This window comes from Vibrio sp. LB10LO1 (assembly GCF_010092875.1).
Lineage (GTDB): Bacteria > Pseudomonadota > Gammaproteobacteria > Enterobacterales > Vibrionaceae > Vibrio > Vibrio campbellii.
Genome location: NZ_JAADJW010000039.1, coordinates 1 through 52,521 on the forward strand (window position 1 = coordinate 1; position 52,521 = coordinate 52,521).

The window sequence follows — 52,521 nt, forward strand, 5'->3', positions numbered from 1 at the left end:
TACCCATAGGTGCACCTGGGTGACCAGAGTTAGCTTGTTGAACACCATCCATGCTTAGTGCACGGATTGCATTAGCTAGATACTTTCGTGTTAGAAGAGAGCGATCCATAGTAGTTACTTCTCGATATTTGATTTAAATAGAGGGAACTCGTCGGAACAAGTTCAAATAGAATTTTTTGAATAAAGCGCTGATGCTAAAAGCGAGTAGGCTGGCTACTCGCTTTTGGTAAGCAATTAAAGCTTAGCTGCGATCATGTCTTCTAGTTTGCCTTGGTCAACCGCGAAGTTACGGATACCTTCAGCTACTTTCTCAACAGCCATTGCGTCTAGGTTGTGCTCCCATAGGAACTCAGCGTGAGACATTGGAGCTGGACGCTCTTTAGAACCTTTAGAATCAACCAGTTTCTCTACAACTTCGCCTTCAGCCGCTTCTAGCTCAGCAAGAAGAGCTGGAGCGATAGTTAGACGGTCACAGCCAGCAAGTTCTAGGATCTCGCCGATGTTACGGAAGCTTGCGCCCATAACAACTGTGTTGTAACCGTAGTCTTTGTAGTAGTTGTAGATGTCTGTTACTGAGATTACACCTGGATCTTCTGAAGCTTCAAAGTCACGACCTTCTTTTGCTTTGTACCAGTCCATGATGCGGCCAACGAATGGCGAGATTAGGAATACGCCTGCTTCAGCACATGCACGAGCTTGCGCGAAAGAGAATAGAAGCGTTAGGTTACAGTTGATGCCTTCTTTCTCTAGGATCTCTGCAGCGCGGATGCCTTCCCAAGTAGAAGCCAGTTTGATTAGGATGCGGTCGTTAGTGATGCCTGCGTCGTTGTACATTTTTACAAGCTGGCGAGCTTTAGCAACGCTGCCTTCTGTATCGTAAGAAAGACGAGCATCTACTTCTGTAGAGATACGGCCAGGGATAGTTTTTAGGATCTCTTTACCGATGTTTACTGCAAGCATGTCACAAGTGTCTTGTACTTGTTGTGCTTTGTCGTTGCTTTGTGCTTTTGCGTATTCGATAGAAGCGTCGATTAGAGGTGCGTACTCTTCGATTTGAGCCGCTTTTAGGATAAGAGATGGGTTCGTTGTTGCATCTTCAGGTTGGTACTTTTTGATTGCGTCAATTTCACCAGTGTCCGCTACTACAGTTGTTAGTTTACGAAGTTGCTCTAACTTGTTGCTCATAATCGATCATCCTATATAAATGGGCTTAAGTGTGGTTTTGAGTACCACAGCTTGTGCATTTGCAAGCGTGTCGGCTAATCGTCTCATCATATTTAACGAGACATCTGCTCAGCCAACTACGGAAAATTTCGGTACCGAACATTTGCTATGAACATTTGATCGGTAGCTGAGTAAATGATGAATCCATATTTATCCTATCCATGCTGAAAGTCAATCGCCGAAACCGACTTTAAGTGATGTTCATCAACGTTTTTTTGCTGTGTGTTCAGAGCATGGCCGAAATAAACGTTTGCCCTTATTGTTCAAGGCTTGAGCAGTAATGATATTAATAAAATTAATCGGTGAGAAAATGTCATTGCAGTGAGCAAATGTCGCAGTAAAATTGGAGGGTAACATATGCTAAGTCAATGAGCGGATGCTCACTAATGCATACAATGTCGATCCTCTAAAAGGGCGAGAAAAACATGAGCAGTTCTAAGCAAGACATTTCTATTGAAAGCACAGATTTACTAACTGAGATCTCCGTTGCCTATTATCAAGACGGTGCGACCCAAGAAGAGATCTCGAAAAAGTTTTCCATATCGCGGGCCAAAGTAGGGCGAATGCTGAAGCAGGCTCGTGATGAAGGCATTGTAGAGATTACCGTAAAATATCACCCTGTGTTTAGCGCCAAGATAGAGCAGCGCCTCATCGAACGCTTTGGTGTGAAACGAGCGTTGGTCGCTTTGGATCAACCTAATGAAGAAGCGCAGCGTCTCCAAGTGTCTGGTTTGGTCTCTAACTACCTGACGAGTACTTTAAAGAACGGCATGGTCGTGACGGTAGGGCAAGGGCGTAACGTTTCTTCTGTGGCTCACCACATTGGCGTTATCACGCCGCGCGATTGTAAGTTTGTGTGCGGTATTGGCGGGATTCACCCTCGTGGCGGTATGTACAATGCGGACCACATTTGCCGACAATTCGCCAAGAAATACGGCGGCACATCGGAAACTCTGTATGCCCCTGCCTACGCTGAAAACCGAGAGCAGAAGGTGGCCTTCATGCAAAACGCCACGGTTAAACAGACACTGGACTTGGCGCGCAAGGCGGATGTCGCTCTTGTTGGTATCGGTGATATGAGTGAAAACAGCTACATGGTTGACCTTGGCTGGTTTACTCCAGATGAAGTGGTGCAATCCCGTTTGATGCAAGGCGTCGTAGGGGACTTTGCCGGTTATGATTTCTTTGACATCCACGGCGATGTAGCAAACACAGTAATGAGTGACCGAGTCATCGGCTTAGGTATTGAAGAGTTTCGCCCAATTGCAGAAGTGATTGCGATTGCGGCAGAAAACAGTAAACCATTGGCGCTACTTGGGGCTTTAAGAACCGGAGCCATTGATGTGATTGCAACCAGTGTAAGTAACGCATTAACGGTTCTTAACTTAGATGAGCAGATGCATGGCAACAGCACATCAGAGGTTTAGCACAAATAATATGCAACTAATGTAATTTGGCTGTGAGGATCTATAAATGACTCGCAGCCTGATTTCGTTTCCAAGTTAAAAATAATCCTCAGGGGTAATTTGTAGTTGATTACTCTGGAGGAAATTATGAAAAAGACACTTCTCGCAGCTGCATTATTTACGGGGCTTACAGGTATTGCACAAGCTGAGCAAAAAGTCGTGGCAGGCTATTTTGCCGATTGGCAGTACGCAAATGCAGACAATCCATACACGGTTAAAGACATTCCGGCTGATAACCTGACTCACATTATCTACGCATTTTTAAGTATGTGTGGTCCTCACACTGGTGCTTCGGAAAATATTCAAAAGCTGGTTGCAAAGCACTGTGAAGGCAAAGAACCGTATACGGCGATTTTGGTTGATACCGAGGCGGCACTTGAAAAAGACTTTGGTCCGGTCTCTGTAGACGTTCCATATAAAGGGCACTTCGCCCAATTGGCCGAACTTAAGAAGCAACATCCTGATCTAAAAATTCTTCCTTCTTTTGGCGGTTGGACCATGTCTGAACCTTTCCACGCTATGGCTAAAAACCAGCAAGCAATGGATCAGTTCTCGAAAACGGCGGTCGAGTTGATTGCAAAGTACGATTTTTTTGATGGCATTGACTTGGACTGGGAATATCCAGGTGGTGGCGGTTTGACTACGTCTCCTTGGAGTCCAGATACCAAGCTGACGGATGAGCAAAAAGCATTAGAGCGTGATGCCTTCACTTACCTAGTTAAAACCATGCGTGGTGATCTAGATACACTAGCGAAAAAGACCAAGCGTGAGTACGAGCTTTCAACAGCGGTGGGTGTTGGTCCTAAAGCAGCAGGTATTGACTGGAAAGCGGCGCAGCCTTACCTAACCAACATGTTTGCGATGACATACGACTTCCTTGGCGGTTGGGGGCAACAGACAGGGCATACGACTAACCTACATGCGACCGACCGCAGTTGGTGGGGAATGGGCGCAGACGTGTTCATTAATCAAATGATTGAGCTGGGTATTCCTAGTGAGAAGTTGGTGATTGGTGCCGCGTTTTATGGTCGCGGTTGGCAAGGAACTAAAGATTTTGCCGGTGGTTTACCAACTCAAGACTTATTATCGGAGAAAGGCGCACAGTTTGGTACTGGTGAGAATGGCTACTTCATGTTCTGGGATCTGATGAAGAACTACAGTGTGAAACAAGGATATGAGTACAAATATGATGAGCAAGCTCAAGCGCCATACTTATGGAACCCAGACAAGAAGGTGTTTATCTCATTTGAAGATCAGCGATCTATCAAAGCCAAAGCCGACTGGGCGAAACAATCTAACTTAGGCGGAATCTTTACATGGGAACTGTCAGGAGATCCGAAAGGAGAGTTAGTCGAAGTGATGTATAAGGAAATGCAGAACTAGTCTCTGTCCCTTACGTTATAACTACGTAAATCAAGCCGTCGTTATTGTTCGACGGCTTTTTCGTTGTGGTTCTCTTCGGCAAAGCTAATCAGCTGCTCAAAAGGCAATGGTTTGGAATAGAAGTAGCCTTGAATCAAATCACAACCGCAAGCAGTAAGTTGATCACGTTGATGGCGAGTTTCCACACCTTCAGCAAGCACCTTCATCCCAAAGTTTTTACCAATCGCAATGATGTTTTGCACCATGTTCAGTGCTTTTTCATCGTTCTCAATGTTATCGACAAAGCTCTTATCGATTTTGACTTCATCAATTGGCAATGCTTTAAGCATCGAAAGGGAAGAGTAGCCAGTACCGAAGTCATCCAGAGAGAGCTTAAAGCCTAGCGAATGTAGACGTTGGCAAATTGGCGCAAATTTTTCGAGGTCCTCGATGAACAGGTTCTCAGTAATTTCCAGTGTGATGCGACTGTGTTTCACCTTATGTCTATCAATCATGGCCACCAGATCCTCAATGAAGTTGACTTGGATAAATTGTTTGACCGAGATATTAATCGACATCTGGATAGACTGTTTTACACGCCCTGTTAAACGTGCCATATCGACGAAACTTTTCTCTATGATTAACTCTCCGAGTCTTACCATCAAACCTGAGCTCTCGGCGACCGGAATGAACTCGTTTGGCGGTACAAATCCAAGCTCTTCGTCCTGCCAGCGAACAAGCGCCTCAACGCCATAGATTTCACCATCTCTGTTCAACTGAGGCTGATACACCAAAAACAAACTTTGCCTTTCGATAGCGAGCCTTAAACGTTGCTCTATCTTCATCTTATGGAGGTGCTTCGCTTGCATTTGTTGGTCGAAAATACTGTAAGCGTTACGATCCTTTTTGGCTTGATACATGGCGATATCCGCTGAGCGAAGTAGCGCATCCAAACTTTTGCCATGCGAAGGATAGAGTGCAACACCGACGCTAGAACTGAGAAGGAACTGGTTTTCGTGAACGATGTAAGGTTCGGATAGGTAATGAATAAGATCGCTTGCTAGCGTCCTTACTACGCTGTCGTCTGTTTGATTGACAAGTAAGATGAATTCATCGCTCGCCTCTCTAACAATCAATCGGTCTTCACTGTCGAAACTCTTCAAGCGCAGCGCTATTTGCTTAAGCACTTCGTCACCAAATTCATGGCCATGTGTGTCGTTTACTGATTTGAAGTTATCGATATCAATGAACATCAAAGCAAATGGATCTGAAGTTTCATTCAGCCATTTTGTGATGTGTGCTCTTAGATATTCACGGTTAGGTAGCAGTGTTAAATGATCATGATGCGCCTGATAAAGCAGCTTTTGTCGCGTTGCGAGCTCGTTATTTGCAATTGAGCGAACCAATGCATAGAAACCTGCTTGGATAAAAAGGAAAACGATGGAATAGAGAGCAAACTGATCGAAGAAGCCACGTTGGATGTAGCGTAGGTCGGTTGAAGAGGAAGCCCAAAGTTTGTAATCAGGTAAATATTTGAGTGTCACCAGTTGATTGATTCTTGGGTCATCGGCAACAATGTTTACCGCACTTGATAGGTTCTTTACTGTATCGCGGCTCCAGCCGTACTTTTTCTCGACTTGCTCAAAGACAATCGCTTTTCTATGTCCATCTGCAGGGAGCGTATAGCTGAATAGATTAGGTTGCTCCGCGGAGGTAAAAGTAAGGTAACCGTCTTCACGAACTAATGACACGCGGTTGTGTTTATTGGCATGCACGTCATTTCTGAATACTAAGGAGGAGTTCATATTAAACCCCGCTGTCATTACTGCTATTACGTCTCCATTTTTATTTCGAATTGCCTTTCGGATAGGGATCACTAATGAATCGAGTGCGGGCATGAAATAGGTTCTGCCAACCACCATGTGTTGGGCCTGAAGTGCAGCTTCGAATGTCCCTCTGGTTTGAGGATCTTGCCTGAGGTTTTGTAGCTTTTGTAAATCCAGATTAGAGCTGATGGCCAGGTAATCCCCTTCAGGGTTAGTCAGGCCAAAAGCGGCGATAGCAGGGTGGATATCCATCAAATCATCAAGCAAGGGACGCATTTGTAGGGAAGCTGTTCGAGTGAAGTCGTTTTGCTCTATCAGTTGATGCCCAACTACTTCTAAAAGCGTTTCTTGCCCTTTTAACAAAGACTCGACGGAAGAGGCAAACAGCTCTAATTGTAAGAGCTGCTTATCTTTGTACTTATCGAGAGTTGCTTCGTAATGATAATGACCAAACAGAGAGAACAAACCCACACTTATCGCAAACAGCGTCATGTAGAGCGTCCAAATGTTCTTCTTTATGCCGATCATATCGTTTTACTGCTCCTGATCTTAACGCTCGATAGGTAGAGAATGGTCTGCACCCCATTCGGTCCAAGAACCGTCGTACACCGACAGGTTGTCCAGACCAATTTGATACGCCGCAAGTAACAAAATACATGCGGTTACACCGGAGCCACAACTAAAAATGATTGAATTATCACTATCTATTGTTAGTGCGCTAAATATCTGTTGCAACTCTGAATTCGGTTTAATGTGACCGTTGGTTAAGAGTTCTTGAAACGGTAAGCAAACCGAATTTGGAATATGCCCACTGCGTAGCCCTTCTCGTGGTTCTGGCACTTCACCAAGGAAACGAGCTTTGGCTCTTGCATCGATGATGTTTGCACTTTGGTTATTCGAATGAGCAAGCACAGCTTGGGCGTTCAAAAACGCTTCTTGGTTGAGCTTGCCTGAAAAGTTACCTTTTCCGCTTGGTTGCGATAAAGCACTCGTAACAGAAAGCCCAGCTTTAATCCAAGCGGGAAGACCGCCGTTCAGAACTCGAACATTCTCATGACCCATTGCTCTGAACATCCACCATGCTCTTGGTGCGGCAAGTGTCCCTGAGTTGTCGTATACCACGATCAAATCTTCGTTGTTCAAACCGAGCTGTTGCGCACTTTGGTTGAAGCCTTCTTCTGTTGGCATCATATGTGGCAGAGATGAATCAGGTAAGCAAAAGTCGTTGTCGTAATCAAAGCGTAGGGAATTAGGAAGCCACTTATCTTTAACTTTTTCGCCTTCTGAAGGGATTTGAAACGCAATACTCGCGTCGAGGAGTTTGACGTTAGGTTGGCCGAGTAGGCTATTAAGTTCTTCAGTACTGATCAGTGCTTGCATCGTCTTTTGTTTCCTCAAAGTAGTATGGCGGCTTAAATAACTGTGAAGAGTAAGCTTATTCACAGCTTAAAAACGTGAGCGGTTGCTCGAAGAGTGAATCTGTTGGTTGGCTGAATGTTGCCGCTGCACCTTTAGGGCAATGGGTGGAAGTTGGTACAGCGACGCGTTTGATTCCTGATTCTTCCGATTCAATCGTTAGATAACGTCTTTGACCATCGAGTGATTGCGTTAACGTATTTGAAATGACGGTTGCGGTAATGGTCTGTGTTTCATCAGAAGATGTTAGCCACAGAGCCAGACATAATGCGACGATGGCAGCAACAAAGACCAAAATGAAGGTTTTCGGATTGTCCAACGTATTTTCCCGTCAAATGAGTAACCCTACTGTTTTACAACAAAAAAATCGCATGTTCAAAAGAACGATGCGATTTTGAAGTAAAAGAGTGAGGAATTATATTGGAAGGTCGTTTTCTAGACCTTACTCCTATTTGGCTACATGACCCAAGAACTGTCACCAGAAGTTATGACTTTCTGGATTGGGTCGCTGCCATCATAGAACCAAATTTCAACAAGCAGGCTGCCTTGGCTATCAGAGATGTTAAAGTCAATGTTCGCTGTCCCTTTATCGAGTGGAACAGAAGCAACTTTGCTTGGGTATTTTGCGTCGTAGCTCCCCGAGCTGTTTTCAGCAAACTCTTTGTAAACGCTGAGGTGCGCACGTTGTGAAGAGAAACCACTGATGTCTACATTGAGGCTACCTTCGGTTACAGGGTTGTAGCTGAAGTTATCTGGTACCTCAAGATCCTGCATTGTCACATCTTCTACCGGTACCGTTGTCTCTTCTTCCTCAACGGGTTCTTCATTTTCGTTGGTATCATCCTCTGGCACTGTAGTTTGTGTTGGTGGTGGCGCAGGGGTGCTGTTATCTCCACCGCCACCGCCTCCACCACATGCGGTTAGTGCTAATCCCATAATGATTGTAATGAGTGCTTTCATAATGTTATCTCCTATGGAATGTAGCATTTGTTTGGTGCTGGAGCGGTGTGCCAGTCAGTGCTTCGTTCGCCAGCAGACTCTGCCCAAGTTTGGAATTGAGGATAAGCGTCCACCATATCGACACGCTCAAGAGGCCAGTTCCAATCCTCTACTATCAATAGCGCCCATGGTAAGTTGTTGGCGGTTTTGAAGTACTTACCTTGTGCAGGGTCACTTGCATCAACGCCGACGCCGAAGAGGTTTTGGTCGTCAAATTGTTCTGTTGGTGCCTGGTCAGCTAGGTGTACTTCCCACTTGCGACCTGGTTGGAACGTAATGCCATCGCCATGGTAGGTCCCCGGAGTTGCAAAGATAAACGGGTCGTATGGCATAGCTTGAATGGCTGAGCGGTCTGAATCTTCGGTGAAGTAGACATTCAGAGTAAAGGTAAGTGAAACACTGTCATCACAACCAGACTCAGTTCTGAAATAGCTACAACTACTTGCGGCGTGCGTGCTCAAGTCTTCACTGATGATGAAAATCGCTTCGTTAGAAATACTTTCCAAACCGTTTGATGCTTGTTCCACACCATTGAAGGATAGGGTAGTGAGTCCATTCTCAATAGCGCTTCTTAAAACACCAGGTAGTCGGATTGCGAAGCCGTTTTTGTAACCCGCGCCGTAAGCGGCTAAGTCACCGGTAATTTGGATATTTTCAACGTGACCTGCAAGGCTGGTTTCGGTAATACGGAACTTCACTACTACATCGTTCATGTCGTAGTCAGCAGTGTATGGCCAGTTATCTTCATAAGCGACGGTCGCGTAATCTTCTGCGCTTGGGAAGTATTCTACGGTGTATCCATTGCCAGTAATGGTAATTGGATGGTCTTCTACCTCACCAGATGTAGAGCCGCCAAAGTAATTCAAACCCGTTTGTTGGCTAAAGCGGAATCGGCTCCAGCTCGCCCCCTCAGTAGCGGCAGTGGAAACCACGAATGGCAGCGGATTATTGCCTGCAGAGAGCAGCTCATCGGTAAAGACTTGTTCGCCTGCATCATCGAAGTCGCCATCGCGGTTCCAATCAAACCAAGCAGATAGGTACCCAGATGTGGATGCTGTGACATTGATGATGGAGCTTAAGCCCGGATCGAGTGCTGAAACAAAACCGACGCCATCTTCATCGGCCGTGCCCACAGAGTTGTCATTGGCTTGACCGTCTGCGTCACCATCTGGCGCGACAGCACCTAACCAAGTGACATCATCGACTTCATGGCGTGGCCCGTTGGAAGCAAGTGTTGTGCTGTAGCTATCAGGAGCGTCACCAAAATCGATGGGGTCGTCTTCATCAATCACAGGAGCATTCGCGCAACGGGCACCATCGTTTTGGCTTGAGCTTGGACCGTTAGAGACAAATTCAACTGCTGGAACAATACCAGCAGCAATGTTGGCTGCGTTATCTTCAGATAAGTCCACTCGATAGATCTTACCGTCTTGATTGCGTGAGACATAATAGTTGCCATTCACATCAAAATAGCCAGCACCAAATGTGCCTAACTCACCAGTATCGCCAATAGCAGTCGCGTTGCCATTGCTTGGGTCGAATTCGTATAGGATGCCCGAGTTGTTATCAATGCCGTAGAGTGAGCCGTCACCCGGGTGGAAAGCAAAGTCTGTCAGGTTAACGCTGGCTGTTGAGGTGATTCTAACTATGTTTAGCGTCGCGTTTGGATCAGAATCTAGCGGTGATAGGTCAATGGAAAATAGGCCTTTTCCTTTGCGATACAAGTAGTACACGTGATTGTAAACGTCACCTACGTAAAACGTGTGGTCGGTAGGCAGACCCGAAACACTGAGTGTTTCAGCTTGAAAGTCTTTACCCAATCGAACGATTTTCTTGTTTGTAGTGTCATAGCCGTAAATGTAACGGTCAGTGAAGTCAAAACCCACGCCGTTAATGCCCGAAGCTAAACCTGTGTCATCTTCTAATAGAGTAGTAGATCCCGTAACCAAGTTGACGCCATAGATTTGAACCGGGGTTGACTGAAATAGGTATGCTTTGCTTGGGCAAGTATCGAATGGCGTGGCTTGAGCGTAAGTGCTCGCCATCAGAGTCCCAAGTAACAATGATATCCCTTTCATAATTCGCCCTCTCGTTGGTTGGTGATATATGCAATGAAAGGAGTGTGCCAACTGGTATCGTTAGGTATATCAATGTGTTAAATATGCGTTCACCATTATTTTTAATATGAATCTCAAAATGACACTCGGTTTAAGCGGTTTTCAAAACCGCTGTCTTGCCAAGAGCTTCGCACGTACACCGTCCCCTATCCAGCTCGCACGTATTTGGGATCGATCCCACTTGTGGTTTCTTATGAAGTCCATACTTTTTCACTGAAAGTGCTACCTAGGTGAGAGGATATTATTGAAGAATTACAATTAACTCTAGTAGCAGCAACCACTTAAATACCATTACTTATTTATAGTGTTACAAAGAACATTAATAATTTATGCAATATTTATGAGTATGGTTGCTTTAGTGTTTAATCGCACTGATAAAATAAAAAACTAAAGTGTTTGAAATTTAGGTGTTTGTTAAATGTTATGACTAATTATAAATAAGGAAAACTATAATTAGATTAAATGGTAATACTTCTCATTAGTTTGATCTATTTAATGCATTTGGTTAAAAGTTATTAATTAACTTTAAAAAAACAACCCAAGATATTAATGTTTTTTCAAATTCAAAGGAGAAGCTCTTGATATGGAAAAACACTTACCTTTAATAGTAAATGGGCAAATAGTTTCTACTGAAGAAAATCGATTTGAGATCAGTTTTGAAGAAAAAAAAGTTAAGATTGATTCCTTTAATCATGTTCATTTAACTCAGATGGTGACTCATGATTATTTAAATGATCTAAATATAAATAACATCATCAATTTTCTTTATACAACAGGGCAGCGTTGGAAGAGCGAAGAGTATTCAAGAAGAAGGGCATATATTCGGTCTCTTATTACTTATTTGGGGTATTCACCACAAATGGCGAAACTAGAAGCAAATTGGATTGCAATGATCCTTTGTTCTAAGAGTGCGCTCTACGACATTATTGATACCGAACTTGGCTCTACGCATATACAAGATGAATGGTTACCGCAGGGTGAGTGTTATGTGAGGGCTTTTCCTAAAGGACGCACGATGCATTTGCTTGCGGGGAACGTTCCTCTCTCCGGTGTGACCTCAATACTACGAGGCATACTGACGAGAAACCAATGTATTGTGAGAATGTCAGCATCGGATCCATTTACTGCCCATGCGCTAGCGATGAGCTTTATTGACGTCGATCCCAACCATCCTATTTCTCGTTCTATTTCCGTATTGTATTGGCCTCATACATCGGATACGACACTCGCTGAAGAATTACTGAGTCATATGGATGCAGTGGTTGCTTGGGGGGGGCGAGATGCCATTGATTGGGCGGTTAAGCATTCTCCTTCACACATCGATGTTTTGAAGTTTGGTCCAAAGAAGAGTTTTACCGTGTTAGACCATCCAGCCGATCTAGAAGAAGCCGCCTCGGGTGTTGCTCATGATATTTGCTTTTATGACCAAAATGCCTGCTTTTCTACTCAGAATATTTACTTTTCTGGAGATAAGTATGAAGAATTTAAATCGAAACTTGTTGAAAAACTGAATCTTTATCAAGAAGTTTTACCAAAATCAAAGCAAAGTTTTGATGATGAAGCTTTATTTTCTATGACTCGTCTTGAGTGTCAATTTTCTGGGTTGAAAGTTATATCAGAACCGGAAAATAACTGGATGATCATCGAGTCAGAGCCCGGGGTTGAATATAACCATCCATTAAGTCGTTGCGTTTATGTCCACAAAATAAATAAGGTTGATGATGTTGTTCAATATATAGAGAAACATCAAACACAAACGATTTCTTTTTATCCATGGGAGTCTTCCAAGAAATATCGAGATGCATTCGCCGCAAAAGGAGTAGAAAGAATCGTTGAATCTGGGATGAATAATATATTTAGAGCCGGTGGCGCACATGATGCAATGCGCCCACTTCAACGTTTAGTTCGATTTGTTTCTCATGAAAGACCATATAACTTCACCACTAAGGATGTATCTGTCGAAATAGAGCAAACTCGCTTTCTTGAAGAAGATAAATTCTTGGTTTTCGTCCCTTAAATAAGGAAATTTACAATGAATAATCAATGCAAGACTATTGCACACGTATTGCGCGTGAACAATGGTCAGGAACTTCACGTCTGGGAAACGCCCCCAAAAGAAAATGTGCCTTCTAAAAATAGCACCATTTTAATTGCTTCTGGTTTTGCCAGAAGAATGGATCACTTTGCTGGGTTAGCCGAATATCTATCTGAAAATGGTTTCCATGTGTTCCGTTATGACTCTCTTCATCATGTGGGGCTCAGCTCGGGTTCGATTGATGAATTCACCATGACGACGGGCAAAAATAGTTTGCGTACTGTTTATCACTGGCTGCAGACCAAGGGTACACAAAACATTGGCTTGATTGCGGCAAGTCTCTCAGCTCGTGTCGCCTATGAAGTTATCTCTGACCTTGAGCTGTCTTTTCTGATTACTGCGGTTGGCGTGGTTAACTTGCGTGACACACTAGAAAAAGCGCTTGGTTTTGATTACCTCAGTTTGCCTATCGATGAGCTACCAAACGATCTTGATTTTGAAGGTCATAAGCTTGGTTCTGAAGTGTTCGTTCGCGACTGCTTCGAGCATCACTGGGATACCTTAGATTCTACTCTCGACAAAGTAGCCAATACCTCGGTTCCTTTAATCGCCTTTACCGCTAACAACGATGATTGGGTTAAGCAAGAAGAAGTCTATGACATGTTAGCGCATATCCGCAGTGGGCATTGCAAGCTCTACTCCTTGCTTGGTAGCTCTCATGACTTGGGTGAAAACTTGGTCGTGTTACGTAATTTCTACCAATCCGTCACCAAAGCCGCCATCGCAATGGATGGAGGCAGCTTAGAAATCGACGTCGACTTTATCGAGCCTGATTTTGAACAACTCACCATCGCGACTGTGAATGAACGTCGCTTGAAAGCGGAAATTGAAAGCCGTACGCCAGAAATGGCTTAGGTCTTATCGTAATACCAACAAATAAGGAAATGTTATGAAATTTGGAAACTTCCTTCTCACTTATCAGCCACCTGAGCTATCTCAGACCGAAGTGATGAAGCGATTGGTTAATCTGGGCAAAGCGTCTGAAGGTTGTGGTTTCGACACAGTTTGGTTACTAGAGCACCACTTCACTGAATTTGGGTTGTTAGGGAATCCTTATGTTGCTGCCGCACACCTATTAGGTGCGACAGAAACGCTCAATGTTGGCACTGCAGCCATCGTATTGCCGACTGCCCATCCGGTTCGACAAGCAGAAGACGTAAATCTACTGGATCAAATGTCGAAAGGACGATTCCGTTTTGGTATTTGTCGCGGTTTGTACGACAAAGATTTCCGTGTCTTTGGTACAGACATGGATAACAGCCGAGCCTTAATGGACTGTTGGTATGACTTGATGAAAGAAGGCTTCAATGAAGGCTATATCGCGGCGGATAACGAACATATTAAGTTCCCGAAAATCCAACTGAATCCATCGGCTTACACACAAGGTGGCGCTCCTGTTTATGTCGTCGCGGAGTCAGCATCAACGACAGAATGGGCTGCAGAGCGTGGCCTACCAATGATTCTAAGCTGGATCATCAACACTCACGAGAAGAAAGCGCAGCTTGATCTTTACAATGAAGTCGCGACTGAGCATGGCTACGATGTGACTAAGATTGACCACTGTTTGTCTTACATCACCTCCGTCGATCATGACTCAAATAAAGCCAAAGATATTTGCCGCAACTTCTTGGGTCATTGGTACGACTCATACGTGAATGCCACAAAGATTTTTGACGACTCTGACCAAACAAAAGGCTATGACTTCAATAAAGGTCAATGGCGTGATTTTGTCTTGAAAGGCCACAAAGACACCAATCGCCGAATTGATTACAGCTACGAAATCAACCCAGTAGGAACGCCTGAAGAGTGTATCGCGATTATCCAGCAAGATATCGATGCGACGGGTATTAACAATATTTGTTGTGGTTTTGAAGCAAACGGTTCTGAAGAAGAAATTATCGCATCTATGAAGCTATTCCAGTCTGATGTGATGCCATATCTCAAAGAAAAACAGTAATTAATATTTTCTAAAAGGAAAGAGACATGAAATTTGGATTATTCTTCCTCAATTTTATGAATTCAAAGCGTTCTTCTGATCAAGTCATCGAAGAAATGTTAGATACCGCACATTACGTAGATCAGTTGAAGTTTGACACGTTGGCTGTTTACGAAAACCATTTCTCGAACAATGGTGTGGTTGGTGCCCCATTAACAGTGGCTGGTTTTTTACTTGGTATGACAAAGAACGCCAAAGTGGCTTCGTTAAATCACGTTATTACCACACATCATCCAGTACGTGTGGCGGAAGAAGCGTGTCTACTCGACCAAATGAGTGAAGGCCGTTTTGTCTTTGGCTTTAGTGATTGTGAAAAGAGTGCAGATATGCGCTTCTTTAATCGACCAACGGATTCTCAGTTTCAGTTGTTCAGTGAGTGTCACAAGATCATCAATGATGCATTCACTACTGGGTACTGCCATCCAAACAATGATTTTTATAGTTTTCCTAAAATCTCTGTTAACCCACACGCGTACACTGAAGGCGGTCCTGCGCAATTTGTGAATGCGACGAGCAAAGAAGTGGTTGAATGGGCGGCTAAGTTAGGGCTTCCACTCGTGTTTAAATGGGACGACTCAAACGCGCAAAGAAAAGAATACGCCGGTTTGTACCACGAAGTTGCTCAGGTACATGGTGTCGATGTTAGTCAGGTTCGACACAAGCTGACGCTGCTGGTCAACCAAAATGTAGATGGTGAAGCAGCAAGGGCAGAAGCACGCGTGTATTTGGAAGAGTTTGTCCGTGAATCTTACCCAAATACCGACTTTGAGCAAAAAATGGTAGAGCTGTTGTCAGAAAATGCCATCGGTACTTATGAAGAAAGTACTCAGGCAGCGCGAGTTGCGATTGAGTGTTGTGGTGCCGCGGACCTATTGATGTCTTTTGAGTCGATGGAAGATAAAGCGCAGCAAAGAGCGGTTATCGATGTGGTAAACGCCAACATCGTCAAATACCACTCGTAACGTTTAAACGATGCTGAAGGGGCAGCGATGCCCCTTATATCACCATTCTTTTCGCGCGATAGCGCTAACTAATAGAGGCATTTATATGGAAGTACTTTCAGCGGTTAAGCAGGAAAATATCGCAGCGAGCACAGAAATCGATGACTTGATTTTCATGGGAACTCCTCAGCAATGGTCATTGCAGGAACAAAAACAGCTGACATCTCGCCTTGTTAAAGGGGCATATCAATACCATTACCACAATAATGATGACTATCGTCAGTTCTGCGAGAGGTTGGGAGTCGGGGAGGTGGTCGAAGACCTCAACGAGATCCCCGTTTTCCCTACTTCTATTTTTAAGTTGAAGACCCTATTAACACTTGACGATGAAGAGGTCGAGAATCGCTTTACTAGCAGCGGTACTAGTGGCATCAAAAGTACTGTCGCACGAGATAGACTCAGTATTGAGCGGCTTCTTGGCTCAGTAAATTTCGGTATGAATTACGTTGGTGATTGGTTTGACCATCAGATGGAGTTGGTGAACTTAGGCCCAGATCGCTTTAATGCCAACAATATTTGGTTCAAGTACGTCATGAGCTTAGTTGAGCTCCTTTATCCGACCGCATTTACTGTCACTGAGGATGAGATCGACTTTGAGGCGACGCTAGCTAATATGAATCGTATTAAGCAGTCTGGTAAAACCATTTGTCTTATCGGCCCTCCTTATTTTATCTATCTACTGTGCTGTTTCATGCGCGAGCAAGGTCAAACTTTCAATGGTGGTCGCGATCTTTACATCATCACTGGCGGCGGCTGGAAAAAACATCAGGATCAATCGCTCGATAGAGACGAGTTCAACCAACTTTTGTGTGAGACTTTTACCTTAGAAAGCGCAGAGCAGATTCGAGACACATTTAATCAAGTTGAACTGAACACCTGCTTTTTTGAAGATACAGAACACAAAAAGCGTGTACCTCCCTGGGTCTTTGCAAGAGCTCTGGATCCTAAAACATTAAAGCCGCTTCCGCATGGCCAACCAGGACTGATGAGCTATATGGATGCCTCGGCGGTTAGCTATCCATGCTTTCTAGTGACGGATGATATAGGCATCGTGCGAGAAGAAGAAGGCGATCGCCCGGGAACTACTATTGAGATCGTTAGAAGAGTTAAGACGCGAGGTATGAAGGGGTGTGCTCTCAGTATGTCTCAAGCGTTTACCGCTAAGAATGAAGGAGGCAACTGACATGTTATGTTCGATAGAAAAAATTGAGCCGTTAACTGGCTTCATATTCCGAGTGTTGCTCAAGCCGGATCAGCCTTTTGAATTTAGGGCAGGGCAGTACATTAACGTCAGTTTAAGCTTTGGTAGTTTACCGTTTTCTATAGCCTCGTGTCCTTCTAATGGTGCGTTTTTAGAACTCCATATTGGTGGCTCAGATATCAGCAAGAAAAATACGCTTGTGATGGAAGAACTCACCAATTCGTGGGTCTGCGGAAACATGGTTGAAGTCAGTGAGGCGCGAGGCGACGCTTGGCTGCGTGATGAGAGTGTCAAACCCTTGTTATTGGTCGCAGGCGGGACCGGAATGTCTTACACCCTAAGTATTTTGAAAAATAGCTTGGAGCAAGGGTTTACCCAGCCGATTTACGTCTATTGGGGTGCTAAGGATATGGATAACCTGTATGTGCATGACGAACTGGTGGATATTGCGCTTGAAAACAAAAACGTCAGTTACGTGCCAGTTACTGAAATATCAACCTGTCCCCAGTACGCTAAGCAAGGAAAGGTGTTGGAGTGTGTGATGAGTGATTTCCGTAATTTATCTGAGTTCGATATCTACTTGTGTGGTCCTTGCAAAATGGTTGAAGTGGCTCGTGATTGGTTCTGTGACAAAAGAGGGGCAGAACCAGAGCAACTTTACGCGGACGCGTTCGCTTATTTGTAATCAGTATCAAGGAGAAGAAACTATGAGCTCAACGTCACTACTAGATGAGTTTGGCACTCCAGTACAAAGGGTAGAAAGAGCGATTGAGGCTCTGAAAAATGGCCTTGGTGTTCTATTAATGGATGATGAGGATCGCGAGAACGAAGGCGACCTTATCTTCTCTGCACAGCATCTTACCGAAGCGCAAATGGCACTCATGATTCGTGAATGCAGTGGCATCGTGTGTTTGTGCTTAACGGAGGAACGCGCCAATTGGTTAGAGCTTCCTCCTATGGTGAAAGATAATCGCAGTAAAAACCAGACCGCTTTTACGGTTTCGATTGAAGCGAAAGAAGGGGTGACGACAGGGGTCTCTGCGAAAGATCGCGTTACAACGGTCAAAACGGCCACTTATTTTGATGCTCAACCAGAAGATTTAGCAAGACCAGGCCATGTTTTTCCACTGGTTGCGAAAACAAATGGCGTGTTGGCCCGTCGAGGTCATACCGAAGGTACGATCGATTTGATGTATCTAGCAAACTTAGTCCCGTCAGGGATCCTTTGTGAACTGACTAACCCTGATGGAACCATGGCGAAACTGCCAGAGACCATTGAGTTTGCAAGGCGTCATGGAATGCCAGTTCTCACTATTGAAGATATCGTCGATTATCGCACGGGCATCGACCTGAGAAATGAATATGAGAGTGGCTTAGTGTGTGAAGTGAGTTGGTCTTAGTATTTAAAGTTCCTTTGTTTGTTCAGTCGCCTAGCTGACTTTCCGCCCTTATCGGGCGGTTTTTTTGTTTTGCAGAAGTCAAAAATAAACCCGCAAAAGCGGGCTTATTGATATAAGGTGGTTAGTTGTAAGCCGGTTAGTTGCAAACTGGACAGGTTGGCATTTTCATCAGATTCATTTCTCGCCAAGACATGCTGAGCGCATCCAAAATCAGAATTTTGCCTTTCTTTGGTTGGCCGTAATCAGCTATCACTTTAATCGCTTCCATCGCTTGTACTGCGCCAACAATACCAACAACAGGCGCCATGACTCCGGCTTCGACACAGCTTAATGCGCCACTGCCAAAAAGGGCACTCAAGCACTGGTAACATGGTTGCGCTGGGTCATCGTAAGTAAACACGCTTACTTGTCCCTCCATGCGAATGGCGGCGCCTGAAATTAGCGGTGTTTTGGTCGCAAAACATAGGCGGTTAAGTTGATTACGCGTATCGACGTTATCTGATGCATCAACAACAATCGTGTGCTGTTCGATCAAGCTTTTTAGCTCTGTATCATCAAGACGCTTTGCGATGGTATCTACAATGATGTGCGGGTTAAGTTCGCGTAGTGCATCTGCCGCCGATTCTACCTTCTTACGGCCAATATCCGCATCGTGATGAAGTACTTGGCGCTGAAGGTTAGACAACTCGACGATATCATCATCAATCAGCGTGATTTTACCGACACCGGCAGTGGCCAAATATTGGCTTGATGCACAACCTAAGCCGCCAGCACCAAGCATCAATACTGACGCTTGTTTGAGCGCCTCTTGCCCTTCAAAGTCAAATTGACGAAGAATGATTTGGCGGTTGTAACGCAGCATTTCCTGATCGGAAAGAATATCCACAACGATTTCCTAGTATAGGGTTGAGTTGAATAGTTGGATCTGAACCGTTTCACCTACTTCAACACGGCCGCGCTCACGCTCTAACACAACAAAACAGTTCGCTAGGCTCATGGAGCGGAATGCGCCAGAGCTTTGGTTACCGGTTGTTTCAACTACAAACTTGCCATCTTCCAATGTGTAGATACCACGTTGGTAATCGGTACGCCCCGGTGCTTTCTTAAAGGCGGTTTTGGTTGTTGCAGGAATAGACTCAGGTGCTTTCCATTCTGTATGGCCTGCAAGTTTTGCCAGCATCGGTTGAACAAGCACGTACATGGTAAGTACGGCAGAAACAGGGTTACCCGGCAGACCACAGAACCAAGCAGTACTTAGCTTGCCAAATGCGAAAGGTTTACCCGGCTTGATTGCTAGCTTCCAGAAGCCAATTTCACCAAGCTCTTCAAGAATGTCTTTGGTGTAATCCGCTTCGCCGACGCTAACACCACCAGAGGTAACAACGACATCAGCCAACGTTTGCGCTTGTTCAAAAGTTGCTTTCAGAGTCTCTGGGCAATCTGGAATGATGCCAAGATCAATCGCCTCACAACCGAAGTTCTCGATAAGCGGTTTAATACCGTAACGGTTGCTGTCGTAGATCTGACCTTCGTCTAATGGTTCGCCTAGTGGTTTAAGTTCATCACCAGTAGAGAAGAAAGCAACTTTTGGTTTACGCGCTACCGTCACATGGCTTACACCAAGAGACGCAATCATCGGAATATCGCGAGGTGTTAAACGCGCACCTTGTGCAAGCACGATGTCGCCCTGCTTGATGTCGTCACCTGTTGGGCGGATGTTGTTTTGCGACTTTACGTCAGTTTGGTTGAACTGAATGCCAGCATCCGTGATTTCTGTGTTTTCTTGCATGATAACGGCGTCGCAACCTTCAGGGATTTTGGCGCCAGTCATGATACGAACACAAGTGCCTGATGGCCATTCACCTTCAAAAGGTTGTCCTGCAAATGATTTACCTGCTAGAGGCAATACAGAAGACGACTCAAGATCTTGAATGCGAATTGCGTAACCATCCATTGCTGAGTTATCGAATGGCGGTACGTGAATAGGAGACAAGATGTCTTCTGCCAGTACAAAACCGAGTGCTTCAGCAAGTGGAAGAGAAAGCGTAGTTTGGATAGGTTTGATTCGCGATAGCATATTGTCCATCGCTTCTTCAATTGGCATCAAGCCAGGTGCGTCGCAGCAGCCCATTGAGAAAATCCTGTGTTCTTTTGTTTTGTGGCAACTTTACCATAAAAAGGGGACTGAGTAAGAATGTCCACCTATAAAATATGGGTGTAATTATTCAAAAATCCGAGTATCCTTGTCAGCCATCCGAAAGGGGTAAAAAGCCCGCGGAGCTCAATAAAATCAGCTCAGTACCTATATTTGATGTGACTTGGTGTAAAGACACGAAACTGAGCAACTCAAAGCGAAAAATATGAATGCAATTTTGATTGGGTTTGTATAAAAGCGGAAGTAACAAAAGAGGAAGTGGAATGTCAGGTCTTAGCGAGTCAGCGAAGTTAGTAAAAGAAGCGCTAGAGCAACGCGGTTTGGAAACGCCAATGCGTCCAAACAACGTAAGTCGTGAGGAGAAGAAAGAGAAGATCGAACACCACATGCGTGAGATCTTAGGTCTGCTTCAACTTGACCTTACCGACGATAGCCTAGAAGAAACCCCTCACCGCATTGCTAAGATGTACGTCGACGAAATCTTCTCTGGTTTGGATTACTCCAACTTCCCGAAAATCACGGTGATTGAGAACAAGATGAACGTGAGCGAGATGGTTCGCGTGAAGGACATCACCGTGACCAGTACTTGTGAACACCACCTTGTGACCATCGATGGCAAGGCTGCTGTGGCTTACATCCCACGTGGCAAGATCATTGGCTTATCAAAGATCAACCGTATCGTTCGCTTCTTTGCCCAGCGCCCACAAGTACAAGAACGTATGACACAGCAGATTCTTGTTGCACTTCAAACGTTGCTTGAGTCTGATGATGTGGCAGTGACGATTGACGCAACACACTACTGCGTAAAATCTCGTGGTGTGATGGATGCAACCAGCGAAACGACGACAACAGCTTTGGGTGGCATCTTCAAAAGCAATCCAGCAACGCGTGCCGAATTTCTGCATGGTTTACGCTAAGTAACCAAGCAATATTTTAAGAGGATGGCAAACGCCATCCTTTTTTATATCTGTCTGAAATGAATAATGATTTGACAATGAATACGACAAAAATCATTTATCGATTTCTGTGTTGACAGTCACAGGCGATAGACTTAATATCCGCGCCCAGCAAACGGTTGCGAAGGCTTCATTTCTCTATTCGTTCTGCCCAATTTGATTCTTCAAGCTCAGCTGATCTCGGTCAGTTGTCTTTCTGTTTTCTAATAGTAGAAAGGCAACAAAATTGAGATTTGGCATGACCACACAAACCACCATCAACTCGACTGCTCCAGCTTCTATTCAAGCATCGGAAAACAGTTGGCAAAAGAAAGCAATTCTTAGTGTCGCGTTCTTAATGGCGACCACATCTGTTGGACCTGGCTTTTTAACCCAAACGGCGGTCTTCACCAACATCTACAAAATCGACATGGCATTCCCTGTGTTTGCATCCATGTTTATCACTTTTGGTATTGTGATGAACTTGTGGCGTATCGTAGGTGTGTCTGGTATGCGCATTCAAGACATTGCCAACAAAGTCGCACCGGGTATGGGCTACGTGGTGGGCATTCTGCTGGCACTTGGCGCGGTTGCATTTAACTTCGGTAACGTAAGTGGTTCTGCGCTCGGTATTAATGTACTAACGGGTGTAGATACCACTTGGGGTGCGCTGTTCACTGGTGTGGTCGGTTGTTTGCTGTTTGTGGTGCACAACGCTTCTAAACGCATGGACCAAATGGCACGTTACCTTGGTTTGTTTATGATCATTCTGATCGCGTACGTTGCTATGACCAGTTTGCCACCAATGGGGGAGACCTTGAGCGCAGCGGTAATGCCTACGGATGTTGGCAGCCTGTTATTACCAACGCTAACTATCGTTGGTGGCGCAGTCGGTGGCTATTACACAGGCGCACAGCGTTTGGTTGATATCGGCTTGCAAGGTAAAGACAACGTACCCGCTATCAAAACCGCCGCTTGGGCCGGTATTTCCATTGCCGTGGTGATTCGCATTCTGTTGTTCTTGGCGGTGTTCGGTGTGATAGCGACAGGCGCCACGTTGGATTCTGCAAACCCAGCCGCAGATGCGTTCCGTCAAGGAGCAGGTGAAGTCGGTTACTTTATCTTTGGCTTGGTACTGTTTGTTGCCTCGATCACCTCTGTTGTGGGTAACTCGTACATGGCGATCTCTCTTATCAAAACCTTGTTCCCAATCGTGGCTCGTAATGAGAAAGCGTGGTGTGTCGGCTTCATTATCATCACATCACTTGGCACAGTGACGATGAACATGCCGATTCTGCTGCTTATGTTGGCTGGCCTAGTTAACAGTATTATTCTGCCAATCGTTTTAGGTATGGTGTTAGTGGCGACACGCAGAAAAGACATCGTTGGCGACTACAAACACCCAGCCTACTTAACGCTGACAGGGATTGCGATTGTGGTGGTAATGGCGGCGTCAAGCGTGACCAACACCAGCAACTTTATGACAAAGTTCATCGGGTAACGTTGCTCGCTTAAGACAAAAGAAAACGGCTTCACAATGAGGTCGTTTTTTATATTTGCTTGGAAGGTGTTCTGATGAGTTCTGGCCAGTACATTTTTACATAGCCAGCGGAAACCCAAACCACGAGCACGGTGGCAACGCTCAATTCAAGAAATCCAAAATCGTGTAACCAATGCCACTGTGGGTAGGATTCTGCAAAAAAAGTGGTGAGACGATGCATCGCAATCGCGCTGATAACAGAAGGGAAGGTAACTGCAGCAATAGATGGCTGGAACTTCAAGCGCATCAAACGGAAATAACACAGGTAAATCAACAACGTCATAGTGATGGCGATGCCTGCTAATGCGCCTGTCAGTATCGGATCTGGCTCGCCAAAGTTGACCAAATAAGCCGCTAAAGACAAGTTCACCGGAGCTGCCATGATCGCCAATGTTGGGCGTGCGCGACGCGGAAGAGAACCAAAGAACACAAGGCGATAAAGCACTAATGGCAACATAAAGAAGTAAATGCCAATGCACATCATCGCCAAGGTTTCAGAAAACACATTATGGCCGAATTGGGAACCTGCAAGGGAAGAGCTGATCAAACCAACAGGATATAAGAACCAACTTGGCACGATGTTCGACATCTTGAAGTTCATGATCTGGAAACCAAAGAACAACACCATCATCGTAAAGTGAAGTAACACCGCCATAAACCAAAGCGGATAAGCTACGATTGGTGCAACCGCAGCAAGGTAGTCACATAGCATGAGTAACGCCATACTCATCGGAGCCATTAAGCTACCGCTCAGAGGGTGCTTGATGTCCGCCATAAATAGGCGAGGGCTGGTGGCGTATTTCAGCAGAACAGGGGTAAGAAGCAGTGCTCCGAGTGAAGCAAGGAATGGTCTGATTGGCTCACCAATCTCTGGGATATATAAAGCCCAAGCTTGTCCAAGCCCTATCATGCCTAGTGCCAGCGCCGCTTGTGATGGCGGGACACTATAAAACTGCACAAGTCTTCTCCAGTTCAAAACTACTCCGAGATTGGGTGATTTACTCTAATTTGAGCCGCGAATACTAACAAGTTTAACGGCTTCTTACCCTTAGTTATTATAAGTAAATATCAGAGAGTGGGAATTTTGTGAGTTTGATAGGTTATTTTTGTAGAGAGATGTAAAAATGCAAAATTACTGGCTCCAAATCATGGTCCTTTATGAAAGATAATTTGGAGCCTGTTTAGCCAAGCATCTCGAAGTTACTTGGATATATCAACTTATGCTTGGTTTTCTGGTAGGTCTTGTTGACGTAGTTTGTCATTTTTAAGCGTACGATGTAGCAATTGGCTGTAAATCGGTTGCCCGCCAAGTAACTGCGCTACGATTACCGCACCTAAGCTAGTAATGATGAGAGGCAGAATTAAGTAGTAGTTATTTGTCATCTCGATAACCAGCAAGATGCCAGTGATTGGAGCGCGTACTGTCGCTGCGAATAACGCTCCCATGCCTGCAATTGCGAATACACCCGGCTCGATAGTCAGTGAAGGCAACAGCATGTCTGCACTGGCACCGAATGCGTAGCCAAAGAGAGTACCAAGCGCCAGCATTGGTGCAAAAATACCACCAGGCGCACCAGAGCCGAAACAAAGTAGGGTGGTAATCACGCGACCAACGAACAGCATGACTAAAATCGAGATCGAGTAATTACCATTGGTAATATCTGGGATCAAGCCAATACCACCACCGGTAAGCTGTGGCACGTAAAGCAGCAACAGACCAAATACGCCGCCTAAAATGGTACCTGTGATTAGGTAGCGTTTACGGTCGTTTTTATGCAATGCAACAAAGCTGTCTTGTGCAATGGTTATCAGTTTGTTGAATACAACACCAAACACGCCGAACAAAGAACCGAGAAGCAGGAACAACCATAACGATTGCAATTCAGGAGATTGGTATTGTGGCATGGTGATAACGGCTTCTTGACCGTTGATGGCTCGAAACACAATGTTTGCCATGATCGCTGAAATGATCACCGCTCGGATAGAAATCAACGAGTAGCGAAATTGAGGGCGCATTTCCTCAACCACAAACATAATGCCAGCTAATGGCGCGTTAAAAGCCGCGGCCAAACCACCGGCTGCACCGGAGGCTAATAATGAGTGGCGCGTATCATCGTCTTTAATACGGAAGATGTCAGTGACCATGCGACCAACGGCACCACCCATTTGTACGGTAGGGCCTTCACGGCCTAAAACCATACCTGAACCAAGCGCACCCATACCGCCAAAGAACTTCACAGGGATGACTCGCCACCAACGTACAGGGCGGATGTTATCCATTGCGCCTTCGATCTCAGGAATACCTGAGCCAGATGCTTCAGGAGCAAAACGGTGAACAAGGTAATAACCGATAAATGCCAAGGTTGCACTGATTAGAATCGCTGCAAGCCACAAAGGCAGTACGCTACCGATTTCGCTTTTTAACCACTCGGTACGAGTTTCTGAAACAAAGTGAACTGCAATTTCGAAGTAGGTGCCGACAAGGCCTGCTAACGTACCAACGATTGCGGCCATAAAGAGGACGGAAAATGATGTTGGCGTTGACCCTCGAGAGACAAACTGGTTAATCGCATCTTTCGGTACGTGCGCTAACACAGATTTCACAATTCTCTCGCGTTTGGTCATTAACAGATTCTCCTAGACTACTAATTGGAAGGGACGAAAGAAATTATACGCTCACGAGAGTCTAGACCTAATCAATAAAGATGCAATTTAGCTTTCCACTATTGAGCGGTTCAAGTATCAATTGTCTAAATATTGATTAATATTGTGCTATTGGTCCCATATTTGGCGCTATTTTTTTATTGGTAAAACTTGTTTTCTGAGCGAAATGAACCATGCTTTAAGTGTAAAGCAACATGACTGCTTCAGAAGGAGGGATGTGAGGTTTTACACACAATTTGGATGGATTCAAACCCTACAGAAATTCCTCGTCATTTGTTCGGGACGCATCAATAGTCTTCCCGATTCGCATACTCACGATTGAGTCACGAGGCAGAGGCGCACGCACTGTGCGCCTTTTTAATGCCTGCTTGATCCTGAACGTTCCATTCCCTACAAAAAAATAGAATGCAATGTTGATAAATCTAAATGGTATGGTGTTCTGTTTGTCGTAATGGTTCTCAGCGTGATGGATTACGCAGTTTAGGCTTTGTACAAAGATTGATGCGGACTAGAAGGTCCGCTTTTTTGTACCTGAAATTCGACATCACACCTTGCTTCTCGCTCGACTTACAGCAAAGATAAAGCTCTTATTCATCTTCTTGAGTTAGCTTAATAGTAAGGCCATGCTGCGTTTTTCTTTTTGTTCGTTGCTCTCCCTCTGTTTATTGACGCAAACTGCTTATGCGCAGGGGGCATGGTGGCAAGTTATATTATCGGACGCATCTGTCGTTGAGGTTCAACAGACTTTGCAAGAGGGCGGAGAGTGGTATACCTGTGAGGCGCAAGAAAGTGCAGGTGCATTCTGTTTGGATGACTTTCACTACTATCAGCAACATCTCTATGGAGAAGCAACAACAGAGGCAAAAGCAATACGTCTTATCTTTCTCACGGACTACCAACCGCAAAATCTAAGTGAGCTGATATTGAACCTGAGAAAAGATGGATTGGTGATGAAGCGAATAGCAATACAAGGTGAGCAGTACGATGTTGCTGCGGCTTTAAAACACAATTCACCAGAAGCTGTCGACAAAGCACTGGTCCTATTTATCAACCGATACCCTCAGCAAGTACCACGTCGTATTGATTGGGTTTTAGCACAAGAGTTTGGTTCTCCAGCGCCAAGATTAAACGTCACCTTAAACAGTGATGGCGAGATGATTGAGCTAGAGGTGATTCGTTTCTAAAGTGCCATGCTTTAGCTCTCTGATGTTTCCGTTTTATTCTCATGGTGCAAGGCTAAAAATGTAGCCATTGCTGACTCGTCCAAAAATCCATCCGACTTTTTATGAGCACGCAGATACTGGTAACCCGCAATCAGTTTGCGATGTTGTGCTTCTTCAACCTGAGAGATCGTTCCATTCATGACGTGCTGGAAGGCAAGTCTGTAGGCTTCCATATCCACAACCTCTGCCTGACGGTATAAATAGCCACAGCCGGTGGCTAGCCACTCCAATGAGCAGTTGGCTCGCATTGCGATTTGGTTGGCTTTGGTTAAGCTGGGTTCGCTTCCTTTGAGGTATTTGCGAATTAAAGCCTCGGAGACGTCGACGCGTCGGGCAAAACCGCTGATGCTTTCTTCGCCAATTAACGTGGCGAGTCGTTGGGCAAAAGACATATTTCGTACTCCAGTTCGAATTGCGAAAGTTTACCCGTTGAGCAAGCGGTAAAACAAGACTAGGATGAATGCAGATTAAGAAAAGGAGAGAAACCCATGGTTGCAAAAGTAGTGACTGCACCAAACGGTCCAGAGTTTTCTGAGCTGGTTCAAGGATATTGGCGTGCAGTAGATTGGGGCATGACAGCGCAAGAGCGTTTGTCGTTCCTAAAGCAACACATTGAGTTAGGTATTACCACCGTTGATCATGCTGACATTTACGGTAATTACGAATGTGAAGCGTTGTTTGGTGAAGCATTAGCACTAGACAAGAGCGTTCGAGAGCAAATTCAGATCGTGACAAAGTGCGACATCAATTTATGTGGTGACAAAACGCCAGAGCGTAAGATTAACCACTATGACACCAGCGCTGCACACATCTATCAATCCGTGAACAACTCGCTTGAGAGACTCAAAGTCGACGAGATTGACGTTCTACTGATTCACCGTCCAGACGTGTTGATGGACGCAGATGAGGTTGCAGAAGCGTTCTCTGAGCTACATAAAGTGGGTAAAGTTAAGCACTTTGGTGTTTCTAACTTTACGCCGCGTCAATTCGAGCTTCTTCAATCGCGTTTAAGCAAACCTCTTGTGACTAACCAAGTGGAAATAAACCCACTGAACTTTGAAGTGGCACACGATGGTACGTTAGATATACTTCAAACACATCGTGTTCGTCCAATGGCATGGTCATGTTTGGGTGGTGGTTCCATTTTCACTGGTGATACAGAGCAAGCGGTTCGTGTTCGTAACGAACTGGAAGCTATTCGAGAAGAAGTGGGTGCAAACAGCATTGATGAAGTCATTTACGCTTGGGTTCGTCGCTTACCTTCTAAACCAATGCCAATTATCGGTTCTGGTAAAATTGAGCGCGTTCACGCAGCAGTGAATGCTTTGAACATTGAACTCACTCGTGAGCAATGGTACCGAGTTTGGGTAGCATCAAAAGGTCACGGTGTGCCATAGAAAGCACAATAATCAAACGAAAAGTAAGGCGCTCTCATCGGGTGCCTTTTTTATTTGCTATTCAGCTGAAAGAGCTGGGGCCGATAAAGGCAACCCCTTGCGTATCAAGCTCTGTAGAAGTTTTAATCACTCCTGCGCAATGTCACTAAATGTATAGGGAATTCGGGATTTTCTCGTTTCACTGGTTCACTCATCTATTCATATTGCGTATGCTTACCCAGTAAACAACAAAGAAAAAACTCCTCGTCAGTTTCTTCGTATTATAGGCGGTATCAATCTGTTAGACTCCTGCGCAGATTGTTGAATATTAAAGGTGGTAGAATGTCTTTTCCTGTACTCATCTGTGATGATTCAGCGTTAGCACGCAAGCAGATGGCAAGATCACTGCCAGCAACATTGAATGCAGACGTGACATTTGCCATTCATGGTAAAAATGCGCTTGAAGAGTTGGCGCAAAAAGAATTCAAGCTGATGTTTCTCGACCTCACTATGCCAGAAATGGACGGTTTTGAAACATTAGAAAATATGAAACGCTTGGGGATCCAAACGCCCGTGGTGGTTGTGTCTGGTGATATTCAACCTAAAGCGAAAGAGCGTGTCTTTGCGCTCGGTGCGAAAGCATTTATCCAAAAGCCGATTGGTAAAGATGAGCTTAAGGCGACGTTAAAAGAGCTGATAGAGCCTAATGATCGTCCCCAAGTCATTACTCCTACCACGATTGAATTACCCATTCTGCGTCGCCGCGACATCTATATGGAAGTGGCTAACGTCTCTATTGGTCGTGCGGCCGACGCGCTAGCTCGCCACTTTGATGTGTTTGTTCAGCTCCCTCTTCCAAACGTGAATATCTTTGAAGTCAGTGAGCTGCACATGGCGCTACGAGACTTAGCTTCTCACGATAACGTCTCCGGTGTTTGCCAAGGTTTTTGTGGCGAAGGCATTGCAGGCGAGGCACTGGTCATTCTCAGTGACTCCAGCGTTTCCGATCTTAAGAAACTGATGAAGGTGCCAGCGGACAGCGAAGAGTTAGAAGAGCTTGAGTTGTTGATGGACATATCCAATATCTTAGTCGGTTCATTCTTAAATGGTTTAGGTGAGCAATCTGAGGTGCGATTCTTCCAAAGCTCTCCAGTATTGCTTGGACAACATATCTCCATTGATTCCATCATCGAATCAACCACAGGGGCATTTAGCCGAACCATGACATTCGAGGTCAGCTACAACATTGAAGGCACCTCTATCCGTTGTGATCTACTGTTTATGTTTGTTGATGAGTCACTGCCGTTACTGGATAACAAACTGTCGTACCTAATGGAGGATTTCTAATGCTGAACTTACCTGCAGAATTTGAACAATTCCATTGGATGGTCGACATGGTGCAGAATGTCGACATGGGTTTAGTTGTGATCGATAAAGACTACAACGTTCAAGTGTGGAACGGCTTTATGACGCACCACAGCGGCTTGCAATCTCACGAAGCCATTGGGCGCTCAATCTTTGATATCTTTCCTGAGATCCCGCAAGAGTGGTTCAAGCTAAAAACCAAGCCTGTTTATGATTTAGGGTGTCGAAGCTTTATCACATGGCGTCAGCGTCCGTATTTGTTCCGTTGCCGCAACGTTCGACCAGTGACGCAACAAGCGGAGTTCATGTACCAAAACGTGACGCTTAACCCAATGCGCACCCCAACAGGAAAAATCAACTCACTGTTTTTGTCCATTCAAGATGCAACGGCAGAAGCTTTGATGTCTCAGCAGCAAACTTGATGTCGCAACAGCAAAAATAAAGCTTGAGAAAATAAACGCGCAAAAGCCGAGGTTCGCCTCGGCTTTTTCGTATACTTAAATCGTGTCTTTTGAACCGTAGAATATCGTTATGGATTTTAATCTCGCCCTCAAGCTCTATACCGCAGAGCAAGTCAGAAATGGAGAAGTGATCGCAGCTCAAATGGCTGGAGTCTCGATGTACAGTTTGATGCAGCGTGCTGGCATGGCGGTTTACGAGCGATTTCTCCACCTTTATCCAAAGGCTCGAACTGTGCTGGTGGTTTGCGGAAAAGGGAACAACGGTGGGGATGGGTATGTGTTTGCCACTCTCGCAAAACAGGCACAGTTGAATGTTCGTGTCTTCCAGCTAGGTGACACTACATCACTGAAAGGGGATGCTTTGCGAGCGTTTGAAGATTGGCAGTCTGTGGATGGCGAGAATAGTTCTTGGGATGATTGGCACACAGCGCTTTTGGAGGTGGACGTTATCATTGATGCCATGCTTGGTACAGGGCTCTCTGGTGAAGTAAGGCATGAATATCGTCGCTACATTGATCAAGTTAATCAAATTCATTGTCCAGTCATCTCAATCGATATTCCTTCGGGGTTAAGTGCAGACACAGGTTCCGTGCTCGGAGATGCCATACAAGCGGATCATACGGTGACTTTTATTGGTGTGAAGCAAGGCTTATGCACAGGGCAGGCGAGAGACTACGTCGGTGAGCTGCATTTTTCTGGCTTGGGTGTAAACGTCGAGTTTGAGTCGATTGAAGAAGAAAGTGCGTTAGGCATCGATCATCTAATTATCAGAAGGTTACTGCCAGAAAGAAAAGCCACAGCCCACAAAGGGAATAATGGCAAGCTCTTATGTATAGGTGGTAATCAAGGCATGTCTGGCGCCATTCGCTTGTGCGCCTCAGCTGCAGTAAGAACAGGCGCAGGACTTACGGCTGCTCTGACACACCCGAGCTCTTTATTGCCATTGCAAGTTGGCTCTCCAGAAGTCATGAGTCAGGCTATTACGTTTGATGAGCTAAAAGAGCAGGACAACGAACTGATTAAACGGACACGTTGGGCGGATGCCTTAGCTTTTGGTCCTGGTTTCGGTGAGGATGAATGGGCGCATCAGGCATACCAGCTCTTATCTCAGCAATACAAACCTAAGGTCGTGGATGCTGATGGACTCAATATTCTTGCGATGCTGAATCAACGTAATAATGTCGTGGTTCTACGAGATGAACAGCGTGTTATGACACCACACCCAGGAGAGGCAGCCCGTTTACTTAATGTCTCAACTAAGGAAATAGAGCAAGACCGCTTTGCTGCCGCGAGACAGCTCCATGAACGTTATGGCGGTGTCATTGTACTTAAGGGCGCAGGGACGCTTATCTATGATGGGGTAAGAATGTACGTGTGTCTTGCTGGGAATCCGGGAATGGCAAGTGGTGGAATGGGTGATGTGCTCTCTGGTGTGATTGCCGCGCTGCTTGCCAAAGGGTTACCTATTGCTGTTGCTGCACGTTTGGGAGTGATGCTTCATAGTCACGCCGCGGACATTAATGTTCAACAAAAAGGTGAGATTGGGCTACTAGCAAGCGATGTTATTGAATCACTTCGATGCGCTATAAACGTCACAGAGAGCTAGTTCGTGCTTGATACACTCAAAAAAGTGGCAGAAAAACGATGTGGAGCATGAAAAAAATTAGAAAATTACTCTTGTACAAACCGACTAATAAGTATCGTTTGATGCAATTTTGAGCATTTATGAGAAACTGAACGGTAAAAAGCTATCGGTTTCACGCAAAGGTTTGCGCAAAGGATTAAATGGTGGTGGGTTTTAACTGTCTGATATTGTTAATAAAGTTATGATTTTGGGGAGAGGTGCGGTGTTTTTGATATGCGATTTCCAAGATGGTATCACAAAAAAAATTCAAATATCAGACTTGTAGGAAAGAAATCACAGCCTATAATGCTGAAAACCGGAGCGTCTGCCAACGCTCCGGTTTTTTTGTGTCCGAAGAACAGTGAACTCGTCTGCCAACGACTTCACTACGCACTCTGAGATGACACATATACTTATGAATCAAGGAATTACACAATGCGTATCGAACAAGAACTTAAGTTAGGTTTCAAAGATGTACTGTTTCGCCCGAAACGTTCAACCCTTAAGAGCCGTTCTCAAGTAAATTTAACCCGCGATTTTACATTCAAGCACAGTGGCCGTCAATGGTCTGGTGTACCTGTAATTGCGGCGAACATGGATTCGGTTGGTAGCTTCGCAATGGCGAAGGCACTAGCAGAGCATGGTGTAATGACCGCTGTTCACAAACACTACACAGTAGAAGACTGGGCTGAGTTTGCGAAAACAGCAGATAAAGCAACACTAAACAACGTTATGGTTTCTACGGGTACGTCTGAAGCCGACTTCCAAAAAACCAAAGACATCATGGCGATCTCTGATGAGTTTATCTTCATCTGTATCGATATCGCTAACGGTTACTCAGAGCACCTAGTCGAGTACGTACAACGTGTACGTGCTGCATTCCCAGACAAAGTTATCTCTGCAGGTAACGTAGTGACTGGCGATATGTGTGAAGAGCTAATCCTAGCGGGCGCAGACATCGTTAAAGTGGGTATCGGCCCAGGTTCTGTATGTACTACACGTGTTAAAACAGGTGTTGGTTACCCTCAACTATCTGCAATCATCGAGTGTGGTGATGCAGCACACGGCCTTGGCGGCATGATCATCGGTGACGGTGGCTGTTCATGTGCGGGTGACGTTGCAAAAGCATTCGGCGGCGGCGCTGACTTCGTAATGCTAGGCGGTATGCTAGCAGGTCACGAAGAGTCAGGCGGTGAAGTGATCGAACAAGACGGCAAGAAGTTCATGAAATTCTATGGAATGTCGTCGAAGAGCGCGATGGACAAGCACTCTGGTGGTGTTGCTGGCTACCGTGCCGCTGAAGGTAAAACTGTACTTCTACCATTCCGTGGCAGCGTTCACGGTACTATCCAAGACATCCTTGGCGGTGTTCGCTCAACATGTACTTACGTAGGTGCAGCTAAGCTTAAAGAGCTAACCAAACGTACTACGTTCATCCGCGTACAAGAGCAAGAAAACAACGTATTCGGTAAAGAATAAGTTTTTGCTTAAATAGAAATAGATAGATTAAGAGCCGCAGTTTGCGGCTCTTTTTTTGTTCAAAAAACGAAATGCCAAAAGACTGATACGGTAAATAGCCGTTACTTAAGTAAACTTAGAAAATACACTGACTATATTCAACACAATTATCGGAACATCTCACAAAGAGCGCTCTTTATAATGAATTCTGTTATTACTGTGAGGTGTTTATTGGGCTAAAGAATGCATTTTTACTGATTTAGTTAATTTAAAACCTCTATTAGTGAAACTGATAAAATTGCTTTTTATATGATCGAGATTCGTTTTATAAGACACGGATATCTTGATCATGAAGCTACGTTCGATTATTTCAGCCTGCTTGCTACTAAGTTGTAGCCAAACCTTTGCCAGTGAACCAGAAACGGTGACTTGCGAATCAAACAAACCAGGAACCGTGATGGTTCTAGAAGATGAGTTGTTTGTGGTCGTCAATGACACGCTAATCCGCAATTCAGACTACTGGCAAAACTTTCTGGATGGCAACATCCTACTGTGCACCAGCCATGTGACGGACATGAGCGACCTGTTCGCTAAAGACCAATACTTCAATCAAGACATCAGCCGCTGGGATACTTCCCGTGTTACCAATATGGACCGTATGTTCTCCGGCGCAAAACGCTTTGACCAAGATTTGACCTACTGGAACGTCAAGCGCGTCTCTCGTCATACCGACTTCGCTAAAGACAGTGGCCTGTCTGAAGATAACCTTCCAACTTTTACGCAATAACGTCTATTCAACCCTAGGAAAATACAATGAAAAGAACCATAGCCTCACTTCTTGTGGGCGCAGCCGCGCTTGCTAGCCAAACCGCTTTTGCTGCTGATATCTCAGTGAAATGCCCTGACCAAGCCGTTAACTCCGTGATGATTGAAAACGGGCAAGTTTATGTAGTAGTGGATAACGCTCTAATCAAAGATAAGGCTTTGTTAGATAACTTAGAGCAAGGTCATATTCGCTTTTGTACCACCCAGGTAACGTCCATGAGCTCTGTATTTAAAGATCGTGAAACGTTTAATGCTGATATTAGCGATTGGGATACATCGAATGTAATAAATATGGCTCATATGTTTAGTGGAGCGTATGAATTTAACCAGGATATTGGTCACTGGGACACGTCAAAAGTCACCTCAATGCTTTACATGTTCGGTAAATTTAACTCGTTCAATAAGATAAAATTTAACCAAGATATAGGTCACTGGGATACATCGAATGTGACGGAGATGATTGGCATGTTTAGGGGGGCTTACAACTTCAATCAAGATATAGGTCACTGGGATACATCTAATGTACGGAGTATGAAAGGCATGTTTTATAGTGCTTTCAAATTCAACCAAGATGTAGGTTATTGGGACACATCAAATGTATCGGATATGAGTGATATGTTCAGAGGAGCCAAAGTTTTCAACCAAGATATAGGTTATTGGGACACATCAAATGTAAAGTATATGCAAGGCATGTTTACTACTGCTGATGCCTTTAATCAAGATATAGGTCGCTGGGATACATCTCAAGTCAGGTTAATGAGCAGCATGTTCTATAGTGCAGATGCCTTTGACCAAGATATAGGTTACTGGGATACATCTAATGTGACGAGTATGGTACAGATGTTTGAAAGGGCGGAGGTATTTAACCAAAACCTAACCAATTGGAATGTGAGTAAGGTAACGGAGCATACTGACTTTGCGAAAGACAGTGCTTTGACTGAAGAACATCTGCCAATTTTCGTAAACTAACTCTCTGAGCGGTTTTACTAAACAAAAGCCAGTGTTGATTGATTCAACGCTGGCTTTTTTGTTTAGAAGTGACGCTAGCGAGAGGATACCGGTTAGTTCAACCCAGAGCACATAAAGTCGAATAAAAAACGGCGGCAGGTTATGGCTAGCCAGAATTGTCATGCTTTAAGCTATCTCTCCAAGTAATTAAGTCATGCCTTACTTACGGATACTTGTGACTATTTCTATAAATGCACCTCTTTAATTGTTGTTTAATGGCAACAGTGAATTGATTTGAGTGCTATATATCAACACTTATGGTTTTCATAACATACATCTGTTGCAGCGGGGAACGTTGCAAACCTCAGAAATCTATGGAGTAAGATATGAAAACTACTAAATTGATCCCCCTTTCGTTAGTTGCGAGTGCCGTTTTAGGAACAACATCTGTTGCTGCGGAAACCTTCTTGGGTGCTGACTATCACGATGGCAAAAATAAAGTTGCTTTTCTTAGTGAGAATGTTCGTATTGCTGGCAATGTGTTCTTGCCACCCAATTATGACGAAAGCAAAAACTATCCAGCGCTTGTAGTGATTACGCCAGCCAGTGGTGTTAAAGAGCAAACCGCAGGTATTTACGCCGAGAAAATGGCAAAAAAAGGCTATATTACCCTAGCTTTTGACCACCGTACTTACGGTGAAAGTGGTGGTTATCCTCGCGGTATGGAAAATGCGCCAATGAAGGTTGAAGATATTAAGAATGCGATTACATTCTTGAGTCATTTTCCAGGCGTTGACCCTCAGCGCATCGGTGAGCTAGGCATTTGCTCAGGTGCTGGTTACAGTTTACAAGTTGCAATGCAGGATACCCGTTTAGACTCTGTAGCAACAGTCAGCGGCTTTGTTGACTTTACTGACTATGGTATGGGTGGGGCAACTCAGTATATGGACCAACTTACGGGCGATCCGGTTGAGCAATATCGTCAGCAGATCCAAATGGCGAGCGAGGCACGTCAAAAGTATTACGAAACAGGTGAGGTCGTGCTTGTTGATGGCATTCCATCTGCAGAAAAAGCCAAATCCATGAATGAGTTTTGGGTTCGCGCTGCTGATTACTATCGTAACCCTGAGCGTGGTGGCGGTGCCGAAAACTATTCACCAATGCGCGCTGCTATGTCTCTAGATACACGCTACGCTTATAACCCATCAGAAAACATGGCGCTACTTGGCGACACTCCTTTCTTGGCTGTCGTTGGGACTGAAGCGCTATCGGCGTATTTTAGCGAAGTGGCGGTAAAACGTGGTAAAGATGCTGGCATTGACGCTGAGTTGTTTGAGATTAAAGGGGCGCAACATTTCGACCTTTACGATCAAAACAAGTATGTTGATCAAGCCGTAGTCAAACTTGATAAGTTCTTTTCGAAAACATTGTTATAGTTTCTTTTGTATTTTTAAAAGTACGTTGAACCTGCACTCTAATCGTGCGGGGTAAAGAATCAGGTGTTTTTAAACACAATTGAATAAAGCAAGAGCCGCAAACTGCGGCTCTTTTACATTCTGGAAAGCAGGTTTAGAGAAAAGAGAAATAGAGTGGGTTATTGTGCTAAATCTGCCATGAACTTTGGTTGAGGGGCTACACTACTTCTTAGCTCCCCTTTTATCCATTGGTTGAACAAACTAAAATCGGAATGTGTTGGCCAGAATAGAGAAGCAGTCACTCGCTTACCAAATAAATCTGGGTGGTCGTTAATCCGTCTTAGCTTGCTCTCTTTTTCATTTTCCTCGATGAGAAATTCCGGCAAAAAAGCAATGCCCTTTTGGGCTTTACACAAGTCTAGGATGGTTCCCAAATCATCCAGACGCCATAAATTATAGGCTGCTATGTTAGATAAATTGAGTAACTCTTCGCTGCCATCCATTAAGAGGACTCGTTGCGACGGGTTACTGTCAATATTCGTTAAGGCCTCGTGTGCCACCCACCAACAGTTGACATAAAACAGCTCATCAATATTAAAGTCGTTCCCTGTTTTGTGGTAGGGGTTTCCCAAGGCTAGATCGATCTTCCCTTCGTTTATGTAGTTACCCAAAACAAAGCTTGGTTTGGTGACAACAAGCAAGTCTACATTAGGAAATGCTTCTGAAAAGTCTAGTAGTGTTTTCTTTACTTCTTTATTGAATACCAGTGGATCAATGCCTACACGATAAACGATTTGCTCTGATATATTCATTTGCTGTGCTGTTGTCATCAATTCTCGATACTTTGAAACAACAGGGGTAGACAAATGGAATAGACGTTTCCCTTTCTCGGTCAGCCAGACTTTAGAATATTGTCGATTAAATAAATTGAAGCCTAAGTCTGATTCCAGGTTCTGAACAGCAGTGCTAACAGTAGATTGGGATTTGCCAAGCTTCCGAGCTGCGGAGCTAAATGAACCTTCCTCAACTACAGCTACGAACGAAACAATATTTTCGAATTGTAGTTTCATGATTCTACCAACCTTTTTAAAAGCAAGTAATTTATAGTTTTAGGTTTATTGTTCGTATATATAGCGTGATGATTCTCATATTTCAACAGGTTTTATAAACCATGGTTAATTATTTTTACATTAAACCGTCGCCAACATATTCCTATACGGCATAATTGATTATCACTCGTATCAATTGGTTTGTATTGAATTATTAATTAATATGTAGAGCTATCACTCTATTGATGACCCTTGTTCCAATTTTTAAAACTATCAAATAGTCATTTTAACTGTCATCGCAGTGTAAAAAATTAAGCTAAGATATTGTATTTTAAGTTTTTGTTTAAAAAGTGTTCGATATTGATTTGGTAATTTTGAGTGTTATTTACACATCCTATCGATTTTATCAATAGGTGCTATTTTTTCTTGGTCAAAGGTATTAATTAGACTGGCGCCTCTTTTATAAATTTAACTCATAGGAACGATCATGATCACTAAACTATACGTACAAACAAGCCTGTTTTTATCAAAATTCAAGAACGACGAACGTGGTGTAACTGCGATTGAATATGGTCTGATTGCAGTAGCAATGGCTGTATTAGTAACTACTGCAGTAGGCTCTGATGGTTTTATCGGCAAACTAGAAGGCGCATTTGATCAAGTGGCAGGTGCCATTGATACTGCTAGCAAGTAAAAGAAAACCTTACTTACTAGTATAAATAATATCGATAGATGTTTGTGCCAGACCTTTGTTTTCATCGGTCTGGCTCTGTTAATTTCTGATATCTTAAAAATATTATTATTAACTAATATATATTCAGGCAAGAGTCTTTATTTTGAGTTATGAATTGTATTTGTTGGTATTGTTCATAGTGTGTTTATATGTATCCATCGTTGATCTTCTTCATCGAAAAATACACAACCATACTTTGTTTATACTGCTTTTTTTTCAGTGCTTTTTGTCACCACTAGACCTTCAATTTATCACTTTTTTGCTGATGTTAGGGGGCGGGCTAATTCTGTACGCTCTGATTTGGGTTGGGGCCGGTGATATTAAATACGCAGCGGTTTTGTCTCTAGTCATCCCGCTCAAAGATTTACCTTGGAGCCTTGTTATGACGGCGTTTGCTGGTGGTTTTTTGGCGATTATTTATCTAGTTAGCCGAAAATTGGTAACTAATACGTCTAACACGCAAGAAGGCATTCCATATGGGATAGCAATAAGCATTGGATTTTACTTAATCATTTTAACTCAAAATACGCCACATATTTAAACCTCCAAGAATAGGCACAATATGAGATCTCGACTGGTATTACTTGTTGCTATCGTCGCTTTGATAGTGGGTGCGTTAGGCGTTATCGACTTATTCAAAAGCGACCCTCAACCGATAGCGACTGCTGCAGTGGTGGAGAACACAAACGAAGAATACGTTGCTGTTTGGATGACCACAGAAGCTTATGAAAAAGGGCATGCTATCAGTGCCCAAGGTGTGGTTAAACAACAGCTTCCTCTAAACGAAGCATTGGCACTGGGCGTTAGGGAAGATGCTCAAATCAGTTTCTCACCATCTATTTTGCTCAATAAAAGTTTGGATCTAGGTGATGTCGTATTACCGGAATATCAAGTGAGCCCCGGACAACCTGGGTATATCGATCTTCTGGTAACGGAAGGAATGACACTATATCCACTTGAAGTAAGCGACCAGAACTTAATTAATGATTACATTCGTCCTGGGTCGTTCATTGACATTCTCACGGTCAGTTCTCCTAACGATAACCTAGCTCAGAATATTGATAAGCCTAAACGCTTTAAGGGCGTTAAAGCGTCAATGTTCTTAAAGCATGTCAAGGTACTTAACATCGGTGATGATGCCAAGGGTGACAGTTCTGTTACTGCCCGCTCTCCAAGTAAGGAAAACGGCCTGACAACCGTTGTTATTGAGGTGAAACCGGACGACTTGGCAAAGCTTGCTTTGGCGCAACGAACCATGCACATCGAAATATATCGAAGCCAAACTTATAACAAACCAGAGTACGCTGAAGTGCGCAATGTTATTGATAATTATACCGGCATTGAAGAACTACGTGGCAATGTCATTGATCGAAGGGAGGCTTTGTAATGGTAATACAACCTCGAATTAGCCAATCACTTTCAATATTTATCGCGTCCCTGTTTTTTTGCTTGTTGTTTGTGACAAAAACTCACGCTGCTGATCGTTCAATCACGCTAAATGACGGTCAGCACATTTCGGTTAAACAGCCAATTGGCAAAGTGTTCATTAGTAACCCTGATGTTGCGGACTATAAAGTTATTAACGACACCACCTTGGTCGTGTTTGCCAACGGTATCGGGCAGTCCCGCTTGATTGTTTATGGCATTGATGAAGATGTCTTGCTTTCAGACCGAATTATTGTGGATTTGGATTTAACTGAAATTAGACGTCAGCTCAAATTTCATTTCCCCGATGCGAAGGTTACGGTTCAGTCGGTGGGCGAGCAAGTTGCTGTCGGTGGTGTTGTTGACTCAGAAGAGACGCGTGACGAAATCTACCGTTTAGTTGCAACGTTACTTGGGCGCGAAAAAACAGAGAAGTGGGATAAAACTTATAAGTTTGAATTCAAATCTGACTACGCCCAGTACGAAGAACCTGAAGGAATGATTTTCGCACGTAACATGACCTGGAAAGGGATTGTTGAGCGCATTCAGGTTGCGACAACGCAGCAGGTGAACGTCAAGATCTCAGTGGCACAAGTGACAGAATCCTTCGGTAAAACAGTGGGTGTGGATTGGAGCTCTGTCGGTTCTAGCGTTGGTGAGTTTGTGTTCGACCAGTTTGATGCCGCGAATCTAAGTACGTTAATTACCGCTTTAGGCAATGATCAAGTTGCTGAAGTATTGGCAGAACCAAACCTGACGGTGCTATCTGGTGAATCGGCTAGTTTTTTAGTTGGTGGAGAAGTGCCGGTTATCGTTTCGACCAATAACAACGTAAACATCTCGTTCAAAGAGTTCGGCATAAAACTCGACCTGACAGCGAAGGTTCTAAGCCAAGACAAAATTCGTATGCAACTCGCACCGGAAGTGAGTGAGGTCGAAAGCTACGTAGAAGCAGCGGGTGTAAAAGTGCCGCAACTGGCTTCACGACGAGCGTTAACAACGGTTGAGTTGGCCGATGGTGACAGCTTTATTCTAGGTGGCTTGATGAGCAGTGCTGACCTAGAAAAAATGCAAAAAATTCCCTTTGTCGGCGATATCCCAATATTAGGTGCTGCGTTTCGCAAAGCCACGACTGAAAGAAAGCGCACGGAATTGATTATCGTGGCAACGGTAAACCTAGTTGAGCCTATTAAGCCGAAAGATGTGCAACTACCGTACATCAAAAAAACGTCAACATTGGCTCGTTGGTTGAACATCGAATCCAATAAAGATTCTATTGCGTCGTCTGATGCCACGATTCGTCTGTTGTCGGAAGGAGGGTTTATCCAATGAAGAACCTTGTATTCATTGCTTTGTTGACATCATCACTCCTAGGTTGTGCAAACGAGCGGTATTTCGGTGGCAATGGCGCAGAAGCGATTGTGTATAAAGAAAACCACAGTTTTGAGTTTGCAATCAAAAAGCGCACTGAAACTGCTAAGAAGATTGAGCAACTTATTCGCGATATTGAATCGATGGATAAAGGCGCTACTTACGTCGTGGAGTACAAATCCACACGCGCTAAAACGATGTTGGAGCCGATCTTTAAGCAGTATCCGGCACATATCATCGCACCACAAAGAGTTGAGTACCGCTCTAGGCCTTCTTTGTCGAGCGATCTCAATATTCATGTGACGTTAACGCGTTTGAAGACTCAACAATGCTTGCCAGCAAAGTTTCAGGCTCGAATTGGACAACCAGATTGTTTTGTCGAATCGATGCGTTTAAAGCAAGTATCCGATAAGTCTCGATTGATAGGTGAATAATCATGTTTGATCTGACGAAAGCCCTAACGACCAAGGCAAAGCCCGCACCATCCACAACGACAGGGGTCGCTGGTTGTACGCTATTTTATCAATCACAAGAGTGTTTGAACCTAGTTCAAGAAGTGTTCCGTTTTGAAGGCTGGAATGATCCTGAGTGCGTAAAAGCGAACTCGGGCTCAACCAAGCTGACAGAGCAACAAAGCAGTCACATCGTCATCCTTGAACTGAATGAATCCCGCAGTGTTGTCGAAGATGCTAAAGCGTTTGCCAGCAAAGTGCCAACTCATAAAGGGGTGGTAGTAATTGGCAAGGAAGACGCGATCTCGACGCTTCGTTCTCTCAAAGAGATGGGCTTTTATTACGTTTTTTGGCCAGTCAATAAACAAGAGTTTGCTGACTTCTTGAATCACGTGAATAAAAACCTCAAGACATTTTCTGGCGTAAGTCAGAAGCGTAAAGCAAAACGTGTCGCGGTTGTTGGCTCGAAAGGCGGGGTTGGAGCATCCTTCATTACTACCGAGTTGAGTTCACTGCTCTCTACTCAAGGTAGCGATACGATTCTTGTCGACCATCAATATGTGGACACCAATATCGACGTTCTGCTGGGACTAAAAGACTTTAAATCCCGTGCCATAGACGAGTTCACTGCGCCATTGCATGAGATGGATGAAGAAGGGGCATTGAGCTACTTGTTCAATGCACGAAAAAATCTACGTGTGTTGGCGATTGATGGCGATATGAGCCAGAACGATATCCTCAACTACAACCAAACGCTTTGTGATCTATTAGCTCGTAATACCAACTTCATCATTGAAGATTTTTCTGGTGGTGTTGATTTTAAGGTTGAACCTCAACTCTTGGTAGAAAACTTTGATGTGGTTGTGTTGGTACTAGATGCTTCAGTGTCATCAACAAGAAGCGCAAAGCGACTGTTTGAAAAAATGGCCAACTTACAGCTTACGCTATCGTCTCGTACTCGAGTCATCACCGTGGTGAACTACCATCGCCCGGAAAGCGCTTATGTATTACAAAAGCCCGATCTACCTAAATACTTAGGCGCGTCTGTCGATCTGGAAGTCGACTATTGCAAATCATTGTCGCACATCATTATCGATGGGAAGCGAGCACACAAACATGACCGTAACATCAGTCGTTCTATGGAACAGCTGGTGAAGTTGATCAATGGTCAGCCTGTTGCTCAAAAGGGCATGGGTTCTTGGTTGAAAAGGGTGCGTGTTAAATGAGTTCTAACAAAGACTTATACCTCGCGTTTCGTGGTCAGATATTCGAAGCGCTAGACGCCGAAGCGGTTCAGAAAATGAGCCGCCGTGACCTCGAATCACAAATACAAGCCGCAGTTGATCTGTTAGCCAACAATTACCAGCGTCCGATTACGTCTATGATGAAGTCTGGGTTGGTGAAAAGCCTCATTGATGAGCTGTTTGGTTTGGGGCCATTACAACCATTAGTGGAAGATCAGTCGATCTCAGACATCATGGTGAACGGGCCAAATAACATCTTCTTCGAACGACACGGTAAGGTACAAAAATCAGAAGTCTCGTTTGTCAATGAAGAGCAGTTATTGGCGATCGCAAAACGTATTGCATCGCGTGTTGGCAGACGTGTGGATGAGTTATCTCCAACAGTTGATGCAAGGCTTGAAGACGGCAGTCGTGTAAACATCGTTATTCCACCGATTGCTCTGGACGGAACCTCAATTTCTATCCGTAAGTTCAGAGAGCAGAACATTGGCTTTGAAGATTTAATTGGCTTTGGTTCTATGTCTCCAGACATGGCAAGAGTTCTGATGATCGCTTCTCGCTGTCGAATGAACGTTCTTATTTCTGGCGGTACTGGCTCGGGTAAAACCACGCTACTCAACGCGCTATCTCAATACATTGCAGAAGATGAACGTATTGTCACGATTGAAGATGCAGCCGAACTGCGTTTGCAACAACCAAACTTGGTTCGATTAGAAACGCGAACTTCCAGCGTTGAACAAACTGGCGCGGTGAACCAGCGTGACTTGGTTATCAATGCGCTGCGTATGCGCCCGGACCGCATCATTCTTGGTGAGTGTCGTGGCTCTGAAGCATTTGAAATGCTGCAAGCAATGAACACCGGCCACGATGGTTCGATGTCGACGTTGCACGCCAATACACCACGTGATGCGATTGCTCGTGTTGAATCCATGGTCATGATGGCGAACCTAAACCAACCTCTTGATGCAATTCGAAGAACAATCGTCAGTGCGGTGCAAATGATCGTGCAGGTTAACCGACTGCGCGATGGCTCTCGTAAGATCACTAGCATCTCTGAAATCGTTGGTTTAGAGGGTGATAGCGTAGTGATGGAAGAGATCTACCGTTTCCGTTACGACGATACCCACTTTGGAGAAACCGTTAAAGGTGACTTTGTAACGAGTGGCATCATGCAACGATCTGAGCTTGTGAAAAAAGCCCAATTCTTCGGGCTTTATGATGAGCTGATGGCATCGTTTAAGGGGATATAGCATGCTTTGGCTCTCGCTTATCCTCTTTGCCTTCGTTCTGCTTTTAGTCCGAGATTCAAAGGTTAAAAAGGTCGATCAGTTTTTCAATATTGAAGAAGTTGAAGCGGAAAACTTCAACGCAATCAACGTTAAATCTCTGGTACGCAAACAAAGCTGGCAGAAGTTTAAAGAGTCGATCTCGCCAACTCTTAAAGTTTTGGGACCGCGTTCGTCTCTTTATATCGCTCTGTACATCACAGGTAGTCTTATTGTCTCTTGGTACTTTGTCGTTAATTTGCTCTTGATGTCCAGCATCTGGCTAGCGCTAGGGTTGTCAGTGTTACTAACCTTGTTTGGTTACCGGTATTTGGTGACAAGAAGACGCAGAGACTTTGAAAACACTTTTCCAGATGCTCTGAATATTCTCATGAGTGCGGTTACGGCTGGTGACAGTTTAATGCAAGCCATCAGCTACGTTGGCGACGTAATGGATAACTCGATTGGTCGTGAATTCAAGTTGATGGGAGACCGACTGAAATTGGGTGAGTCTCCTGAGGTTGTATTGCAGCGTTCGTGTAAAAACTACCCATATCCGGAATTTCTGTTCTTTACCGTCACACTAAGAGCAAACATTGCTCGAGGCGGCCAGTTAAAAGGCGTGTTAGCAAGGCTTATTCGCGTGCTCGTAGATGCAAGAACGCTAGAGAAAAAGAAAATGGCGATGACGTCGGAAGCAAGAATCTCGGCCAAGATCGTAGCAGCGATTCCGTTGATTTTCATGATCATCCTTAACTACGTAAACCCAGATAACGTGAATTTTGTTTTGTATGACCCATCTGGTCGACTCGTGCTGTTTTATGTTCTTGGCAGTGAGTTCTTCGGGTTATTTATTGTTTGGCTGTTGGTAAGAGGTGTGCGCGCATGATGTTATTGACTGCTCTTATTGTGCTGTTCGTATCGTTACTTTTTCTGATATTCGATTCACTTCGTACAGAACAAAGACGCAAGAAGATTGCGTTATATGTAGGGGGGAATGCACATCGCTCGCCATCTCGTGTTAATCGATTTTTTGTTCGTTTTGGTAAAGAACACCGCCAAGAATTAGAACAGAAAATGATTGAGGCAGGCTACTACAACACGGAGTGGGCGAAGTTTTACTTTCCTGCCAAATTGTTGGTACTGGGCTTGGTGTCAGGGTTTGTGTTGCTGTCGGACATGACACAGAGCAACCAACTTATCGCCATTACTTTCACGCTTATTGCTGTGATTGTTGGCCCAGACTCGTTGCTGCAAATGCGCCGCAAGATATTGATTAGGAAGACGTCTGCTCAACTACCATATCTGTTAGACATGATGTCCGTTTGTGTTCAAACCGGTATGACGATAGAGGCTGCATTGGTTTACCTAGGAAAAGAATTGGCCGAGTTTGATTCAGACCTTTGTTATCAAATCAAACGCACATCGGATTCCGCGAAAATACATGGCCTAGAAAAGGCGTTAAACGATCTTAGTGAGCGTATACCAACGCCACCGATACGAAGCTTTGTGCTGACCATTATTCAAAACCTGCAATACGGTACGTCTGTGGCTCAAGTATTGAGTGATCTCGCGGAGGACATGCGAAAAGTTCAAATTCTTACTGTGGAAGAAAAGGTCGGAAAACTCTCTGCGAAGATGAGTGTGCCTTTGATCCTTTTCATCATGTTTCCAATCGTGATTCTGATTCTCGCACCGGGAATCATGCAGATGACGCTAAATATATAGAGGAATAACCAGTGATTGGAAAACGTATTTCTATTGTATTGCTTACGTTGGGCATTTTGGCGGGCTGTCAGTCGACCTCTTCGCAACAGAGTCAGACACAAGACGACGTCACTAACATGGAAAAAGTGAAAAACTACGACGGCTTAATCAGCCATTACAAATCCATGTTAGAGCAAGGTTCTCAAGATCCACAAGTAAAGGAAAAGTTGGCGTGGGCGTATTTCCATAAAGGGGATATTGAATCGGCCAATTTCTATGTTCAGCATCTACAAAAAGAAGGCGTTGAAACGCCAAGCTTGTATCAGCTAGCGGGACAAGTATTAGATGCTAAGAACGATACGACTAGTGCGATCTCGGCCTATTTGTCTTCCATCAAGTCTGGCAACTCATCAGGGCAAGTGCATGTTTTGCTTGCGGTGTCCTATACCAAAGCAGGCCAATACGATGCTGCTTATCAAGAATTGAATAATGCCCGTTTGCGTGGCTATGACGATGTCGTAATCAAAAACAACATCGCGATGATTCACATGGCTAATGGTGAATACGAACAGGCAATAGCAATGCTCACGCCGGTTTTAAAAGACAATCCGGCAAATAAAGTGGTTAAGGCAAATCTAGCCATCGCCTTGATTAAAACGCAACAAGTGGACGCAGCCAGAAAACTACTCAAGGGCGATTTCTCAGACCAAGAGATTCTGAGCATCGCCACAGAATTAACTCAAGTTAGGGGTTAATGATGAGAAGTTTTAATAGGCAGAAAGGAGTGACGGCGATTGAATTTGTCGTGGGTGCGCTCATTTTGTTTTTTGCTACTTTCGCGATTTTTGAGTCGAGTTACCAAATCTACGTTGTGAATATGACGGAATACTCGCTTCGAGAAACCATCAGAAATACCAAAATTCATGAAGGTAAAGGGGTCAACAAGCAGTACGAGGACAAATTCAAATCCTTGATCGAAGACGATGAGAACTTATGGCATTTTTTAATTGATAGCTCGCGATTTTCGATTAAAGGTCGTTACTACCAAACCTACGACGATTTTATCCGAGATAGGGGGCATTCCGGCCAAAGCTTGAGTTTCAATTATGACCTCGCAGAGATCACCGTGACTTACCGTTATTCGCCGGTACTGAAACTATCAGGCGCTGCGGACAGAGATATATCGAGCACTATGGTTCTGAACTTAGAACATGAGGGGTGGAAAGATGACACTCCATAAACGAACCGCATTGGCTATTAAATATCAAAAAGGCTCATTTATGATTGAGCTAGTTTTTGTTCTTACTGCGTTATGGGGCGTGTATCTGTTTGGTGCTGACCTGAGTCATCAGTTGTTCGTGCGTGCCAAGCTTGATCGGTCCAGTTTCGCTTTGGTCAATGTTATTAAAGAGCGCACCCGTTATTTCGAAGCGGACGTGTTGGCAGGGAAGAACTTATCGGTGACCAACACTGATCTATTGGATCTAGCGGAAGTGGCAGGCCGGATGCTGGATATGCCACCAGAGGATGTCGCGATAAGAATAGAGTCCCTGACTAACAAGACGAATGTCGCTGTGTTTGCGAGTAGCAAATTCAAAAGCCTAAATTGCAAAACCGAATCTATTCGTTCCTACGCGGAGTTGGCGCCGGTCGAAAACGCGGTTGTGTTCCCATTATATCGAGTCAGTTTGTGTGAAGAGCAGACCTCTTGGTTTAAACCCTTCTTTAATGGCGGTAAAAGCACGACAGTTGCCATTACCTCCTCTTCAATAATGCCGGGGAGATAATGATATGAAAACTCAGCAATATCAGTATCGAAGTGTACACAGGCAGAAAGGCGTGGCTGCAGTCTGGATGGGCTTATTGCTTGTACCCATTATGGGATTCACCTTTTGGGCCGTTGAAGGGACTCGTTACGTGCAAGAGACCAGCCGGTTAAGAGATTCGGCCGAGGCCGCAGCTATGGCGGTGACTATTGAGGATCAAGCAGGCTCAGCTAGCACATTGGCTGCGAAATACGTGGAAAGCTACGTGCGAGACATTAAATCGATGAACGTTTCTGCTCAGCGTTATTACCAAGCCGCAGACGATAGAGCAGGCGTGCTGGAATATATTCAATACACGGTGAATGCAAAAACGACACACGATTCTTGGTTCGCGAGTAGCTTTATTCCCTCATTTGATGAACAGCAAGATTTAGCGGGACGCTCGCTGGCGAGGAAATACCCAGCTTATCTCGCGGATAACAACATTGATATTGTGTTTGTGTCCGATTTTTCAGGCTCTATGAGGGAACAGTGGGGATTCAATCGACATATAAAAATCGACGATTTGAAAACAGCGATTAGTCAAATATCGAATAACATCCTTTGTACATCAACTCGTCAAGAGTATGTCGATGGGGAGTGGAAAGACGTTTGTGATGAGCCAGGAGAAGATACGACCAGCGACAAGCTGCTTAATCGTGTTGGCTTCGTACCATATAACGTAAGAACCAGAGAAATCATAGGCTGGAATCAAGCGAATACGACCAGTCAACTCAATTATACCAATGGCTATAATACCCACCTATCTCCTTATACTTACAACGACATAGACTGGGATTATTGGAGTAGATTTTCGCAAAATCATGTGATCAACTGTGCTAACAATCAAATTTATTGTCCTAGCCCCGGTTGGAATGACCAACAATACGCTAGACGAATTGCAGACGTAATCCGCTTAGATCAATACCAAGTTGCAGATGTATACAACTATGTCGATTTGCCTTCCTCGGTATCGACGATGTTTACCGATAAGTCAGCACGTCGGTCGAATTATTATGGTGTTAATCAGAGCCAACTCTTTAATGGGCATGGAAGGAATGATTCGAGGCAATTCTACAATCTTCGTCTAACGAACAAATTGTCTGACTTAAATCCCATCAATGCTATGTGGGCAGACGGTGGCACGGCCGCTTTTCAAGGCATCTTGAGAGGGGCGCAGATCCTACATGAAGGTGATCCAAACAGTTCCGACCAAGAAGAGCAGCAAGCGTACAACAAGAAAATCAAAATGCTGCTGATTTTAAGTGATGGTCAGGAAAGTCCAAACAACGGCATCCTCAAAGGTCTTGTGGACTGGGGGATGTGTGACAAAGCAAGGCAAGAGATTCCGGGTTTATACATAGGGGTTATTGGCATCGACTTTCGCGCCTCTCAACAAAGTGGTTTTCAAGACTGCGTTGTTGACCCTCGTGAAGACATTATTGATGTCTCTAATCTAGACGAATTAATTGAAAAGATTGAAGAACTTATCCGCAAAGGCTCAAAAACAAGCGGAATAACTAAGTTGTACTAGAGGAAAATATGAAGAAGTTAGTCATTGGTGCAGTCGCTCTATCAACGCTGCCACTAAGCGTTGCCATTAAGGCGGAGGAAGGACTTAGCGTCTATTGCGACAACACATTCAGCGAGTATCAACATAGTGTAAGTGTGGATGATGCCGTTGGGATTGCTCAACATCGACAGGGCTTTCTACAAATCGAACAACAGTCCGAAAGTGGCAAACTCAGACAGCGCCTAGCGGAGGAGTCAAAGCTAGGTTTGGATAAGTCTGAGTGTATGACTTGGATCAGTAACCAAAATAACCATCAACAAAGCGACGGTTTGGTTGCGCGTCTGCATTTTGGTTTTGATCAATCCAGCCTAACTCCTATGGGCAATAAAGCGTTAACCCAATTAGCGTCGTCTTTAAGCGAAGGCGATAGCCCAATTACAGTGGAAGGTCATACCGACAGCAAAGGTTCTGAAGGTTACAACCAAGAACTGGGGCTGCAAAGAGCCCTAACGACGTCCAAAGTTTTGAGTACCGATGGTGTGGAGAGAACTCGCATTGTCGTTCGTTCATTAGGTGAAACCCAGCCTATCGCATCTAATTCAACGGTAGAGGGAAGAGCGCAAAACAGACGATCAGAAGTATGGGTTTCAAAAAATGACTCAGTGAAAACTGAAGATTAGGATTCAATCACAACGCTTCATCTTGCTAACGAAGTGGGCTGAAGCGTCAAAAGAGTGGTGTGTTGGTGGGACAAATTGGTGTGGCAGTGGGTAAATCTAAAACGATAATAGCGATAATGGTAGGGGTAGCGTGGAGTGGTGTGGCCTTTGCTTCAGAGCTGATTAACTTTAACGAGCAAGATAAACTAAACAGCATTAATGCTACGTACGAACAAGAGTATAAAGCGCTCAATATTGACGAAACTATCTCGCATTACAACAAGTTAAGTGCTGAGATTGAGTCGACCAAGATCAATTTGGCCAATAACGTCGAGATGATCAAATCGGATTCAAATCGTTTAAAAGATAAGTTAGTCGATGGCGTTTACGACGACTCGCTCATTCTCACTTTGCGTAATATGTCTGCCAAAGTGAACACCATGAAAAAGGAAATCGAAACGGCAGGGAAGTTGCTCGTTGAGACCAAACACCAGCTTTCAGAAGATCAACAAGCTGCCAGTCAGATAGAACGAGTGAAAAATGACGCACTGCTCGTCCTCTACGAGAAGATCAAAGCTCGTCATTTGGATGAATCGAAACGCATCCTTCATGGCTCCTACGATGGCAATTTGCAGTGTAACGTCGCTGAGAGTTTGTCGACCTGTGTAAATAGAAACCTTCCTTCCATTAAGAACGCCTTCGTATTGAGTAAAGGTGGCTTGTCACGCATTCAACTTACGAGTTTTAGAGTGGTGGATGCAAACCAAAGATTAAATGGTGACTTGTCTTTTACTGCAGACGCGAGCTACAAATATGCCTACAGTGCAAATACAGAAGTGGAGCTTAGACAGGCGTTAAACTTAGATAGAGTGCGCTTTGTGTTTCGTTCAAACTCAAAAAATACGGTCTTCTACATCAACGATCAAGAAGTCGGTAGTGGTGAAAGCGTCGATGTAACGGGCAATTACGTTGGGATTTATAGTGTGCGTGCAGTGAATAAAGGCAAAACCCAGTCGCTTAAACTCAACCTTAAGAATGGCGGTGATTACTTCTTTCCATTTTCAAAAAAGGCGAATCCGGCGCAAACGGCCCCGACCAATTTAATTGCCGAAGAATCGAAGAATACGCATAGCGGCCAGACTGATGATCAAACCAATACAAAGTTTTCTGAGAGCCTGTTGCCTTCTCGAGCGGTGGCGGAACTGAACACGACTAAAGCGCAAGATGTGAAACGTTATGCCAACAAGGTGCTCTACAAAGACGAAGCATTCACCTATTTATTGCCTAAATTCAAAGGAAACCAAAAGTCTCACGACATTTTCTTGAATCGTGAAGAGGCGTCGCAATACTGTGAGCGTTTGTCCTCAAGTTTGCCGAGTAAAGCTGCTTATGAGTATTTAGAACAGTATGCCAACCTTGCTGACGGAGATTATTGGACTGAACAAGGAAAAGTCTATTCATCGGTAAAACACCAAGAGCTAGATAAAGCGTTTGATAAGAATAAACTCATTTGTATGGTGAGTATGAACTAAACAATATAGACCATAGACGATCGTCACCAAGAGCCACCGTTTGTGGCTCTTTTTATACCTCTATACCTATATACCTTTATACCCAACGGATCATAGCCTGAAGTAATTAGCTGTTTGTTTATTGGCTCAGAAACGTGCTTAGCTCTTGAATGTTCAGCTGTCGTGAAATGGCAATTCTAATCCCGAGTTACTCGATATGATGCACCTGTATTGAGACAACTGACTCGGAGATAGAAACCATGAGTATCGTAATTAAAAATGCAAACGTGTTTAACGGTGTGGATGAGCAACTTCTGAAGAACGTGGACCTTCTGATCGAAAACAACTTAATCACACAAATCGGGAAAGTGGATGACTCGAAGGCTGAGCAAATCATCGATGCTGAGGGCAAGACGGTGATGCCAGGTCTGATTGATGCGCACGTACACATCACGCTTTCAGCTGGCTTTAATGAACTGGATGGCATGACTCGCGAAGAGATTGCGATTCGTTCCGCGAGAATTTCAGAAGAAATGTTGATGCGTGGTTTTACTACCATCCGTGATGTTGCTGGCAATACATTAGGTTTGAAGAACAGCATCGATAAAGGTTATGCCAAAGGTCCAAGAATTTTGCCATGTATGGCGGCGATCTCGCAAACTTGTGGTCACTCAGACTACCGTCAAAACCAAGCGCAAGAACGTCTAACGAACGGTCATGAAGACTCCCCATTAATGAAGACGGGCGCATTTAAAGTCGCGGATGGCCGTGCAGAAGTGTTGAAAGCGGTTCGAGAGCAGTTGTTTATGGGCGCATCTCAGATCAAAGTGATGGCGGGGGGCGGTGCATCTTCGACATTTGACCCTTTGGACACGCTGCAATACACGTTAGATGAGATGAAAGCGGCGGTAGAAGCGGCAAGCGACTATGGTACCTATGTGGCGGCTCATATTCACACAGCACCAGCGATGAAACGAGCAGCAGAAGCGGGCGTCATGTCCTTTGAACACGCTACTATTATGGACGATGAAATCGCCCAAATTGTAAAAGAGAAAGGCATCTGGCTGGTTCCTTCATACTTCACGTCATCATTGATTGCAGAACGTAAGATCCCGTTGCCAAACGAAGAGACTTACCGTAAGACAGAACGCGTTGGTAAGGCAATGTTTAAGTCTGCTGAGCTTATCAAGAAATACGATATTCAAAACCTAGCGTTTGGTACCGACTGTGTTGGTAAAGCAAACGTGCATGAAAGTCAGATGCAAGAGCTTGGTGCGATTGAAAAAACATTCGACACAATTACAGCGCTGCGCATGGCAACTTCAAACTGTGGTCGTCTATTTGAATTGTCGACTTACAAACACCCATATCAAGAGGGCAAATTAGGTCAAATTGTGGAAGGTGCGTATGCAGATTTACTTATCGTCGATGGGAATCCACTAGAAGGTGTCGATTGCGTGATGCAGGATGAGACCAAGAAAGTCATCATGAAAGACGGTGTTGTGTATAAGAACACACTATAAGCTAAATACCTTATTACTAAAGGCGCTCACTGAGCGCCTTTTTTGCGTCTTGGGATTAGAGTGGATATCACTTTTTAAAAACCTTATCGGCTAATCTATTTGTAGTGGTCAACAAATTGTAGTGGTCAACAAATACCGGACACAGATTTAAGCCGATTTTCTGCATCAACCG

At 44.4% G+C, this 52,521-nt stretch carries 49 protein-coding genes; 36 read left to right on the plus strand and 13 right to left on the minus strand.

Annotated features, from left to right (window positions below; genetic code table 11):
* Both GXP65_RS25435 and tal read right to left on the minus strand, forming a co-directional pair.
* On the minus strand, positions 1-109 hold a 109-nt coding region (locus GXP65_RS25435; RefSeq protein ID WP_162093653.1), incomplete at its 3' end, for a hypothetical protein.
* A 125-nt stretch (positions 110-234) separates the two neighbouring features.
* A complete protein-coding gene (gene tal / locus GXP65_RS21080; RefSeq protein WP_005425862.1) occupies positions 235-1,185 on the minus strand; it encodes a transaldolase in 951 nt (316 codons plus the stop codon).
* Positions 1,186-1,649: 464 nt separating this feature from the next.
* Between tal and GXP65_RS21085 the strand changes: the two genes are divergently transcribed.
* Complete coding sequence (locus GXP65_RS21085; protein ID WP_162093654.1) at positions 1,650-2,651, plus strand: sugar-binding transcriptional regulator; 1,002 nt, start codon at positions 1,650-1,652, stop codon at positions 2,649-2,651.
* A gap of 126 nt (positions 2,652-2,777) precedes the next feature.
* On the plus strand, positions 2,778-4,073 hold the full coding sequence (locus GXP65_RS21090) for a glycoside hydrolase family 18 protein (protein ID WP_162093655.1): 1,296 nt from the start codon (positions 2,778-2,780) through the stop codon (positions 4,071-4,073).
* Between the two features lie 41 nt (positions 4,074-4,114).
* On the opposite strand, the gene GXP65_RS21095 is transcribed toward GXP65_RS21090, so the two are convergent.
* The 5 genes from GXP65_RS21095 to GXP65_RS21115 all read right to left on the minus strand — a co-directional run bounded on the left by GXP65_RS21095 (position 4,115) and on the right by GXP65_RS21115 (position 10,371).
* Complete coding sequence (locus GXP65_RS21095) at positions 4,115-6,406, minus strand: EAL domain-containing protein (RefSeq protein WP_162093656.1); 2,292 nt, start codon at positions 6,404-6,406, stop codon at positions 4,115-4,117.
* Between the two features lie 21 nt (positions 6,407-6,427).
* Positions 6,428-7,258 (minus strand): sulfurtransferase, encoded by an 831-nt coding sequence (locus GXP65_RS21100; protein WP_047476156.1) that lies wholly within the window; start codon positions 7,256-7,258, stop codon positions 6,428-6,430.
* 55 nt (positions 7,259-7,313) lie between these two features.
* The gene (locus tag GXP65_RS21105; protein ID WP_162093657.1) at positions 7,314-7,613 is read right to left on the minus strand and encodes a hypothetical protein; all 300 of its coding nucleotides are present in this window, start codon (positions 7,611-7,613) and stop codon (positions 7,314-7,316) included.
* Positions 7,614-7,750: 137 nt separating this feature from the next.
* On the minus strand, positions 7,751-8,254 hold the full coding sequence (locus GXP65_RS21110; RefSeq protein WP_162093658.1) for a hypothetical protein: 504 nt from the start codon (positions 8,252-8,254) through the stop codon (positions 7,751-7,753).
* Between the two features lie 11 nt (positions 8,255-8,265).
* Positions 8,266-10,371: an LruC domain-containing protein gene (locus tag GXP65_RS21115; protein ID WP_047476150.1), complete on the minus strand. Its 2,106-nt coding sequence runs from the start codon at positions 10,369-10,371 to the stop codon at positions 8,266-8,268.
* A 622-nt stretch (positions 10,372-10,993) separates the two neighbouring features.
* Here GXP65_RS21115 and GXP65_RS21120 point away from each other — a divergent pair.
* From GXP65_RS21120 to ribB, 7 genes are all read left to right on the plus strand, one after another.
* On the plus strand, positions 10,994-12,427 hold the full coding sequence (locus GXP65_RS21120) for an aldehyde dehydrogenase family protein (protein ID WP_162093659.1): 1,434 nt from the start codon (positions 10,994-10,996) through the stop codon (positions 12,425-12,427).
* Between the two features lie 15 nt (positions 12,428-12,442).
* Positions 12,443-13,360: an acyl transferase gene (locus tag GXP65_RS21125; protein WP_162093660.1), complete on the plus strand. Its 918-nt coding sequence runs from the start codon at positions 12,443-12,445 to the stop codon at positions 13,358-13,360.
* Between the two features lie 34 nt (positions 13,361-13,394).
* Complete coding sequence (locus GXP65_RS21130) at positions 13,395-14,462, plus strand: alkanal monooxygenase (RefSeq protein WP_077262928.1); 1,068 nt, start codon at positions 13,395-13,397, stop codon at positions 14,460-14,462.
* A 26-nt stretch (positions 14,463-14,488) separates the two neighbouring features.
* A complete protein-coding gene (locus tag GXP65_RS21135; protein ID WP_162093661.1) occupies positions 14,489-15,463 on the plus strand; it encodes an alkanal monooxygenase in 975 nt (324 codons plus the stop codon).
* An 85-nt stretch (positions 15,464-15,548) separates the two neighbouring features.
* The gene (locus GXP65_RS21140) at positions 15,549-16,685 is read left to right on the plus strand and encodes a long-chain fatty acid--CoA ligase (RefSeq protein ID WP_162093662.1); all 1,137 of its coding nucleotides are present in this window, start codon (positions 15,549-15,551) and stop codon (positions 16,683-16,685) included.
* A 1-nt stretch (position 16,686) separates the two neighbouring features.
* Positions 16,687-17,388 (plus strand): NAD(P)H-flavin reductase, encoded by a 702-nt coding sequence (gene fre, locus GXP65_RS21145; RefSeq protein ID WP_162093663.1) that lies wholly within the window; start codon positions 16,687-16,689, stop codon positions 17,386-17,388.
* Between the two features lie 22 nt (positions 17,389-17,410).
* Positions 17,411-18,103, plus strand: coding sequence for a 3,4-dihydroxy-2-butanone-4-phosphate synthase (ribB, locus tag GXP65_RS21150; RefSeq protein ID WP_038888442.1), 693 nt, complete (start codon positions 17,411-17,413; stop codon positions 18,101-18,103).
* A 136-nt stretch (positions 18,104-18,239) separates the two neighbouring features.
* Here ribB and moeB read toward each other — a convergent pair whose 3' ends face one another.
* On the minus strand, positions 18,240-18,989 hold the full coding sequence (gene moeB, locus GXP65_RS21155; protein ID WP_005425975.1) for a molybdopterin-synthase adenylyltransferase MoeB: 750 nt from the start codon (positions 18,987-18,989) through the stop codon (positions 18,240-18,242).
* Between the two features lie 9 nt (positions 18,990-18,998).
* Positions 18,999-20,234, minus strand: coding sequence for a molybdopterin molybdotransferase MoeA (moeA, locus tag GXP65_RS21160; RefSeq protein ID WP_162093664.1), 1,236 nt, complete (start codon positions 20,232-20,234; stop codon positions 18,999-19,001).
* A gap of 287 nt (positions 20,235-20,521) precedes the next feature.
* On the opposite strand from moeA, the gene folE reads away from it, so the two are divergent.
* Both folE and GXP65_RS21170 read left to right on the plus strand, forming a co-directional pair.
* The gene (folE, locus tag GXP65_RS21165) at positions 20,522-21,175 is read left to right on the plus strand and encodes a GTP cyclohydrolase I FolE (RefSeq protein WP_005373478.1); all 654 of its coding nucleotides are present in this window, start codon (positions 20,522-20,524) and stop codon (positions 21,173-21,175) included.
* A 277-nt stretch (positions 21,176-21,452) separates the two neighbouring features.
* Positions 21,453-22,694: an NRAMP family divalent metal transporter gene (locus tag GXP65_RS21170; protein WP_045403279.1), complete on the plus strand. Its 1,242-nt coding sequence runs from the start codon at positions 21,453-21,455 to the stop codon at positions 22,692-22,694.
* Between the two features lie 49 nt (positions 22,695-22,743).
* Here the strand turns inward: GXP65_RS21170 and GXP65_RS21175 are convergent, their stop codons facing one another.
* Together GXP65_RS21175 and clcA are read right to left on the minus strand one after the other, a co-directional pair.
* Entirely contained in the window at positions 22,744-23,691 is a 948-nt protein-coding gene (locus tag GXP65_RS21175; protein ID WP_162093665.1) for a TDT family transporter, read from the minus strand.
* Between the two features lie 260 nt (positions 23,692-23,951).
* Entirely contained in the window at positions 23,952-25,358 is a 1,407-nt protein-coding gene (gene clcA / locus GXP65_RS21180; protein WP_162093666.1) for a H(+)/Cl(-) exchange transporter ClcA, read from the minus strand.
* A gap of 662 nt (positions 25,359-26,020) precedes the next feature.
* On the opposite strand from clcA, the gene GXP65_RS21185 reads away from it, so the two are divergent.
* Positions 26,021-26,581: a hypothetical protein gene (locus GXP65_RS21185; protein ID WP_162860270.1), complete on the plus strand. Its 561-nt coding sequence runs from the start codon at positions 26,021-26,023 to the stop codon at positions 26,579-26,581.
* A gap of 11 nt (positions 26,582-26,592) precedes the next feature.
* Here GXP65_RS21185 and GXP65_RS21190 read toward each other — a convergent pair whose 3' ends face one another.
* Positions 26,593-27,012 (minus strand): helix-turn-helix transcriptional regulator, encoded by a 420-nt coding sequence (locus GXP65_RS21190; RefSeq protein ID WP_162093667.1) that lies wholly within the window; start codon positions 27,010-27,012, stop codon positions 26,593-26,595.
* A 96-nt stretch (positions 27,013-27,108) separates the two neighbouring features.
* On the opposite strand from GXP65_RS21190, the gene GXP65_RS21195 reads away from it, so the two are divergent.
* The 8 genes from GXP65_RS21195 (at position 27,109) to GXP65_RS21230 (ending at position 36,113) form a co-directional block, all read left to right on the plus strand.
* Positions 27,109-28,017 (plus strand): aldo/keto reductase family oxidoreductase, encoded by a 909-nt coding sequence (locus GXP65_RS21195; protein WP_045371724.1) that lies wholly within the window; start codon positions 27,109-27,111, stop codon positions 28,015-28,017.
* Between the two features lie 321 nt (positions 28,018-28,338).
* The gene (locus tag GXP65_RS21200) at positions 28,339-29,343 is read left to right on the plus strand and encodes a response regulator (RefSeq protein WP_005425987.1); all 1,005 of its coding nucleotides are present in this window, start codon (positions 28,339-28,341) and stop codon (positions 29,341-29,343) included.
* Entirely contained in the window at positions 29,343-29,783 is a 441-nt protein-coding gene (locus tag GXP65_RS21205) for a PAS domain-containing protein (RefSeq protein ID WP_005425904.1), read from the plus strand. Before GXP65_RS21200 ends, GXP65_RS21205 begins: the two co-directional genes overlap by 1 nt.
* A 109-nt stretch (positions 29,784-29,892) precedes the next feature.
* Entirely contained in the window at positions 29,893-31,428 is a 1,536-nt protein-coding gene (locus GXP65_RS21210; protein WP_162093668.1) for an NAD(P)H-hydrate dehydratase, read from the plus strand.
* Positions 31,429-31,881: 453 nt separating this feature from the next.
* A complete protein-coding gene (locus GXP65_RS21215; RefSeq protein WP_005534869.1) occupies positions 31,882-32,925 on the plus strand; it encodes a GMP reductase in 1,044 nt (347 codons plus the stop codon).
* A gap of 328 nt (positions 32,926-33,253) precedes the next feature.
* On the plus strand, positions 33,254-33,691 hold the full coding sequence (locus GXP65_RS21220; protein WP_162093669.1) for a BspA family leucine-rich repeat surface protein: 438 nt from the start codon (positions 33,254-33,256) through the stop codon (positions 33,689-33,691).
* 26 nt (positions 33,692-33,717) lie between these two features.
* Positions 33,718-34,698, plus strand: a complete 981-nt coding sequence (locus GXP65_RS21225) for a BspA family leucine-rich repeat surface protein (RefSeq protein WP_162093670.1) — start codon at positions 33,718-33,720, stop codon at positions 34,696-34,698.
* A 365-nt stretch (positions 34,699-35,063) separates the two neighbouring features.
* Positions 35,064-36,113: an alpha/beta hydrolase gene (locus tag GXP65_RS21230; RefSeq protein WP_005425876.1), complete on the plus strand. Its 1,050-nt coding sequence runs from the start codon at positions 35,064-35,066 to the stop codon at positions 36,111-36,113.
* 158 nt (positions 36,114-36,271) lie between these two features.
* Here GXP65_RS21230 and GXP65_RS21235 read toward each other — a convergent pair whose 3' ends face one another.
* Positions 36,272-37,162 (minus strand): LysR family transcriptional regulator, encoded by an 891-nt coding sequence (locus tag GXP65_RS21235; protein ID WP_162093671.1) that lies wholly within the window; start codon positions 37,160-37,162, stop codon positions 36,272-36,274.
* Between the two features lie 466 nt (positions 37,163-37,628).
* Between GXP65_RS21235 and GXP65_RS21240 the strand changes: the two genes are divergently transcribed.
* From GXP65_RS21240 to GXP65_RS21315, 16 genes are all read left to right on the plus strand, one after another.
* Positions 37,629-37,835, plus strand: coding sequence for a Flp family type IVb pilin (locus GXP65_RS21240; protein ID WP_005425883.1), 207 nt, complete (start codon positions 37,629-37,631; stop codon positions 37,833-37,835).
* Positions 37,836-37,989: 154 nt separating this feature from the next.
* The gene (locus GXP65_RS21245) at positions 37,990-38,415 is read left to right on the plus strand and encodes a prepilin peptidase (protein WP_045421236.1); all 426 of its coding nucleotides are present in this window, start codon (positions 37,990-37,992) and stop codon (positions 38,413-38,415) included.
* A gap of 21 nt (positions 38,416-38,436) precedes the next feature.
* Positions 38,437-39,261, plus strand: coding sequence for an RcpC/CpaB family pilus assembly protein (locus GXP65_RS21250; protein WP_162093672.1), 825 nt, complete (start codon positions 38,437-38,439; stop codon positions 39,259-39,261).
* Positions 39,261-40,631, plus strand: a complete 1,371-nt coding sequence (locus GXP65_RS21255) for a pilus assembly protein N-terminal domain-containing protein (RefSeq protein ID WP_162093673.1) — start codon at positions 39,261-39,263, stop codon at positions 40,629-40,631. Before GXP65_RS21250 ends, GXP65_RS21255 begins: the two co-directional genes overlap by 1 nt.
* Entirely contained in the window at positions 40,628-41,104 is a 477-nt protein-coding gene (locus GXP65_RS21260) for a hypothetical protein (RefSeq protein ID WP_005425857.1), read from the plus strand. The genes GXP65_RS21255 and GXP65_RS21260 overlap by 4 nt, the downstream gene beginning before the upstream one ends.
* 2 nt (positions 41,105-41,106) lie before the next feature.
* Positions 41,107-42,348 (plus strand): P-loop NTPase, encoded by a 1,242-nt coding sequence (locus GXP65_RS21265; protein ID WP_162093674.1) that lies wholly within the window; start codon positions 41,107-41,109, stop codon positions 42,346-42,348.
* A complete protein-coding gene (locus tag GXP65_RS21270; protein WP_005425931.1) occupies positions 42,345-43,616 on the plus strand; it encodes a CpaF family protein in 1,272 nt (423 codons plus the stop codon). The genes GXP65_RS21265 and GXP65_RS21270 overlap by 4 nt, the downstream gene beginning before the upstream one ends.
* 1 nt (position 43,617) lies before the next feature.
* The gene (locus GXP65_RS21275; protein ID WP_162093675.1) at positions 43,618-44,520 is read left to right on the plus strand and encodes a type II secretion system F family protein; all 903 of its coding nucleotides are present in this window, start codon (positions 43,618-43,620) and stop codon (positions 44,518-44,520) included.
* Positions 44,517-45,359, plus strand: coding sequence for a type II secretion system F family protein (locus tag GXP65_RS21280; RefSeq protein WP_162093676.1), 843 nt, complete (start codon positions 44,517-44,519; stop codon positions 45,357-45,359). The genes GXP65_RS21275 and GXP65_RS21280 overlap by 4 nt, the downstream gene beginning before the upstream one ends.
* A gap of 11 nt (positions 45,360-45,370) precedes the next feature.
* Positions 45,371-46,093, plus strand: coding sequence for a tetratricopeptide repeat protein (locus GXP65_RS21285; RefSeq protein WP_162093677.1), 723 nt, complete (start codon positions 45,371-45,373; stop codon positions 46,091-46,093).
* 2 nt (positions 46,094-46,095) lie between these two features.
* Positions 46,096-46,578 (plus strand): TadE family protein, encoded by a 483-nt coding sequence (locus tag GXP65_RS21290; RefSeq protein WP_045370909.1) that lies wholly within the window; start codon positions 46,096-46,098, stop codon positions 46,576-46,578.
* On the plus strand, positions 46,565-47,125 hold the full coding sequence (gene tadF, locus GXP65_RS21295; protein ID WP_045458428.1) for a tight adherence pilus pseudopilin TadF: 561 nt from the start codon (positions 46,565-46,567) through the stop codon (positions 47,123-47,125). Before GXP65_RS21290 ends, tadF begins: the two co-directional genes overlap by 14 nt.
* A 4-nt stretch (positions 47,126-47,129) precedes the next feature.
* On the plus strand, positions 47,130-48,677 hold the full coding sequence (locus GXP65_RS21300) for a TadE/TadG family type IV pilus assembly protein (protein WP_162093678.1): 1,548 nt from the start codon (positions 47,130-47,132) through the stop codon (positions 48,675-48,677).
* A gap of 8 nt (positions 48,678-48,685) precedes the next feature.
* Positions 48,686-49,336, plus strand: coding sequence for an OmpA family protein (locus GXP65_RS21305; RefSeq protein ID WP_162093679.1), 651 nt, complete (start codon positions 48,686-48,688; stop codon positions 49,334-49,336).
* Positions 49,337-49,374: 38 nt separating this feature from the next.
* Positions 49,375-50,847 carry a hypothetical protein gene (locus GXP65_RS21310; protein WP_162093681.1) on the plus strand — a complete coding sequence of 491 codons (1,473 nt, stop codon included), beginning with the start codon at positions 49,375-49,377 and terminating at the stop codon, positions 50,845-50,847.
* A gap of 239 nt (positions 50,848-51,086) precedes the next feature.
* The gene (locus GXP65_RS21315) at positions 51,087-52,349 is read left to right on the plus strand and encodes an amidohydrolase family protein (RefSeq protein WP_005425852.1); all 1,263 of its coding nucleotides are present in this window, start codon (positions 51,087-51,089) and stop codon (positions 52,347-52,349) included.
* The last annotated feature ends 172 nt before the right edge of the window (positions 52,350-52,521 follow it).

Excerpts from the sequence above, each read along its gene's own strand:
- GXP65_RS21135 (WP_162093661.1), top strand. The coding sequence starts at position 14,489 with ATGAAATTTGGATTATTCTTCCTCAATTTTATGAATTCAAAGCGTTCT.
- GXP65_RS21205 (WP_005425904.1), top strand. The coding sequence starts at position 29,343 with ATGCTGAACTTACCTGCAGAATTTGAACAATTCCATTGGATGGTCGAC.
- GXP65_RS21190 (WP_162093667.1), bottom strand. The coding sequence starts at position 27,012 with ATGTCTTTTGCCCAACGACTCGCCACGTTAATTGGCGAAGAAAGCATC.
- GXP65_RS21255 (WP_162093673.1), top strand. The coding sequence starts at position 39,261 with ATGGTAATACAACCTCGAATTAGCCAATCACTTTCAATATTTATCGCG.
- GXP65_RS21195 (WP_045371724.1), top strand. The coding sequence starts at position 27,109 with ATGGTTGCAAAAGTAGTGACTGCACCAAACGGTCCAGAGTTTTCTGAG.
- ribB (WP_038888442.1), top strand. The coding sequence starts at position 17,411 with ATGAGCTCAACGTCACTACTAGATGAGTTTGGCACTCCAGTACAAAGG.
- GXP65_RS21275 (WP_162093675.1), top strand. The coding sequence starts at position 43,618 with ATGCTTTGGCTCTCGCTTATCCTCTTTGCCTTCGTTCTGCTTTTAGTC.
- GXP65_RS21215 (WP_005534869.1), top strand. The coding sequence starts at position 31,882 with ATGCGTATCGAACAAGAACTTAAGTTAGGTTTCAAAGATGTACTGTTT.
- tal (WP_005425862.1), bottom strand. The coding sequence starts at position 1,185 with ATGAGCAACAAGTTAGAGCAACTTCGTAAACTAACAACTGTAGTAGCG.
- folE (WP_005373478.1), top strand. The coding sequence starts at position 20,522 with ATGTCAGGTCTTAGCGAGTCAGCGAAGTTAGTAAAAGAAGCGCTAGAG.
- GXP65_RS21240 (WP_005425883.1), top strand. The coding sequence starts at position 37,629 with ATGATCACTAAACTATACGTACAAACAAGCCTGTTTTTATCAAAATTC.
- GXP65_RS21265 (WP_162093674.1), top strand. The coding sequence starts at position 41,107 with ATGTTTGATCTGACGAAAGCCCTAACGACCAAGGCAAAGCCCGCACCA.
- GXP65_RS21280 (WP_162093676.1), top strand. The coding sequence starts at position 44,517 with ATGATGTTATTGACTGCTCTTATTGTGCTGTTCGTATCGTTACTTTTT.
- tadF (WP_045458428.1), top strand. The coding sequence starts at position 46,565 with ATGACACTCCATAAACGAACCGCATTGGCTATTAAATATCAAAAAGGC.
- GXP65_RS21225 (WP_162093670.1), top strand. The coding sequence starts at position 33,718 with ATGAAAAGAACCATAGCCTCACTTCTTGTGGGCGCAGCCGCGCTTGCT.
- GXP65_RS21230 (WP_005425876.1), top strand. The coding sequence starts at position 35,064 with ATGAAAACTACTAAATTGATCCCCCTTTCGTTAGTTGCGAGTGCCGTT.
- GXP65_RS21300 (WP_162093678.1), top strand. The coding sequence starts at position 47,130 with ATGAAAACTCAGCAATATCAGTATCGAAGTGTACACAGGCAGAAAGGC.
- GXP65_RS21315 (WP_005425852.1), top strand. The coding sequence starts at position 51,087 with ATGAGTATCGTAATTAAAAATGCAAACGTGTTTAACGGTGTGGATGAG.
- GXP65_RS21095 (WP_162093656.1), bottom strand. The coding sequence starts at position 6,406 with ATGATCGGCATAAAGAAGAACATTTGGACGCTCTACATGACGCTGTTT.
- GXP65_RS21100 (WP_047476156.1), bottom strand. The coding sequence starts at position 7,258 with ATGCAAGCACTGATCAGTACTGAAGAACTTAATAGCCTACTCGGCCAA.
- GXP65_RS21270 (WP_005425931.1), top strand. The coding sequence starts at position 42,345 with ATGAGTTCTAACAAAGACTTATACCTCGCGTTTCGTGGTCAGATATTC.
- GXP65_RS21260 (WP_005425857.1), top strand. The coding sequence starts at position 40,628 with ATGAAGAACCTTGTATTCATTGCTTTGTTGACATCATCACTCCTAGGT.
- GXP65_RS21085 (WP_162093654.1), top strand. The coding sequence starts at position 1,650 with ATGAGCAGTTCTAAGCAAGACATTTCTATTGAAAGCACAGATTTACTA.
- GXP65_RS21185 (WP_162860270.1), top strand. The coding sequence starts at position 26,021 with ATGCTGCGTTTTTCTTTTTGTTCGTTGCTCTCCCTCTGTTTATTGACG.
- GXP65_RS21125 (WP_162093660.1), top strand. The coding sequence starts at position 12,443 with ATGAATAATCAATGCAAGACTATTGCACACGTATTGCGCGTGAACAAT.
- GXP65_RS21120 (WP_162093659.1), top strand. The coding sequence starts at position 10,994 with ATGGAAAAACACTTACCTTTAATAGTAAATGGGCAAATAGTTTCTACT.
- GXP65_RS21115 (WP_047476150.1), bottom strand. The coding sequence starts at position 10,371 with ATGAAAGGGATATCATTGTTACTTGGGACTCTGATGGCGAGCACTTAC.
- GXP65_RS21210 (WP_162093668.1), top strand. The coding sequence starts at position 29,893 with ATGGATTTTAATCTCGCCCTCAAGCTCTATACCGCAGAGCAAGTCAGA.
- GXP65_RS21110 (WP_162093658.1), bottom strand. The coding sequence starts at position 8,254 with ATGAAAGCACTCATTACAATCATTATGGGATTAGCACTAACCGCATGT.
- GXP65_RS21290 (WP_045370909.1), top strand. The coding sequence starts at position 46,096 with ATGAGAAGTTTTAATAGGCAGAAAGGAGTGACGGCGATTGAATTTGTC.
- GXP65_RS21305 (WP_162093679.1), top strand. The coding sequence starts at position 48,686 with ATGAAGAAGTTAGTCATTGGTGCAGTCGCTCTATCAACGCTGCCACTA.
- fre (WP_162093663.1), top strand. The coding sequence starts at position 16,687 with ATGTTATGTTCGATAGAAAAAATTGAGCCGTTAACTGGCTTCATATTC.
- GXP65_RS21220 (WP_162093669.1), top strand. The coding sequence starts at position 33,254 with ATGAAGCTACGTTCGATTATTTCAGCCTGCTTGCTACTAAGTTGTAGC.
- clcA (WP_162093666.1), bottom strand. The coding sequence starts at position 25,358 with ATGACCAAACGCGAGAGAATTGTGAAATCTGTGTTAGCGCACGTACCG.
- moeA (WP_162093664.1), bottom strand. The coding sequence starts at position 20,234 with ATGGGCTGCTGCGACGCACCTGGCTTGATGCCAATTGAAGAAGCGATG.
- GXP65_RS21090 (WP_162093655.1), top strand. The coding sequence starts at position 2,778 with ATGAAAAAGACACTTCTCGCAGCTGCATTATTTACGGGGCTTACAGGT.
- GXP65_RS21235 (WP_162093671.1), bottom strand. The coding sequence starts at position 37,162 with ATGAAACTACAATTCGAAAATATTGTTTCGTTCGTAGCTGTAGTTGAG.
- GXP65_RS21200 (WP_005425987.1), top strand. The coding sequence starts at position 28,339 with ATGTCTTTTCCTGTACTCATCTGTGATGATTCAGCGTTAGCACGCAAG.
- GXP65_RS21170 (WP_045403279.1), top strand. The coding sequence starts at position 21,453 with ATGACCACACAAACCACCATCAACTCGACTGCTCCAGCTTCTATTCAA.
- GXP65_RS21140 (WP_162093662.1), top strand. The coding sequence starts at position 15,549 with ATGGAAGTACTTTCAGCGGTTAAGCAGGAAAATATCGCAGCGAGCACA.
- GXP65_RS21250 (WP_162093672.1), top strand. The coding sequence starts at position 38,437 with ATGAGATCTCGACTGGTATTACTTGTTGCTATCGTCGCTTTGATAGTG.
- GXP65_RS21130 (WP_077262928.1), top strand. The coding sequence starts at position 13,395 with ATGAAATTTGGAAACTTCCTTCTCACTTATCAGCCACCTGAGCTATCT.